Origin of the sequence: Aquincola agrisoli (assembly GCF_036621135.1) — a bacterium.
In the GTDB taxonomy this organism is placed as follows: Bacteria; Pseudomonadota; Gammaproteobacteria; order Burkholderiales; family Burkholderiaceae_C; genus Aquincola; species Aquincola agrisoli.
In genome coordinates this window covers 112,193-166,781 of sequence record NZ_JAZIBG010000031.1, presented here as the reverse complement: position 1 = coordinate 166,781, position 54,589 = coordinate 112,193, and the positions used below count along the sequence as shown (strand labels likewise).

At 72.2% G+C, this 54,589-nt stretch carries 52 protein-coding genes (1 of these 52 only partly in view); 32 read left to right on the top strand and 20 right to left on the bottom strand.

Annotation, left to right across the window (positions count from 1 at the left end):
• Positions 1-207 precede the first annotated feature (207 nt).
• A complete protein-coding gene (gene ptsP / locus V4F39_RS16420; protein ID WP_332290785.1) occupies positions 208-2,013 on the bottom strand; it encodes a phosphoenolpyruvate--protein phosphotransferase in 1,806 nt (601 codons plus the stop codon).
• Between the two features lie 139 nt (positions 2,014-2,152).
• On the opposite strand from ptsP, the gene V4F39_RS16415 reads away from it, so the two are divergent.
• Entirely contained in the window at positions 2,153-2,986 is an 834-nt protein-coding gene (locus V4F39_RS16415) for a GNAT family N-acetyltransferase (protein ID WP_332290784.1), read from the top strand.
• Here V4F39_RS16415 and V4F39_RS16410 read toward each other — a convergent pair.
• The 3 genes from V4F39_RS16410 to V4F39_RS16400 all read right to left on the bottom strand — a co-directional run bounded on the left by V4F39_RS16410 (position 2,958) and on the right by V4F39_RS16400 (position 4,308).
• Positions 2,958-3,227 (bottom strand): HPr family phosphocarrier protein, encoded by a 270-nt coding sequence (locus V4F39_RS16410; RefSeq protein ID WP_332290783.1) that lies wholly within the window; start codon positions 3,225-3,227, stop codon positions 2,958-2,960. The two genes, V4F39_RS16415 and V4F39_RS16410, sit on opposite strands and share 29 nt — an antisense overlap.
• The gene (locus tag V4F39_RS16405) at positions 3,196-3,645 is read right to left on the bottom strand and encodes a PTS sugar transporter subunit IIA (RefSeq protein WP_332290791.1); all 450 of its coding nucleotides are present in this window, start codon (positions 3,643-3,645) and stop codon (positions 3,196-3,198) included. The genes V4F39_RS16410 and V4F39_RS16405 overlap by 32 nt, the downstream gene beginning before the upstream one ends.
• A gap of 126 nt (positions 3,646-3,771) precedes the next feature.
• Positions 3,772-4,308, bottom strand: coding sequence for a hypothetical protein (locus V4F39_RS16400; protein WP_332290782.1), 537 nt, complete (start codon positions 4,306-4,308; stop codon positions 3,772-3,774).
• Between the two features lie 74 nt (positions 4,309-4,382).
• On the opposite strand from V4F39_RS16400, the gene V4F39_RS16395 reads away from it, so the two are divergent.
• The 3 genes from V4F39_RS16395 (at position 4,383) to V4F39_RS16385 (ending at position 7,742) form a co-directional block, all read left to right on the top strand.
• Complete coding sequence (locus V4F39_RS16395; protein ID WP_332290781.1) at positions 4,383-5,663, top strand: CaiB/BaiF CoA transferase family protein; 1,281 nt, start codon at positions 4,383-4,385, stop codon at positions 5,661-5,663.
• Positions 5,663-6,385, top strand: a complete 723-nt coding sequence (locus V4F39_RS16390) for an alpha/beta fold hydrolase (RefSeq protein WP_332290780.1) — start codon at positions 5,663-5,665, stop codon at positions 6,383-6,385. The genes V4F39_RS16395 and V4F39_RS16390 overlap by 1 nt, the downstream gene beginning before the upstream one ends.
• Positions 6,386-6,674: 289 nt before the next feature.
• Positions 6,675-7,742: a hypothetical protein gene (locus V4F39_RS16385; protein ID WP_332290779.1), complete on the top strand. Its 1,068-nt coding sequence runs from the start codon at positions 6,675-6,677 to the stop codon at positions 7,740-7,742.
• 1 nt (position 7,743) lies between these two features.
• On the opposite strand, the gene V4F39_RS16380 is transcribed toward V4F39_RS16385, so the two are convergent.
• Positions 7,744-8,418, bottom strand: coding sequence for a DUF4197 domain-containing protein (locus V4F39_RS16380; protein WP_378235131.1), 675 nt, complete (start codon positions 8,416-8,418; stop codon positions 7,744-7,746).
• A gap of 12 nt (positions 8,419-8,430) precedes the next feature.
• Here V4F39_RS16380 and V4F39_RS16375 point away from each other — a divergent pair, with 12 nt between their 5' ends.
• From V4F39_RS16375 to V4F39_RS16340, 8 genes are all read left to right on the top strand, one after another.
• The gene (locus tag V4F39_RS16375; protein ID WP_332290777.1) at positions 8,431-8,943 is read left to right on the top strand and encodes a TlpA family protein disulfide reductase; all 513 of its coding nucleotides are present in this window, start codon (positions 8,431-8,433) and stop codon (positions 8,941-8,943) included.
• Between the two features lie 119 nt (positions 8,944-9,062).
• Positions 9,063-10,391 carry an MdtA/MuxA family multidrug efflux RND transporter periplasmic adaptor subunit gene (locus V4F39_RS16370; protein WP_332290776.1) on the top strand — a complete coding sequence of 443 codons (1,329 nt, stop codon included), beginning with the start codon at positions 9,063-9,065 and terminating at the stop codon, positions 10,389-10,391.
• 12 nt (positions 10,392-10,403) lie between these two features.
• Complete coding sequence (locus V4F39_RS16365; RefSeq protein ID WP_332290775.1) at positions 10,404-13,766, top strand: efflux RND transporter permease subunit; 3,363 nt, start codon at positions 10,404-10,406, stop codon at positions 13,764-13,766.
• A gap of 628 nt (positions 13,767-14,394) precedes the next feature.
• A complete protein-coding gene (locus V4F39_RS16360) occupies positions 14,395-17,583 on the top strand; it encodes an efflux RND transporter permease subunit (protein ID WP_332290774.1) in 3,189 nt (1,062 codons plus the stop codon).
• Positions 17,580-19,088 (top strand): efflux transporter outer membrane subunit, encoded by a 1,509-nt coding sequence (locus V4F39_RS16355; protein WP_332290773.1) that lies wholly within the window; start codon positions 17,580-17,582, stop codon positions 19,086-19,088. The genes V4F39_RS16360 and V4F39_RS16355 overlap by 4 nt, the downstream gene beginning before the upstream one ends.
• A gap of 37 nt (positions 19,089-19,125) precedes the next feature.
• Positions 19,126-19,971, top strand: coding sequence for an archaetidylserine decarboxylase (gene asd, locus V4F39_RS16350; protein WP_332290772.1), 846 nt, complete (start codon positions 19,126-19,128; stop codon positions 19,969-19,971).
• Entirely contained in the window at positions 19,968-20,732 is a 765-nt protein-coding gene (locus V4F39_RS16345) for a class II aldolase/adducin family protein (protein ID WP_332290771.1), read from the top strand. The genes asd and V4F39_RS16345 overlap by 4 nt, the downstream gene beginning before the upstream one ends.
• A 14-nt stretch (positions 20,733-20,746) precedes the next feature.
• Positions 20,747-20,971, top strand: a complete 225-nt coding sequence (locus V4F39_RS16340) for a 4-oxalocrotonate tautomerase (RefSeq protein WP_332290770.1) — start codon at positions 20,747-20,749, stop codon at positions 20,969-20,971.
• A 25-nt stretch (positions 20,972-20,996) separates the two neighbouring features.
• Here V4F39_RS16340 and lipA read toward each other — a convergent pair whose 3' ends face one another.
• On the bottom strand, positions 20,997-22,010 hold the full coding sequence (gene lipA, locus V4F39_RS16335; RefSeq protein WP_332290769.1) for a lipoyl synthase: 1,014 nt from the start codon (positions 22,008-22,010) through the stop codon (positions 20,997-20,999).
• Positions 22,007-22,675 carry a lipoyl(octanoyl) transferase LipB gene (gene lipB, locus V4F39_RS16330; protein WP_332290768.1) on the bottom strand — a complete coding sequence of 223 codons (669 nt, stop codon included), beginning with the start codon at positions 22,673-22,675 and terminating at the stop codon, positions 22,007-22,009. The genes lipA and lipB overlap by 4 nt, the downstream gene beginning before the upstream one ends.
• A 152-nt stretch (positions 22,676-22,827) precedes the next feature.
• Between lipB and V4F39_RS16325 the strand changes: the two genes are divergently transcribed.
• Complete coding sequence (locus V4F39_RS16325; RefSeq protein ID WP_332290767.1) at positions 22,828-23,532, top strand: tetratricopeptide repeat protein; 705 nt, start codon at positions 22,828-22,830, stop codon at positions 23,530-23,532.
• Here V4F39_RS16325 and V4F39_RS16320 read toward each other — a convergent pair.
• The 5 genes from V4F39_RS16320 to V4F39_RS16300 are packed head-to-tail and all read right to left on the bottom strand — an operon-like array spanning position 23,516 to position 26,897.
• Positions 23,516-23,806, bottom strand: a complete 291-nt coding sequence (locus tag V4F39_RS16320; protein WP_332290766.1) for a YbeD family protein — start codon at positions 23,804-23,806, stop codon at positions 23,516-23,518. The genes V4F39_RS16325 and V4F39_RS16320 overlap by 17 nt on opposite strands.
• A 42-nt stretch (positions 23,807-23,848) precedes the next feature.
• A complete protein-coding gene (locus V4F39_RS16315; RefSeq protein WP_332290765.1) occupies positions 23,849-24,724 on the bottom strand; it encodes an aminotransferase class IV in 876 nt (291 codons plus the stop codon).
• A gap of 30 nt (positions 24,725-24,754) precedes the next feature.
• Positions 24,755-25,903 (bottom strand): D-alanyl-D-alanine carboxypeptidase family protein, encoded by a 1,149-nt coding sequence (locus V4F39_RS16310; protein ID WP_332290764.1) that lies wholly within the window; start codon positions 25,901-25,903, stop codon positions 24,755-24,757.
• A 25-nt stretch (positions 25,904-25,928) separates the two neighbouring features.
• Positions 25,929-26,546, bottom strand: coding sequence for an alpha/beta hydrolase (locus tag V4F39_RS16305; RefSeq protein WP_332290763.1), 618 nt, complete (start codon positions 26,544-26,546; stop codon positions 25,929-25,931).
• A gap of 24 nt (positions 26,547-26,570) precedes the next feature.
• A complete protein-coding gene (locus tag V4F39_RS16300) occupies positions 26,571-26,897 on the bottom strand; it encodes a (2Fe-2S) ferredoxin domain-containing protein (RefSeq protein WP_332290761.1) in 327 nt (108 codons plus the stop codon).
• Positions 26,898-27,000: 103 nt separating this feature from the next.
• Between V4F39_RS16300 and V4F39_RS16295 the strand changes: the two genes are divergently transcribed.
• The 12 genes from V4F39_RS16295 to V4F39_RS16240 all read left to right on the top strand — a co-directional run bounded on the left by V4F39_RS16295 (position 27,001) and on the right by V4F39_RS16240 (position 39,535).
• A complete protein-coding gene (locus tag V4F39_RS16295; RefSeq protein ID WP_378235128.1) occupies positions 27,001-28,161 on the top strand; it encodes an imelysin family protein in 1,161 nt (386 codons plus the stop codon).
• The gene (locus tag V4F39_RS16290) at positions 28,158-29,621 is read left to right on the top strand and encodes a di-heme oxidoreductase family protein (RefSeq protein ID WP_332290760.1); all 1,464 of its coding nucleotides are present in this window, start codon (positions 28,158-28,160) and stop codon (positions 29,619-29,621) included. Before V4F39_RS16295 ends, V4F39_RS16290 begins: the two co-directional genes overlap by 4 nt.
• The gene (locus V4F39_RS16285) at positions 29,621-30,724 is read left to right on the top strand and encodes an imelysin family protein (protein ID WP_332290759.1); all 1,104 of its coding nucleotides are present in this window, start codon (positions 29,621-29,623) and stop codon (positions 30,722-30,724) included. The genes V4F39_RS16290 and V4F39_RS16285 overlap by 1 nt, the downstream gene beginning before the upstream one ends.
• On the top strand, positions 30,714-31,841 hold the full coding sequence (locus V4F39_RS16280) for a DUF1513 domain-containing protein (RefSeq protein WP_332290758.1): 1,128 nt from the start codon (positions 30,714-30,716) through the stop codon (positions 31,839-31,841). Before V4F39_RS16285 ends, V4F39_RS16280 begins: the two co-directional genes overlap by 11 nt.
• Before the next feature lie 95 nt (positions 31,842-31,936).
• Positions 31,937-32,146 (top strand): hemin uptake protein HemP, encoded by a 210-nt coding sequence (gene hemP, locus V4F39_RS16275; protein ID WP_332290756.1) that lies wholly within the window; start codon positions 31,937-31,939, stop codon positions 32,144-32,146.
• 60 nt (positions 32,147-32,206) lie between these two features.
• Positions 32,207-32,467 carry a hypothetical protein gene (locus tag V4F39_RS16270; RefSeq protein WP_332290754.1) on the top strand — a complete coding sequence of 87 codons (261 nt, stop codon included), beginning with the start codon at positions 32,207-32,209 and terminating at the stop codon, positions 32,465-32,467.
• 158 nt (positions 32,468-32,625) lie between these two features.
• Positions 32,626-34,815, top strand: a complete 2,190-nt coding sequence (locus tag V4F39_RS16265; RefSeq protein WP_332290752.1) for a TonB-dependent hemoglobin/transferrin/lactoferrin family receptor — start codon at positions 32,626-32,628, stop codon at positions 34,813-34,815.
• Between the two features lie 26 nt (positions 34,816-34,841).
• The gene (locus tag V4F39_RS16260) at positions 34,842-35,921 is read left to right on the top strand and encodes a hemin-degrading factor (RefSeq protein WP_332290751.1); all 1,080 of its coding nucleotides are present in this window, start codon (positions 34,842-34,844) and stop codon (positions 35,919-35,921) included.
• On the top strand, positions 35,918-36,796 hold the full coding sequence (locus tag V4F39_RS16255) for a heme/hemin ABC transporter substrate-binding protein (RefSeq protein WP_332290750.1): 879 nt from the start codon (positions 35,918-35,920) through the stop codon (positions 36,794-36,796). Before V4F39_RS16260 ends, V4F39_RS16255 begins: the two co-directional genes overlap by 4 nt.
• Positions 36,796-37,881, top strand: a complete 1,086-nt coding sequence (locus V4F39_RS16250) for a FecCD family ABC transporter permease (RefSeq protein ID WP_332290748.1) — start codon at positions 36,796-36,798, stop codon at positions 37,879-37,881. The genes V4F39_RS16255 and V4F39_RS16250 overlap by 1 nt, the downstream gene beginning before the upstream one ends.
• On the top strand, positions 37,878-38,702 hold the full coding sequence (locus tag V4F39_RS16245) for an ATP-binding cassette domain-containing protein (protein ID WP_332290746.1): 825 nt from the start codon (positions 37,878-37,880) through the stop codon (positions 38,700-38,702). The genes V4F39_RS16250 and V4F39_RS16245 overlap by 4 nt, the downstream gene beginning before the upstream one ends.
• Complete coding sequence (locus V4F39_RS16240) at positions 38,699-39,535, top strand: ChaN family lipoprotein (RefSeq protein ID WP_332290744.1); 837 nt, start codon at positions 38,699-38,701, stop codon at positions 39,533-39,535. The genes V4F39_RS16245 and V4F39_RS16240 overlap by 4 nt, the downstream gene beginning before the upstream one ends.
• A gap of 31 nt (positions 39,536-39,566) precedes the next feature.
• On the opposite strand, the gene V4F39_RS16235 is transcribed toward V4F39_RS16240, so the two are convergent.
• The 3 genes from V4F39_RS16235 to V4F39_RS16225 form a co-directional block, all read right to left on the bottom strand.
• On the bottom strand, positions 39,567-42,842 hold the full coding sequence (locus V4F39_RS16235) for a response regulator (protein WP_332290742.1): 3,276 nt from the start codon (positions 42,840-42,842) through the stop codon (positions 39,567-39,569).
• A 78-nt stretch (positions 42,843-42,920) separates the two neighbouring features.
• On the bottom strand, positions 42,921-44,060 hold the full coding sequence (locus V4F39_RS16230) for a VanZ family protein (RefSeq protein WP_332290741.1): 1,140 nt from the start codon (positions 44,058-44,060) through the stop codon (positions 42,921-42,923).
• 7 nt (positions 44,061-44,067) lie between these two features.
• Complete coding sequence (locus V4F39_RS16225) at positions 44,068-44,496, bottom strand: CopD family protein (RefSeq protein WP_332290739.1); 429 nt, start codon at positions 44,494-44,496, stop codon at positions 44,068-44,070.
• A gap of 236 nt (positions 44,497-44,732) precedes the next feature.
• On the opposite strand from V4F39_RS16225, the gene hemB reads away from it, so the two are divergent.
• Positions 44,733-45,752, top strand: a complete 1,020-nt coding sequence (gene hemB / locus V4F39_RS16220; RefSeq protein WP_332290737.1) for a porphobilinogen synthase — start codon at positions 44,733-44,735, stop codon at positions 45,750-45,752.
• Positions 45,753-45,764: 12 nt separating this feature from the next.
• Here hemB and ybeY read toward each other — a convergent pair whose 3' ends face one another.
• Both ybeY and V4F39_RS16210 read right to left on the bottom strand, forming a co-directional pair.
• Positions 45,765-46,202: an rRNA maturation RNase YbeY gene (gene ybeY / locus V4F39_RS16215; protein ID WP_332290735.1), complete on the bottom strand. Its 438-nt coding sequence runs from the start codon at positions 46,200-46,202 to the stop codon at positions 45,765-45,767.
• The gene (locus V4F39_RS16210) at positions 46,199-47,185 is read right to left on the bottom strand and encodes a PhoH family protein (RefSeq protein ID WP_332290734.1); all 987 of its coding nucleotides are present in this window, start codon (positions 47,183-47,185) and stop codon (positions 46,199-46,201) included. Before V4F39_RS16210 ends, ybeY begins: the two co-directional genes overlap by 4 nt.
• A gap of 93 nt (positions 47,186-47,278) precedes the next feature.
• Here V4F39_RS16210 and V4F39_RS16205 point away from each other — a divergent pair, with 93 nt between their 5' ends.
• The 3 genes from V4F39_RS16205 to ruvA are packed head-to-tail and all read left to right on the top strand — an operon-like array spanning position 47,279 to position 50,518.
• Positions 47,279-49,225 carry a sensor histidine kinase gene (locus V4F39_RS16205; protein ID WP_332290733.1) on the top strand — a complete coding sequence of 649 codons (1,947 nt, stop codon included), beginning with the start codon at positions 47,279-47,281 and terminating at the stop codon, positions 49,223-49,225.
• Positions 49,226-49,271: 46 nt separating this feature from the next.
• Positions 49,272-49,922 (top strand): response regulator transcription factor EmbR, encoded by a 651-nt coding sequence (embR, locus tag V4F39_RS16200; RefSeq protein ID WP_332290731.1) that lies wholly within the window; start codon positions 49,272-49,274, stop codon positions 49,920-49,922.
• 26 nt (positions 49,923-49,948) lie between these two features.
• Positions 49,949-50,518, top strand: a complete 570-nt coding sequence (gene ruvA / locus V4F39_RS16195) for a Holliday junction branch migration protein RuvA (RefSeq protein WP_332290729.1) — start codon at positions 49,949-49,951, stop codon at positions 50,516-50,518.
• Here ruvA and V4F39_RS16190 read toward each other — a convergent pair.
• On the bottom strand, positions 50,490-51,401 hold the full coding sequence (locus tag V4F39_RS16190) for a LysR family transcriptional regulator (RefSeq protein ID WP_332290727.1): 912 nt from the start codon (positions 51,399-51,401) through the stop codon (positions 50,490-50,492). The two genes, ruvA and V4F39_RS16190, sit on opposite strands and share 29 nt — an antisense overlap.
• Positions 51,402-51,494: 93 nt before the next feature.
• Between V4F39_RS16190 and V4F39_RS16185 the strand changes: the two genes are divergently transcribed.
• A complete protein-coding gene (locus tag V4F39_RS16185; RefSeq protein WP_332290726.1) occupies positions 51,495-51,929 on the top strand; it encodes a PACE efflux transporter in 435 nt (144 codons plus the stop codon).
• 22 nt (positions 51,930-51,951) lie between these two features.
• Here V4F39_RS16185 and V4F39_RS16180 read toward each other — a convergent pair whose 3' ends face one another.
• Together V4F39_RS16180 and V4F39_RS16175 are read right to left on the bottom strand one after the other, a co-directional pair.
• Complete coding sequence (locus V4F39_RS16180) at positions 51,952-52,437, bottom strand: copper chaperone PCu(A)C (protein WP_332290724.1); 486 nt, start codon at positions 52,435-52,437, stop codon at positions 51,952-51,954.
• Between the two features lie 115 nt (positions 52,438-52,552).
• Positions 52,553-52,921, bottom strand: a complete 369-nt coding sequence (locus V4F39_RS16175; RefSeq protein WP_332290723.1) for a DUF2946 family protein — start codon at positions 52,919-52,921, stop codon at positions 52,553-52,555.
• Between the two features lie 49 nt (positions 52,922-52,970).
• Between V4F39_RS16175 and ruvB the strand changes: the two genes are divergently transcribed.
• Positions 52,971-54,059, top strand: coding sequence for a Holliday junction branch migration DNA helicase RuvB (gene ruvB, locus V4F39_RS16170; RefSeq protein WP_332290722.1), 1,089 nt, complete (start codon positions 52,971-52,973; stop codon positions 54,057-54,059).
• A 268-nt stretch (positions 54,060-54,327) separates the two neighbouring features.
• A protein-coding gene (locus V4F39_RS16165; RefSeq protein ID WP_332290720.1) for a type IV pilin protein crosses the window boundary here: on the top strand, positions 54,328-54,589 show its 5' portion. The gene runs 167 nt beyond the window's last position; 262 of the gene's 429 nt are visible here — the first part of the coding sequence; it begins with the start codon at positions 54,328-54,330; its stop codon lies off the right edge, out of view.

Here is a 54,589-nt window from a genome sequence, read left to right as displayed (position 1 = left end):
TGATTTTTAAATCCCTGTCAAACACTTGGTCTTTGCAGCCGCTGCAGCGATCTATCCACCACCTCAGCCACCAACCACCGCAAACCTCACATCGCCCACCCCTCTCAGGGCAGAACGCTGCGTGATCAGCGAAGCCTTCGACTGTAGCACGGCAACTGCAAGCAATGCAACACCTCCCGCAGAACGCCTTTGCCAGCACGGCTCCAACTACTGGAGCGTCGCCGCACCGAGCGCGGTGCTGGGCGGCGCGCCGTCCGCCCTCCTGAAGGCGGTCTGAGCTGCCGCCATGGGATCGTCGGCATTCAATACGGTCTCCAGGCTCGCGGCCAATCGCCGCGTATCCGCCCGCAACACGCGCTGCTTGACCGAAGCGATCTGCGCGGGGTGCATGGACAGGCTCCGCAGACCCATCGCCAACATCAGTTCGGTGAAAGCCACGTCGCCGGCCATTTCGCCGCACACGCTCACATGCTTGCCCATGGCGTTGGCCTGCGCGACGCTGTCCGCCACCAAGCGGAGCACCGCCGGGTGCCAGGGGTCGTACAGATGGGAGACATGCTCATCCGCACGATCGATCGCCAGCGTGTACTGGATGAGATCGTTGGTGCCGATGGACACGAAGTCGAAGTAGTGAAGGAAGCGCTTCAGCATCAGTGCTGCGGCAGGCACTTCGATCATGGCGCCGACCTCGACGTCGACGAAGGGCTTGCCGGCTTCCGTCAGTTGCTGCTTGGCGCGCGCAATGGATTCGAAGGTCTGTCGGATCTCGGAGAGGTGCGCGACCATCGGGATCAGCATCCTCACCTTGCCATGCGCGCTGGCACGCAGGATCGCCCTCAGTTGCTGCCGGAACATGGCCGGCTCCGCCAGACTCCAGCGAATAGCGCGCAGGCCGAGTGCGGGGTTGAGCACATGTTCGTGGCGCAGTTCGCTCACCGACATGCGCTCGATGGGCTTGTCCGCGCCGATGTCGACCGTGCGGATCGTCACCGGCAGCCCCTTCATGCCAAGCACGGCCTCCCGGTAAGCCTCGTACTGCTCATCCTCGCCAGGGAGGTCGCCGGGTGCGCGGTTCATGAACAGGAACTCCGTGCGGAACAGCCCCACCCCGACCGCCCCGGCGTCCACGGCTGCCGCGGCGTCGCTCGGCAACTCGATGTTCGCCAGCATGTCGACGGCCTCGCCGTCCAGGGTGACTGCCGGGGTGTGCCGCAGGCGATCCAGCCGAGCGCGCTCGAGTTCGCTTTGGCGCTGACGGAAGCGGTACTCCTCGAGCACGATGGGCGACGGGTCCACGATCACCACGCCACTGTCGCCATCGATCACGACCCAATCGTCCTGGCGGATGAGGCGGCTGGCCTCCCGCGCGCCGACCACGGCCGGGATGTCCATGCTGCGGGCGACGATCGCCGTGTGCGACGTCTTGCCGCCCACGTCGGTCACGAACCCGGTGAACACGCTGCGCCGGAACTGCAGCATGTCAGCCGGCGCGATGTCGCTTGCGACGAGCACCAGGGGATCCTCGCCGCCGAAATCGCGTGGCGCTGCGGGATGGGACACGCTGCCGCCGTCTCCGCGCGCCAGGGCGCGCAGCAGCCGCTCGGTCACCTGCTCCATGTCCGCTTTGCGCTCACGCAGGTAGTCGTCCTCCATCTCGTCGAACTGGCGTGCCAGCACTTCGAGCTGCGCGGACACTGCCCATTCGGCGTTGTAGTGACGCTCCCTCACCCAGTGTTTGGTGGCGTTGGCCAGCACCTCGTCGTGCAGCAGCATCAGGTGCACATCGAGCAACGCCGACAGCTCCGCCGGCGCATCGGACGGCAAGTCCCGTTGCAGCAGCGACAACTCCGCAGCCACCTCGTCGCGGGCCATGCGCAAACGCTCGATCTCGGCGTCCACCCGGGCAGCGTCGATGAAATAGTGCGCCACGTCGATACGGCTGGACGCCACCAGCACCGCACGACCGATCGCCACGCCCCGCGACACCGGCAAGCCGAACACCTGAATGCTCATGCGACCCACTTTAGCAGCGAGTGTTCGGCGATCCGTTCGGGGCATTGCCGGGGTGGACAGGCCGTCACCGCATGGTCATGCCGGCGTCACCCGGCGGTCATCGGCGCTGGCGAGCATGCGCGCCAAAGGAGCCCCGCCGATGATCGATCTGAACCTGTCGCCCTCCTCCGCCCCCCCGGCGATCCAGCCGCGCGCCTCGGAACGGCCGGACTTCGAGGTCGTATGGGCGCGGCACGAGGAGGACGTCCGCGCCGCGCAGCGGCTGCGCTACGACGTCTTCGTGTCAGAACTCGGCGCCCGCATCCGTCCGCAGCCCGGCGTGCCGCCTGGCCACGATGTCGACATCTTCGACAACTTCTGCGAGCACTTGCTCGTACGCACACTGCCGAGCGACGATCGGCCGGCCGAGGTCATCGGCACCTACCGTGTGCTCACGCCGGCGGCCGCTCGACGGGCAGGTGGGTACTACAGCGAGACGGAGTTCGATCTGACGCGCCTGCGCAGCCTGCGCGAACACATGGTGGAACTGGGCCGCTCCTGCGTGCACCGCGACTGGCGCAGTGGGGGAACGATCCTGGCCCTGTGGAGCGCGCTCGGGGATGCGATGAGGCGCAACCAGTGGCATACGGTGATCGGCTGCGCCAGCGTCGGCATGCACGACGGCGGCCATGCCGCCGCAAGCCTGTGGAACCGCCTGAGCGCAGCCCACATGGCATCGATCGAATGGCAAGTGCGGGCGCGCCTGCCGCTGCCCGTCGACGACCTCCGGCAAGATCTGCGCGTCGAGCCGCCCGCGCTCATCAAGGGTTATCTGCGTTGCGGCGCCAAGCTGATCGGCCCACCGGCGTGGGACCCTGACTTCAACACGGCCGACCTGCCCCTGCTGTTGCGCACCGCGGACTTGCCTGCACGCTACCTGCGCACGGGCGCCACCTTCGCTGCCGCTACTGACCCTCGCCGAACTTGTCGTTGACCAGCGCGACCAGCGCGTCGTGTGCCGCCTGCTCGTCGGCGCCCTCCACCTCCAGCACGACCTCCGCGCCCAGGCCCGCCGCCAGCATCATGACTCCCATGATGCTCTTGGCATTCACTCGGCGATCGTTGCGCGACAGGTGGATCTCGCTGGAGAAGCCACCGGCCAGCTTGGTGAGCTTGGCGGAGGCGCGGGCATGCAGGCCCAGCTTATTGCTGATGGTGAGCGTGGTCTTGAGCATCTGAGTGGGGTTGATAGGCCTGGTTCTGCGGACGGGTGACACCCACCGGCATGACGCCCTGCGTGGCCCCGGCCAACGCCCGGGTCACCAGGTTGTCGAGGGTTTCGTCGCCGTAACAGAGGGCGCGCCACAACATCGGCACGTTGACACCGGTCACGACACGCACCTGCGCGCCGTCGGCCAGGCGCTGCGCCACGTTGCAGGGCGTCGCGCCGAACACGTCGGTGAAGATCAGCGCCTGGGGGTTGCGCGCACGCGCCAATGCGGCCCGCGCCAGCGTTTCCACCGTTTCGGGCGACATGTCGGGCGCCACGTCAACCGCCTCGATCCGTGCCGCGCACTCCGGGAAGGTGTGCTGCGCCACTTCACGCAGGGCCGACGCCAGCGGCGCATGGGCGAGGATGACGAGACCGGGAATCATGGGGGATGGAGCGTACTCGGGATTGCCCGTAGGCCCTACCCGGTTGTTACAAACCCGTTGGTTCGAGGGGGAGCGGACCGCGTCCGGGCGGCTGACGGCCACACCCTGGCCCCAGGGCGCGCCTCAGCCACCCGCCCGAAGCCCTCCCTGGAACGTATCCACCGCCTCCTGCACGGGCCACGGCCCCAGCACCGTCGCCTGGTACACGCGGGTGCCCCGGGTGAACAGCGCCACATGCGCCTCGATCCGGCCGCCGTCCGGCCGCCGCCCTTCGATGCGCAGCCGACGGGCGCCCGCGTGCGGCGTGGCGCCCGGCACCTGCAGCGGCTGCGCCTGCGGCGCGGTCGACGCCCGGAGGTTGGCCGCGGCGGCCGCGACCAACGCGTCGAGCGCCACGCCGACTTGCGCGGGGTCATGCACGTCCGCGATCGTCAGCGCGAAGGTCATGTCGCTGGCGTCGCACGCCAGCACCGTCATGTCGACGCTCGCGGCGCCGAGCGGCACGCGTCGGGTCGGGCCGCTGGGCTTGCAGGGGAACAGGGCCTGCACCTCGGCCCCTTCCGGCCGGACCTCACGCCAGTTCAGCGTCGGCGAGCAGGCGGCCAGCATCGCGCCGCCGGCCGCCAGCGCCGCCAGCCAGCGCCGGCCGGGAAACAACATGGGGAATCCTGTCGAAGCCACGAAACATTATCCCGGGCGCCGCACCCCCGCCCCCGGGCCGTACGATCCGGCGCATGACCCTCCCCGCCGATCCCCAGCCCCCCGCTCACGCCGCCGAGACACCCGGTGCCCTGGCCGGCGTGCGTGTACTCGATCTCTCCCGCGTCCTGGCAGGCCCCTGGTGTACCCAGACCCTCGCCGACCTGGGCGCCGACGTGATCAAGATCGAGCGTCCGCCCGGGCAACGGCACCCGGGCGGCGACGACACGCGAGGCTGGGGCCCGCCGTTCCTGAAGGACCGGGACGGCCACGACACCGCGGAAGCCGCCTACTACCTCGGGGCGAACCGTAACAAGCGGTCGGTGACCGTCGACATCGCCACCCCGGCGGGCCAGGCGCTGATCCGTCGCCTGGCCGCGCAATGCGACGTCTTCGTCGAGAACTACAAGGTCGGCGACATGGCCCGCTACGGCCTGGACGCGACGACGCTGCTGCAGTTGAACCCACGGCTCGTGTACTGCTCGGTGACAGGCTTCGGCCAGACCGGCCCGTACCGTGAGCGGGCCGGCTACGACTACGCGATCCAGGGCCTCGGCGGCCTGATGAGCATCACCGGCGAACGCGACGACCTGCCTGGCGGCGGCCCGCAGAAGGTGGGCGTGGCGGTAGCGGACCTGTTCACCGGCATGTACGCCACCGTCGCGATCCTGGCGGCGCTGCGCCACCGCGACGCCACCGGCCAGGGCCAGGCCATCGACATGGCGCTGCTGGACACGCAGGTGGCGATGCTCGCCAACATGGGCGCCAATTACCTGGCCAGCGAGGTCACGCCCCGGCGCGCCGGCAATGCACACCAGAACATCGTGCCCTACCAGGTGTTCGAGGCCGCCGACGGCCACCTGATCCTCGCGGTCGGCAACGACAGCCAGTTCGCCAAGTTCTGCGACGTGGCCGGCCTCCCCCATCTGGCAGCCGACCCGCGCTTCGCGAAGAACGCCGACCGCGTGCGCCACCGTGACACGCTCGTACCGCTGCTGGCCGGCACGATGCGCGGCCGCTCCAAGCACGACTGGCTCTCCGCGCTGGAGGCGGCGAAGGTGCCCTGCGGCGCGATCAACGACCTGGCCGAGGTGTTCTCCGACCCGCACGTGCTGGCGCGCGGCATGGTCAGCCAGGTGCCTCATCCGCACACCGACGCGCTGCGGCTGGTCGCGAGCCCCATGAAGCTCTCGGCCACCCCGCCCACCGTGCGGCGGCCGCCGCCGCTGCTCGGCCAGCACACCGACGAGGTGCTGGCGGAATTCGGCCTCGACGCCGCCGCATGCCAGGCCCTGCGCGACGAAGGAGCGATCTGATGGACTTCGTGCTGGTGCATGGCGCCTGGCACGGCGCGTGGTGCTGGCGGCGTGTGCTGCCCGGCCTGTGGGCTGCCGGGCACCGCGCCTTCGCCGTGTCGCTCAGCGGGGTGGGCGAGCGGGCGCACCAGCGCCACGACGGCATCCGCCTGGCCACCCACGCCGACGACGTCGCCGCCGTCATCGAGGCGGAAGAACTGCAGGCCGCCGTGCTCGTCGGCCACAGCTATGGCGGCATGGTGATCACGGCCGTGGCGGACCGCCTCGCGCCGCGCCTGTCGCACCTGGTCTATGTCGACGCCGTCGTGCCGCTGCCCGGGGAGAGCTGGTCCAGCGGCCACAGCCCCGACACCCAGACCGCGCGCCGCGCCGGCATCGCCTCCACCGGCGCCATCGCACCGGCCGACCCGGCGGCCTTCGGGCTGAGCGGCGACGATGCGGCGTGGGTCGCACGGCGTCAGACGCCCCAGCCCGGCGGGGTCTACGACGACCCCCTGTCCTTCGATGCCACCCGCATCGAGGCCCTGCCTCGCACCTTCATCGACTGCACGTCGCCGGCCCTGCCGACCATCGCGCCGATGCGGCAACGGGTGCGCGCCATGCCCGGCTGGCGGGTGATCGAGATCGCCACGGGCCACGATCCGATGATCAGCGCACCCGAGGCCCTGCTGCAGGCCCTGCTGGGCGTGGCGGCCGCGGCGACCGCTCGAAACACTTCTTAAGCAGTTCGAGCCGGCAGGCGGCGCGATAGCCGGCATTAATTCACAAACTTCAAGCCCGCTCCGCGCGCCAGCCCCGGCCCGCGGGGAGCACGATCCCGCCTCCAGCGGCGAGCATGCCGCCCTCACCCCGATGCAATTTGTTGCATTTATGTTGGGGTGTTGCCACACCCGGCCGATGGGCCGGGAGGCAGTAGTGGCTTGAAGGACCCCCATGCATTTGTCGGATGCTCCGCCCCTGCCGTCGCCCGCCGCGACGACGGGACTCTCAGACTCCACCGCCTGGCCGCGCGTGCTGACCGAAGCCGGCGCGGAAATCGCCGGCCCGCTCTCGCGCGCCGCCGACCGCCTCGAGGCCCTCGTCCAGTCGGGCCGGCTCGAACCGCATGAGGCCGCCGCACTGCGCGAGGCCGTCGAAGATGCCCGCGCCGCCGCCATGGCGACCCAGCAGCTCGCACGCCTGACCGCCGGCCGGCTGCGCCAGAGCCATGAGCGCATCGACCTCTGCACGCTGCTCGGCGAGGTGCTGCAGCAGCAGGCCCCCGTGTTGCGGCAGCGCGGCCTGGCCGCGCGCGCCAGCCTGAAGCCGGCGGAGGTGCTGGTCGACCCCTCGCTGCTGTTCGGCCTGCTGCATACCCTGCTCGACTGGGCCGGCCGGCTCGCGCGCGCGCCCATCCAGCTGGCGCTGGGCCACCAGGCCTGGCCACCGCATGCCCAGTTGACGTGCCGCTTCGTGCACTGCCCACCCGACCAGGTCGCCGATCCGGCCGCGGCGCATCCCGCGCCCGCGCTGGACACCCTGCGCTGGCGGCTGCTGCAGCAGACCGCCCGCACCATGGGGCTGCGGCTGGACCGCAGCGACAGCGCCACCCAGACCCTGGTGACGATCGAGTTTCCGCGCACCGTCAACGAGGCCGGCGAAGGCGTCAGCGCGCAGGAGGCCGAACCGCTGCCGGGCCCGGCGGCCGGCACGCCGTCGCGGCCCCTGGCCGGCGCCAGCGTGCTGGTCATCGAACCGCGCCGCGAGCGCCGCACGCAGGTCCGTGAAGCGGTGCAACACCTGGGGCTGATCCTCGACTTCGCGGGCTCGATCGAGGAAGCCCGCGACTTCTGCCACGGCGGCCTGCCGCACACCATCGTCTACGCCGCGCTGGTGCGCGGCCTGCGGCTGGACATCCTGCGCTCGGAAATCCTCGCCAGCGTGGCCGACTTCCCGTTCATCGAGATCGAGGAGCAGGGCTCGGTGCTCGAGATCTCCGACGGCGCCACGCGGCCCATCGCCCGCGTCGGCCGCGAAGCCCTCGGCCGCACGCTGCCCGCCGCACTGGCCTACGAGCTCGGCAAGCGCCTGGGCGGCTGAGCTACCCGCCGAACACCTTCCTGAGGATCGCGCTGCCCGTGCCCACCGGGTCGCGCCGCATCTGGCGCTCCTGCTCGCCGATGACCAGGTAGAGGCCGTCGAGCGTGCGCCCGGTGACGTAGCCGCGCAGGTCGGCGTCGCGCTCCTTCAGCAGGCCGAGCCGGGCGGCGCGGCCGGCCACCGCGTCGTACTTGGCCGCCAGCGACACCTTGTCGGTCGCCCGGCCCACGATGGGCAGGAACTGCTGCGTCAGCGGCTCGCGCGTCTTGCGGGCGAAGAAGTCGGTCACCGACGTGTCGCCGCCCTTCACGATGCGCAGCGCATCCTCGACGGACATGGACTTCGCCGCGTTCACCAGCAGCGTGCGCGCCTGCGGCACCGCCGCCTCGGCCGCGCGGTTCATCGCGGTGACCAGCGCGTCGAGTTGGCGGCCGTAGCCCGCAGCCTTCAGCAGCCCGGAGGCCTGCGCCAGCGGCCCCGGCAGGTCGATGCGGACTTTCGGATTGCCGAGGAAACCATCGGTGCGGCCGAGCAGTCCAACCGCCGCGATCGCACCGCGTTCGATAGCGGCGCGCACGCCGACGGCCGCGTCGCTTTCGCTCAGCGACCACGCCGGGCCGGCAAACCCGACCACGCCGAGGGATGCCGCCATCGCCATAAACTCGCGCCGCTTCATTTGGAATCTCCCATGACATCCGCCAGACACACCGCCGCCGCCGTCGCCATCGCCCTGCTGGTGGGCGCGGGAGGCTACCTGGGTTGGCAGAGCTTCGGCGCGCGCGAGACGGCGCCGCCAGTGTCGTACACGCTGCTCGACGGCAGCAAGGGCAGCATCGACGCGTTGCGCGGCAAGGTCGTGCTGGTGAACTTCTGGGCCACGAGCTGCACCACCTGCGTGGCCGAGATGCCGCAGATCGTCTCCACCTACGACAAGTACAAGGCGCAGGGCTACGAGACCATCGCGGTGGCGATGAGCTACGACCCGCCGGCCTATGTGTCGCGCTTCGCCGAGACCCGCAAGCTGCCCTTCGGCGTGGCGATCGACAACACCGGCGAGATCGCCAAGCGCTTCGGCGACGTGCAGCTCACGCCCACCACCTACCTGATCAACAAGCGCGGCGAGATCGTCAAGCGCTACGTCGGCGCGCCGGACTTCGCCGCCCTGCACAAGCTGGTCGAGCAGTTGCTGGCCGAGGCCTGAGCGGCGCGCCAGCAACACGCGGGCAAAGCGCCGCTGTTCTGATCCGCTGCCGGCACGCACCGGGCCCCGGAAGGCATCATCGTCCCTGGCTCCGCCCGTGCGGACCTCGAGGACACTGCATGCAAGAAGAAAACCAGGCCGGCGCCGCGCCGGCCACCGCTGCCGCACGGCAGCCCAGCCGGCGTGCGCGCTGGCTCGGCCGCGCCGTCGCGGTGCTCGCGCTGCTGGCGCTGGCCGGCCTCGCCTGGTACCTGACCCACCGCGCCAGTGCGCCGGCGGCACCGGGCACCGCCGCCCGCGGCCCGGGCGGCCCCGGCGGGCCGCCGTTCGGCGGCGGCGGCCCCACCACCACGGTGGGCGTGGCGCGTGCAGAGCAGGCGGACATCCCCGTCATCCTGGAGGCGCTCGGCACCGTCACGCCATCGGCCACGGTGACGGTGCGGCCGCAGGTCTCGGGCGTGCTGACCCAGGTGCGCTTCCGCGAGGGCCAGATGGTCAGGGCTGGCGACGTGCTGGCCGTCATCGATCCCCGCCCTTTCGAGCTGGCACTGATGCAGGCCGAGGGCCAGCGCCGCCGCGACGAGGCCCAGCTCGAACTCGCGCGGCTGACGCTGCAGCGCTACCAGACGCTGCTGCAGCAGGACTCCATCGCCCGGCAGGACGTGGACACGCAGGCCGCCGCCGTCAAGCAGCTCGAAGGCACGGTGCTGTCCGACCGCGCGAGCGAAGGCACGGCGCGCCTGAACCTGGGCTACGCCCGCATCACCGCGCCCGTCGCCGGCCGCGTCGGCCTGCGGGTGGTCGATGTGGGCAACGTCGTCTCGGCGGGCGATGCCGCCGGCGTCGCGGTGATCACGCAGCTGGCGCCCATCGACGTCACCTTTTCCGTGCCGCAGGACCGCGTGCCGGAGATCGAGCGCCGCACCGCGCAGGGCGCGACGCTGCCGGTCACCGCGCTCGACCGCACACGTGCGGCGGTCCTGGACACCGGCCTCTTCTCGACGCTGAACAACGAGATCGACACCGCGACCGGCACGGTGCGCGCGAAGGCGCGCTTCTCAAACGCCGGCCGTGCGCTGTTCCCGAACCAGTTCGTCAACGTCCGGGTGGAGCTGGACACGCTGCGGGGCGTCGTCGTGGTCCCGGTCGCGGCCCTGCGCCACGGCAACAACGGCGACTACGTCTACGTGCTGAACGAGGACCGCACCGTCTCGCAGCGCCCGGTGATGCGCGGACAGGCGACGACCGACCGCGTGCAGATCGTGCGCGGGCTGTCCGCCGGCGAGTCGGTGGTCACCGAAGGCGCCGACCGGCTGAAGGACGGGGCGCGCGTGCAGGTCGCCGGCCAGCGCCCGGCCAGCAGTGCGAGCGTGCCGGGCCGGGGCGCCTCCCGCCCCGCCGGCGCGGCAAGCCGCCCGCAACGGCGGGCCAGCGCCGCGGCCTCGTAGGCCTTTGCCGCCATGAACCCCTCGCGTCCCTTCATCCAGCGGCCGGTCGCCACCTCGCTGCTGATGCTGGCCATCCTGCTGGCCGGCCTGGTGGGTTTCCGCTTCCTGCCGCTGTCGGCGCTGCCGCAGGTCGACTACCCGACCATCCAGGTGCAGACGCTCTACCCGGGCGCCAGCCCCGAAGTGATGAGCCAGACCGTCACCGCGCCGCTCGAACGCCAGCTCGGCCAGATGTCGGGCCTGGAGCGCATGAGCTCCACCAGCGCGGCCGGCGTCTCGGTGATCACGCTGCAGTTCGGGCTCGAGCTCGCGCTCGATGCGGCCGAACAGGAAGTGCAGGCCGCCATCAACGCCGGCAGCTCGCTGCTGCCCGCCGACCTGCCTGCGCCGCCGGTCTACGCCAAGGTCAACCCGGCCGACGCACCGGTGCTGACGCTGGCCGTCACCTCCGACAGCCTGCCGCTCACCGAGGTGCAGAACCTCGTCAACACGCGGCTGGCGCAGAAGATCTCGCAGGTGAGCGGCGTGGGCCTGGTCACCCTGTCGGGCGGGCAGCGGCCGGCGGTGCGCATCCAGGCCGACACGCAGTCGCTCGCCGCCTACGGCATCGCGATCGACACGCTGCGCAGCGCCATCGGCGCGGCCAACGCCAACAGCGCCAAGGGCAGCTTCGACGGCGCGACCCGCTCGTACACCATCAACGCCAACGACCAGCTGCTGACGGCCGAGGAATACAAGAACCTCATCGTCGCGTGGCGCAACGGCGCGCCGGTGCGCATGAAGGACGTCGCCCGCGTGGTCGACAGCGCCGAGAACGTGCGCCTGGGCGCCTGGTCCGGCCACGGCGGCGGCGCGCTCAAGCCCGCCATCATCATCGACGTGCAGCGCCAGCCGGGCGCCAACGTGATCCAGACGGTCGACGCGATCCGCGCCCGGCTGCCCGCGCTCACCGCAGGCATGCCGGCCTCGGTCGAGGTGCAGGTGCTGGCCGACCGCACGCGCGGCATCCGCGCCTCGGTCGAGCACGTGCAGATGGAGCTGGTGCTGGCCGTGGTGCTGGTGGTGCTGGTGATCTTCGCGTTCCTGCACAGCCTGCGCGCCACCGTCATCGCGAGCCTGGCCGTGCCCATCTCGCTGGTGGGCACCTTCGGCGTGATGTACCTGCTGGGCTACAGCCTCAACAACCTGAGCCTGATGGCGCTGACCATCGCCACCGGCTTCGTGGTGGACGACGCCATCGTGATGATCGAGAACATCGCGCGCCACATCGAGGAAGGCGAATCGCCGATGGCCGCCTCGTACAAGGGCGCCTCGGAGATCGGCTTCACGATCATCTCGCTCACGGTGTCGCTGATCGCCGTGCTGATCCCGCTGCTGTTCATGGGCGACGTGGTGGGCCGGCTGTTCCGCGAGTTCGCGATCACGCTGGCCATCACCATCCTGATCTCGGCCGTGGTCTCGCTCACCTTGGTGCCGATGATGTCGGCCCGATGGTTGAAGCCGGCCCCCAAGACGCCTACGGCGTCGTCCCCCCGAGGGGGAGCCGGGCCCGCTGGGGAGCGGCCCGGCGCGGGCCCGGAGCCGGCCCCCAAGACGCCTGCGGCGTCGTCCCCCCGAGGGGGAGCCGGGCCCGCTTGGGAGCGGCCCGGCGCGGGCCCGCAGCCGGCCCCCAAGACGCCTGCGGCGTCGTCCCCCCGAGGGGGAGCCGGGCCCGCTTGGGAGCGGCCCGGCGCGGGCCCGGAGCCGGCCTCCAAGACGCCTGCGGCGTTGCCGGCCGGCAACGCCATCCAGCGCTTCTTCGACCGCGTGATCGGCCGCTACGACCGCGGCCTGCACTGGGTGCTGGCGCACCAGGGCCTCACGCTCGTCGTGGCGGCGGCCACGCTGGCCTTGACGGTGCTGCTGTACCTGCTCATCCCGAAGGGCCTGTTCCCGGTGCAGGACACCGGCCAGCTGCAGGCGCGCATCGAGGCCGCGCCGTCGGTGAGCTACGAGCGCATGGCGGCGCTGCAGCGCCAGGCCGCCGAAGCGATGCTGCAGGATCCGGACGTCGAGAGCCTCACCTCCTTCGTCGGCGTCGACGGCGCCAACAGCACGATGCTGCATGCCGGCCGGCTGTTCATCAACCTGAAGACCGGCCGCAGCAGCTCGCAGGCCGAGACCATGGCACGGCTGCACGAGCGGGTGGGCCGGGTCGCCGGCGTCACGCTGTCGCTGCAGCCGACGCAGGACCTGACGATCGACGCCGAAACCGGCCCGACGCCCTACCGCGTGTCGATCGAAGGCGCCGACACGGCCACCGTCACCGAATGGACGCTGCGCCTGGCCGAACGCCTGCGGCAGTCACCGTCGATCAGCCAGGTGAGCACGGATGCGGGCGCCCAGGGCCGCGCGGTGCAGGTCACCCTCGATCGCGACACCGCATCGCGCCTGGGCATCACGGCCACCGCGCTGGACGAGGCGCTCTACAGCGCCTTCGGCCAGCGCATCGTGTCGACCATCTTCACCGAGACCAACCAGTACCGCGTGATCCTCGAGGCACGGCCCGACCTGCTGACCACGCCCGATGCGCTGCGCCTGCTGCACCTGCCGACCAGCTCCGGCACCGCGACGCCGCTGTCGGCCTTCGCGCGCATCGAGGAGGTGGCGGCGCCGCTGCAGGTGACGCATGTGGCGCAGTACCCGTCCGCGACGCTGGGCTTCGACACCGCGGCCGGCGTCTCGCTGGGCGAGGCGGTGGATGCCATCCGTGCCGCGGCGCAGGAGATCGCGCTGCCGGCCAGCCTGACGCTGCACTTCCTCGGCGCGGCGGGCGCCTACGAAAACTCGCTGTCGAACCAGCTCTGGCTGATCCTGGCCGCCGTGGTGTGCGTGTACATCGTGCTGGGCGTGCTGTACGAAAGCACCGTTCACCCGCTGACGATCCTGTCCACGCTGCCCTCGGCCGGCGTCGGGGCGCTGCTCGCGCTGATGATCGCCGGCCACGACCTCGGGGTGATCGGCATCATCGGGATCATCCTGCTGATCGGCATCGTCAAGAAGAACGCGATCATGATGATCGACTTCGCGATCGACGCGGAGCGCCACGAAGGCAAGTCCCCGCAGGAAGCCATCCACCAGGCGGCGCTGCTGCGCTTCCGGCCGATCCTGATGACGACGATGGCGGCGCTCTTCGCCGCACTGCCGCTGATGTTCAGCTTCGGCGACGGTGCCGAGCTGCGCCGGCCGCTGGGGCTGGCGATCTTCGGCGGGCTGGTGGTGAGCCAGGTGCTCACGCTGTTCACCACGCCGGTGATCTACCTGGCGTTCGACCGGCTGGGGCGGCGGTTGTCGCCGTCGACTGTGTCTTCTGCTAGTTCGGTGCGGTTGCCATGAAAGCAGTTTGTGGGCTGCGTCGTCGTTGGGTGGCTGGTGCGCGGCAGGTGGGGTCCGCGGGGGGCTCATGCTGGGGTGGTCGGCGCGTTGCGCCGACTCCGCTGCGATGCTCGGGCCCAGGTCGTGCCGCCGAACTCACTTCGCTCACTGCGTTCAAACAAGCGTCGGCAAGTCAGTTGTTGATGCGCGCTGCGCGCGCCGACCTCGCCCCTGCGCTTCTCGCCACCCCAGCAATCGCCCCCCGCGGACCCCACCTGCCGCGCAGGCACCGGTGGCTCCCTGCTTGGAAAAAAAGGCCACCCCACGCACGCGCCCAGCCGGCGAACGAGGCGCCAGCGAGTACGCACAAGCCCCCAAGCACCACTCCTTCTGCTGGGGGGTGCGGGGCTGCGCTGTGGCGTGCGTGTGAGGCGCCGAGTAGCGCAGGGCGCCTGGGGTGCGCGCGCAGCGCGCTTCGTCATCTGACCCGCCGCGGCTGTTTGAGTGCAGTGAACGAAGTGAACGTAGCGAGTTCGGCGGCGCACCCCAGGCGATCGAGCAACGCAGGGAAGTCGGCGCTTCGCGCCGACCGCCTCAGCCGCACGCCACAGCGCAGCCCCGCACCCCCCAGCAGAAGCCGCACACCCCCATGAATCTCAGCGAGCCCTTCGTCCGCCGCCCGATCGCGACGATGCTGCTGACACTCGGCATCGCGCTGGCCGGCATCGCCGCGTTCTTCGTGCTGCCCGTGGCCCCCCTGCCGCAGGTCGACTTCCCCGCCATCTCGGTCAGTGCCAGCGTGCCGGGCGCCAGCCCCGAGACCATGGCCACCAGCGTCGCCACGCCGCTGGAGCGCAGGCTCGGCGTGATCCCCGGCGTCAACGAGATGACCTCGCGCAGCGGCAGCGGCTCGACGCGCATCACCCTGCAGTTCGACCTCAACCGCAAGATCGACGCCGCCGCGCGCGAGGTGCAGGCGGCCCTGAACGCGTCGCGCGCCGACCTGCCCGCCACGCTGCGCAGCAACCCGACGTACCGCAAGATGAACCCGTCGGACGCGCCGGTGATCATCCTCGCGCTGACCTCGCCCACGCGCACGCCGCAGCAGATCTACGACGAGGTGTCCAGCCTGGTGCAGCAGAAGGTGGCGCAGGTCAAGGGCGTGGGCGACGTGGAGGTGGGCGGCGGCTCGCTGCCGGCGGTGCGGGTCGCGCTGAACCCGCTGGCGCTGGCGCGCCACGGCATCGCGCTCGACGACGTGCGCGCGGCGATCCAGTCCGCCAGCGCCAACCGCCCCAAGGGCGCGATCGAGGGCGAGGGGCTGCGCATGCAGGTCTACACCTCGCAGATCGGCCGGCTGGCGGAAGACTACCGCCGGCTGGTGATCGCCTGGCGCAACGATGCCGCGGTGCGCCTGTCCGACGTGGCGACGGTGAGCGACGGACCGGAGGACCGCCGCACGCTCGGCCTGGTCAACGGCAGCCCGGCGGTGATCGTCCTGATCACGCGCCAGCCGGGGGCCAACATCATCGAGACGGTCGACGGCGTGCGCGCGCTGGTGCCGCAGCTGCAGGCGCAGCTGCCCGCCGACATGACGCTGCAGGTCGCCTCCGACGCCACCCACTCGATCCGTTCCTCGCTGCGCGAGATCGAGCTGACGCTGCTGGTCTCCATCCTGCTCGTGGTGCTGGTGGTGAGCCTCTTCCTGCGCAGCGTGCGCGCCACCATCGTGCCGGCGGTCGCCACCGTCGTCTCGCTGCTGGGCACCTTCGGGGTGATGTACTTCCTCGGGTTCAGCCTCAACAACCTCAGCCTGATGGCCCTGACGGTGGCCACGGGCTTCGTCGTCGACGACGCGATCGTCGTGCTGGAGAACATCAGCCGGCACATCGAGGCCGGGCGCAACCGCTTCGAGGCCGCGCTGCAGGGCGCACGCGAGGTGGGCTTCACGGTGGTCTCGATCAGCCTGTCGCTGGTGGCGGTGTTCATCCCGCTGCTGTTCATGGACGGGCTGGCGGGCCGGATCTTCCGCGAGTTCGCGGTCACGCTGTCGGTCTCGGTGCTGATCTCGCTGGTGATCTCGCTGACCACCACGCCGATGATGTGCGCCTGGCTGCTCAAGCCGGGCGCCGTGCAGCGTGCGCCGGGCCGGCTGGCGCGCTGGTCGGAGCGCGGCTTCGAGCGGCTGCTGCGCGGCTATGCGCACAGCCTCGACTGGGCCCTGCATTCGCCCGGGCTGGTGATGTTCATCCTGGCCGCGGTGGTCGGCCTCAACGTGTGGCTGTTCGCCGCGGTGCCCAAGGGCTTCTTCCCGCAGCAGGACACCGGGCAGATCAACGGCGGGCTGCGGGCCGACGAGAGCATCTCTTTCCAGGCGCTGCAGGCCAAGCTGAAGCAGCTGGTCGACATCATCCGCGCCGACCCCGCGGTCGACACGGTGGTCGGCTTCACCGGCGGCGCGCGGGCCGGCGGCGGCTTCCTCTTCGTCAACCTGAAGCCGCTGGCCGAGCGCGGGGTGGGCGGACAGGCAGTGATCGCGCGGCTGCGGCCGCAGCTCGCGCAGGTCAGCGGCGTGAGCCTCTTCCTCAACACGGTGCAGGACCTGCGCATGGGCGGGCGCCAGAGCAGCTCCACCTACCAGTACACGCTGAAGAGCGACAACGCCGCCGACCTGCGCGCGTGGGCGCTGAAGCTGGCCGAGTCGATGAAGCAGCAGCCCGCGCTGGTCGACGTCGACACCGACCAGCAGGACAACGGCGTCGAGACCTTCGTGCACATCGACCGCGACAGCGCTTCCCGCCTGGGCGTGAGCTCGCGCGACGTCGACGCCGCGCTCTACAACGCCTTCGGCCAGCGCCAGGTCGCGACCATCTACGGAGAGCTGAACCAGTACAAGGTGGTGATGGAGGTGGCCCCGCGCTACGCCCAGAGCCCGCTGGCGCTGAACGACGTCAACGTCGCGGTGCGGGGCACCGCCGACGCCGCGGCGGCGGCCGCCAACGCCTCGCTGCGCGATGCCTCCACCGGCCAGGCGGTGAGCACGCAGGCCCGCGGCATGGTGCCGCTGCCGGCCATCGCGCGCTTCAGCGAGGAAAGCACGCCCTCGTCCGTCAGCCACCAGGACGGCGAGCTGGCGACCACGCTGTCCTACAACCTGGCGGAGGGCTACACGCTGTCGGACGCGCAGGCGGCGATCCGGCAGGCCGAGGCCGACATCGGCATGCCCATCAACGTGCGCGGCAGCGTGCAGGGCACGGCTGCCACCTTCCAGCAGTCGCAGGGGCAGCAGCCGCTGCTGGTGCTCGCGGCGCTGGTGGTGATCTACATCGTGCTCGGCGTGCTGTACGAGAGCCTGGTGCATCCCATCACGGTGCTGTCGACGCTGCCTTCGGCCGGCGTGGGCGCGGTGCTGGCCCTGCTGATGTTCCGCATGGAGTTCTCGCTGATCGCGCTGATCGGCGTGTTCCTGCTGATCGGCATCGTCAAGAAGAACGCGATCCTGATCATCGACTTCGCGCTCGACGCCGAGCGGGCGCGCGGGCTCAGCGCCTTCGAGGCGGTGCGCGAGGCCTGCCTGCTGCGCTTCCGCCCGATCCTGATGACGACGCTGGCCGCCGCCCTCGGCGCGCTGCCGCTGGCCATCGGCTTCGGCGAAGGCTCCGAACTGCGCCGCCCGCTGGGCATCGCGATCATCGGCGGGCTCGTCGCGAGCCAGCTGCTGACGCTGCTCACCACGCCGGTGGTCTACCTGCTGCTCGACAAGCTCCGCCGGCGCCAGCCCGGCGAGCAGCACCTGAGCCGCCACGTCGACACGGCCAACCCTTCCCTGCCGCGATGAACCCCTTGCGATCGAATGCATCCCCGCGCCGCGGTGCGCGCCCGAAGGTGCCGGCGCCCGCTTCGGCGCCGCCGGGCCTTCCGCGTGCCGCCATCCGACGGCCGCCGCGCAATGCCGTCACGTGGGCCGCCGCCGGCCTGGCGCTGGCGCTCGCGGGCTGCGCCAGCACGCCGCTGCCCGACGCCTCGCCGCTGTCGCCCCCCGCGCAGTTCAAGGAGGCGCCGCCCGCCGGCTGGCTGCATGCCGCGCCGGCCGACCTGGCCGCCCGCGGGCCGTGGTGGCGCCTCTTCGACGACCCGGTGCTCGACCGCTGGGTGGAAGCGGTGGAGGTGTCGAACCAGAACGTGGCCGCCGCGGCGGCCTCGTATGCCCAGGCCCGCGCGCTGGTGCGCGAGCAGCGCGCGAGCCGCTGGCCTGCGGTGGATCTCTCGGGCGGCGCCACGCGCAGCGGCGGCGAAGCCTCGACGTCCCCCGCCAACCGGCGCTACCAGCTCGGCCTGGGCGCGAGCTGGGAGGCCGACGTGTGGGGCCGCGTGGCCGGCAGCGTGGCGGCGGCCGGCGCCCGGGCCCAGGCCAGCGAGGCCGACCTCGCGGCGGCGACGCTGTCCGCGCAGGCCGAGGTGGCGGCCAACTACTTCTCCCTGCGCGAGACCGACGCGGAGATGGCCCTGCTGGCCGACACGCTGGCAGCCTACGAGCGCGCCGCGCAGATCGCCCGAAACCGCTACGACGCAGGCCTCGCGCTCAGGAGCGACGTGCTGCAGGCCGAGACGCAGCTCGCCAACACCGAGGCCGACCGCGTCGCGCTCGAACGCCAGCGTGCGCAGCTGGAGCACGCCATCGCGGTGCTGGTGGGCCGCGCGCCGGCCGACTTCGACCTGCCGGCCGGCGCGCTCGCCGACACCCTGCGCGCCGACCCGCCCGCGGTGCCGGCGGGCCTGCCGTCCACGCTGCTGCAGCGGCGCCCCGACATCGCCGCCGCGGAGCGCCGCGTGGCCGCCGCCAACGCGGACGTGGGCGTCGCGCAGACGGGCTTCTACCCGAGCTTCACGCTGACGGGTCAGTACGGACTGTCGAGCACCCGCGTGTCGGACCTCTTCAGCGCCTCGGCCGCCGCCTGGTCGCTGGGGTTGTCGCTCGCGCAGGCGGTGTTCGATGCGGGCGCCACGCAGGCCCGCGTCGACCAGTCGCGTGCGTCGTGGGAGCAGGCGGTGGCCGGCTACCGGCAGACGGTGCTCACCGCCTTCCAGGAGGTGGAGGACCAGCTCGCCGCGCTGCGCACGCTGGAGCGCCAGCTGGCGCTGCGGCGCATCGCCTCGGCCGCGGCCGACCAGACCGAGCAGCAGGTGCTCAACCGATACCGGGCCGGGCAGGTCGGCTTCACCGAAGTCGTGACGGCGCAGGTCTCGGCGCTGTCGGCGCGGCGCAGCGTGCTGCAGCTCATCGGCCAGCGGCAGACGGCGACGGTGTCGCTGATCCAGGCGCTGGGGGGCGGCTGGCGGTGACGGCGCACCCACATGAGGGGTTCTCTACAATCTTCGGGTGCCTGAACGCCTCGATGTCCTCCCCCAGTACCTGCTGCCCAAGCAGGCCCTCACACGGTTTGCCGGCTGGGTCGCCTCGGGCCGCTGGGGCGGCACGACGACCGGCATCATCCGCCGCTTCGTGGCGCGCTACGGCGTCGACATGTCCGAGGCCGCCGAGCCCGACATCACCCGCTACGCGAGCTTCAACGACTTCTTCACCCGGGCGCTGAAGCCCGGGGCCCGCCCGCTCGCCGAGGCCGAATGGGTGTGCCCGGTGGATGGGGCGATCAGCCAGTTCGGGCCGATCGAGCACGACCAGATCTTCCAGGCCAAGGGCCACCGCTACAGCACCACCGCGCTGGTGGGCGGCGATGCGGCGCTGGCCGCCACCTTCGAGCACGGCAGCTTCGCCACGCTGTACCTGAGCCCCAAGGACTACCACCGGATCCACATGCCCTGCACCGGCACGCTGCGGCGGATGATCCACGTGCCCGGCGACCTGTTCTCGGTCAACCCCACCACGGCGCGCGGCGTGCCGGGCCTGTTCGCCCGCAACGAGCGCGTGGTGTGCCTGTTCGACTCGGCCCACGGCCCCTTCGTCCTGACGCTGGTGGGCGCCACCATCGTCGGCAGCATGGCCACGGTGTGGCACGGCGTGGTCAACCCGCCGCGCTCGGGCCAGGTGCGCGAATGGACCTACACCGGCGCGCAGGTCGTGCTCGAACGTGGCGCCGAGATGGGCCGCTTCCTGCTCGGCTCCACCGTCGTGATGCTGTTCCCCCGCGGCACCCTGCGGTTCAACCCCGCCTGGGCGCCCGGCGGCGCGGTGCGCATGGGCGAAGCGATGGCCGTGCGCGCATGACGGCACCCGCCGCACTGCAGGGCCGGCCCCCGCGCACCGAGCGCGAGGTGCGCATCGACCTGGCCGCCGCCTTCCGGCTGGCGGCCCTCAACGGCTGGGACGACACCGTCTACACGCACCTGTCGGCCACGGTGCCGGGCGAGCCGGGGGCCTACCTCATCAACGCCTTCGGCCTGATGTTCGACGAGGTCACCGCCTCCAGCCTGGTGAAGGTGGATGCGCGCGGCGAGGTCATCGACGGCTCGGGCCGCCCGGTGAACCCGACGGGCTTCACCATCCACGGCGCCGTGCACGCCGCCCGCCCCGAGGTGGAGTGCGTGATCCACCTGCACACGCCGTGGGGTGTGGCGCTGTCGATGCTGCCCGAAGGGCTGCTGCCGACCTCGCAGTACGCGATGCGGCTGCACGGCCGCCTCGGCCGCCATGCCTACGAAGGGCTGGCGCTCGGCGCCGACGAGCAGCGCAGGCTCGTGGCCAGCCTCGGCGCGCTGGACGGCCTGATCCTCGACAACCACGGCACGCTGGTCGTCGGCCGCACCGTGGCCGAGGCCTGCATGCTGATGCACCTGCTGGAACGCGCGGCCCAGGCGCAGCTGCGGGCCCAGGCGGGCGCACGCGGCGGCATCCAGGTCGTCAGCGACGAACTGGCCGCGCGCACCTACCGCCAATGGGTGGGCGACGGCCGCGAATGGGACGGCGATGTCGAGTGGCCGGCGCTGCGCCGCCGCCTCGACCGGCTGTCCCCCGGTTACCAGGACTGAACCAGGAGCACCCCATGCCGACCATTCGCGTCGAACTCTTCGAAGGCCGCACCGTGGAACAGAAACGGGCACTGGCCCGGGCGCTCACGGAAGCCACCGCACGCACGCTGGGCGGCTCGCCGGACAGCGTCGACGTGCTGTTCTACGACATCGCCCGCCACGACTGGGCCACCGGCGGCACGCTGTGGTCGGACAAGACGGCCGCGCCGCCGCCCGACGCGGCGCCGCTGGCCGACTAGGGTCGATCGGCCGCTGTGCCGGCCGTCACGCCACCGCGTCCGCCACGCCGGCCGCGTGGGCCTGCTGGTCGGCGTGGTAGCTGGAGCGCACCATCGCGCCGACGGCGGCGTGGGTGAAGCCCATCTTGTAGGCCTCGTCCTCGAACATCTTGAAGGTGTCGGGGTGCACGTAGCGGCGCACCGGCAGGTGGTGGCCGCTGGGCGCGAGGTACTGGCCGATGGTCAGCATGTCGATGCCGTGCTCGCGCATGTCGCGCATCACCTGCAGGATCTCCTCGTCGGTTTCGCCCAGGCCGACCATGACGCCGCTCTTGGTCGGCACGCCGGGCGCAAATTCCTTGAAGCGCTTCAGGAGGTTCAGGCTGTACTGGTAGTCGGACCCCGGGCGCGCTTCCTTGTACAGGCGCGGCGCGGTTTCCAGGTTGTGGTTCATCACGTCGGGTGGCGCGGCCTTCAGGATCTCGAGCGCACGGTCCATGCGGCCGCGGAAATCGGGCGTGAGGATCTCGATGCGCGTCTCGGGCGACAGCTCGCGCGTCTGGCGAATGCACTCCACGAAGTGCGCCGCGCCGCCGTCGCGCAGGTCGTCGCGGTCCACGCTGGTGATCACCACGTACTTCAGGCGCAGCGCGGCGATGGTCTTGGCCAGGTTCAGCGGCTCGTCCACGTCGAGCGGGTCGGGCCGGCCGTGGCCGACGTCGCAGAACGGGCAGCGGCGGGTGCACTTGTCGCCCATGATCATGAACGTGGCGGTGCCCTTGCCGAAGCATTCGCCGATGTTCGGGCAGCTGGCTTCCTCGCACACCGTGTGCAGCTTGTGCTCGCGCAGGATCTGCTTGATCTCGTAGAACCGGGTGGTGGGCGAACCGGCCTTGACGCGGATCCAGTCGGGCTTTTTCAGCGTTTCGGCCGGCACGATCTTGATCGGGATGCGCGCCGTCTTCGCCTGCGCCTTCTGCTTGGCGGTGGCGTCGTAGGGCACGGCCACGGCCGGGGCGGCAGCGGGAACGGCGGGGGTGGCGGGCGGAAGCTGGTTCATGGGGTCAACTGGGCCGCCAGGCGCTGTCCGAAGCGCGCGGCGGCCTCGCTCCAATCGGTCGAGACGCCGAGTCTAGCGAGATCGACCGTTTGCAGCCCGGCATAGCCGCAAGGGTCGATGCCCAGGAAGGGCTGCAGATCCATCGCCACGTTCAGCGCCACGCCGTGGTAGGTGCGGTGCTGGCTCACCTTGATGCCGAGCGCGGCGATCTTGCCGAGGCCGCGGAACGGGTCGTCCGCCGGCACGGGGCCGGTGAGCGCGGCGTGCGAGAACGGGTCGTCGAGCCGCACGTAGATGCCCGGCGCGCCCGCCACCCGGTGGCCGGTGACGCCGTAGCCTTCCAGCGTCTTCAGCACGGCGCTTTCGATGCGGTAGACGTATTCCTTGACGTAGATGCCCAGGCGCCGCAGGTCGACCAGCGGGTAGGCCACCACCTGGCCGGGCCCGTGGTAGGTGACCTGGCCGCCGCGGTGGGTCTGCACCACCGGGATGCCGTGGGCATGGCGCACGTGCTCGGGCCGGCCCGCCACACCCTGCGTGTAGACCGGATCGTGCTCGCAGAGCCAGAGCTCGTCGGGCGTGTCGGCGGTGCGCGTCTCGGTGAATGCGCGCATCGCGGCTTCGGTGGCGGCGTAGTCGACGCGGCCGAGGGTCTTGACGATCATGGTGCGGCAGCGCCCCGTGGCAGCCAGGGGCCAAAGAAGGGCGAGCCGCGCAGGCCGCGCGCCGCTCGCGTAAGGTATGGAAGCCGCCGGGCGACGGACCGCCCAAGGGGCCCATGCCGGCCACCGGCTTCGCGACCGCCCAGGAGAACCCGATGAGCACGCCGCTGCGCCTTCTGATGACCGCCCTCGCCGCGTCGCTGCTGACCGCCGCCGCAGCGGCAGAACCGACGCCGGCCCAGCGCCAGGCCCTGCAGGCCCGCCTGGAAGCCGCCGTGCTGGACCACGAACAGGGCCGGCTGGCGCAGGCGCGCGAGGCGTTCGAAGGGCTCGCACGCGCCGGCGTGCCGGCCGCCGACTACAACCTGGCGGTGATGCACCTGCAGGGCGAGGTGCCCGGCGCCAGCCGCGCCGAGGCGCTGCGGCTGATGACGCGGGCGGCCGAGCACGGCTTCGTCACCGCCGCGTATGGGGTGGCGCAGCTCTACGAGACGGGCGACGCGGGGCGACGCGACCTGCCGCAGGCCAACCGCTGGTACCTGCGGGCGGCGGAAGGCGGCAGCGTCGACGGCCAGCTGGCGATCGCGACCGCCTATTACCTGGGCCGCGGCGCCGCCAAGGACCTGCCGGCCGCCGCGCACTGGTACCGCGAGGCGGCCAAGGGCGGCGACGTCGGGGCGCAGTACATCCTCGCGTCGATGTACGAGGCGGGCGACGGCGTGGCGCACGACCTGCGGCTCGCGCGCTACTGGTACGACATCGCCGCGCGCAACGGCGACGAGGCCGCGCCCGGCAAGCGCGCGGAAATGGATGCGAAGCTGGCCGCCGGCGCGGCCCCGGCCGTCACAGGACGACCTTGACCATCGGGTGCGTGGTCAGCGTGCGGTAGAGCTCGTCGAGCTGCTCGCGGCTGGTGGCGGTGACGGTGATCGTCACGCCCAGGTACTTGCCGCCCTTGCTGGGGCGCAGTTCCACGGTGGCGGCGTCGAACGTCGGGTCGAAGCGCTCGGCCACCTGCGTGACCGCATGGACAAAGCCGTCGACGTTCTCGCCCATCACCTTGATGGGGAAGGCGCTGGGGTACTCGATCAGCGATTCTTCGGGCGGGATGGGGCGCATGGTGGCGGTGTTCATGGGGTCGATATGCGGCCGGCGGCGCGGATTCCAACCGGCCCGTCAGATCGACTGGGCCGCCTTGGCACGCTGGTAGGCCTCGTAGAGCCGCGCGTAGACCGGACCCGGCTTGCCGCGCAGGGCGCCGTGGCCGACCTCCTCGCCGTCGATGCGCGTGACCGGCAGCACCTCCTTGGTCGCCGCGCTCAGCAGCACCTCGTCGGCGGCGCGCACGTCGGCCTCGGCGATCGGGCGCAGGTTGTAGGCGATGCCCACCTCCTCGCACAGCTCGCGCAGCAGGTCGTAGCGGATGCCTTCGAGCACGTGCTCGCTCTTCGGTACGCCGAGCAGCGCACCTTCCTGCACGATCCACACGTTGCTGTGCGAGGCCTCGGTCAGCCAGCCGTCGCGGAACAGGATGGTCTCGACCGCACCCTGCTCGGCCGACATCATCCGGGCCAGCACCGCGCCGAGCAGCGAGGTGGCCTTGATGTCGCCGCGCTCCCAGCGGAAGTCGCGCGCGGTCGTGCAGGCCACGCCCTGGTGGCGCTGCTCGGCCGGCACCGGCTTGAACGTGTTGGTCATCGCAAACACCGTGGGCACCATGCCCGGCGGCGGCACGTGGTCGCGCGGCGCGACGCCGCGGGTCACCTGCAGGTACAGCACCTGGTCGTCGGCCGGGTGCGCAGCGACCAGCTCGCGCAGCACCGCGAGCCACTGCACGTCGGTCAGCGGATGCGGGATGCGCAGCTTGTCCAGGCTGCGGCCCAGGCGCGCGATGTGCTCGTCGAAGCGGAAGAGGCGCCGGCCGTAGACCGGGATCGCCTCGTAGGCGCCGTCGCCGAAGATGAAGCCGCGGTCGAGCACCGAGACCTTCGCGTCGCACAGGCGCGTCATTTCCCCGTTCAGGTAACAGAGGGACTCGGGCAACGCAGTCATGCGGACCTCCACGGCGTCAACAGGCACACCTTACTTGATCCAGAGCCTCAGCGCGTCCCAGGCGCGGCCGAAGATGCCCGCCTGCTCGACCGGCTCCAGCACCACGAGCGGCACCTCGGCCAGCGGCGCACCGCTGGCGCTGCTGACCTTCAGCGTACCGACGCGCTGGCCCTTGGTGAGGGGAGCGACCAGCGGATCGGTGCGCTCCACCTTGGTCTGCAGCTTGTCGCCCTCTCCCTTGGGCAGGGTGACGTAGACGGCGCCGACCGCGCCCAGCTTGGCTTCGCGCTGGGTGCCCTTCCAGACTTCGGGCGTGGCGATGGGCTTGCCGTCCTCGAACAGGCGCACGGCGTCCCAGGCCTGGTAGCCCCAGTTCAGCAGCTTCTGGCTCTCGCTCGCGCGGGCCTCGCGCGACGAGGTGCCCATCACCACGCTGAGCAGGCGGCGCTTGCCGTTGGGCATGTCGCGCTGCGCGCTGGCCACCAGGCAGTAGCCGGCGGCATCGGTGTAGCCGGTCTTCATGCCGTCCACGGTGCCGTCGCGGCCGAGCAGCAGGTTGCGGTTGTCCTGCTTGATCTTGTTGTAGGTGTAGCTGCGCACCGAGTAGTACGGGTAGTACTCGGGGAAGTCGCGGATGACGTGCGCGGCGACGACGGCGATGTCGCGCGCGCTGGTGCGGTGGCCCGGCTCGGTCATGCCGGTCACGTTCTTGAAGCTGGTGTTCTTCAGGCCCCAGGCCTGGGCCTGGCGGTTCATGCGGTCGACGAAGGTCTCGACGGAGCCCGAGACCCCCTCGGCCAGCGCCACCGAGGCGTCGTTGCCCGATTGGATGATCATGCCGCGCAGCAGTTCGTCGACCTTGGGCGTCATCGTGGTGTCGATGAACATCAGCGACGGGTCGCCCTTGCGCTCGTCCCATGCGCGCTTGCTGACGGGCAGCGTCTGCTCCAGCGTCAGCTTCTTCTCGCGCAGCGCGGTGAACACCACGTAGGCGGTCATCAGCTTGGTCAGCGAGGCGGGGTCGGTCGCGACGTCGGCCTCGCGCTCGGCCAGCACCTGGTTGCTGGTCAGGTCCATCAGGATGTAGTTGCGCGCCGCGAGTTCGGGCGCCTGCGGGGCCTGGGCCCAGGCGGACACGGTACCGGCAAATGCCAGCACGAAGGAGAACAGTTTTTTCATTCGGACAAGGACAAGGAGAGAAAGGTCAGCGGCCACCGAGGTGCCGCACGACCAGCGACTTGAGCACGGGCAGCTGCCCGTGGAAGAAATGGCCCACGCCGGGCACGACGACCACCGGCAGCGACTGCGGGCGGGCCCAGTCGAGCGTGGCCTGCAGCGGCACGACGTCGTCGGCCTCGCCGTGGATGACCAGCGTGTCGTCTGGCACCTGCGCGACCGGGAAGTTCCGTGTGGCGGGCCCGACGAGCACCAGGCCGGCGGCGCGTTCGGCCTGCGGCAGCCGCGCCGCCGCCTGCGACGCCACGTAGCCGCCGAACGAGAAGCCGGCGATCCACAGCGGCAGCGCCGGGTCGCGGAAGGCGGCCACGACGGCCATCGCGTCGTCGACCTCGCCGCGCCCCTCGTCCCACGTGCCGGCCGATTCGCCGATGCCGCGGAAGTTGAAGCGCACCGTGCGCAGGCCGCACTGCAGGCCGGCGCGCGCCACGGTCTGCACGACCTTGTTGTCCATCGTGCCGCCGTGCAGCGGATGCGGATGGCACACCACCATCACGCCGCGCACCGCATCGGCCGGCGCGTCGAGCGCACATTGCAGGGCGCCGGCGGGGCCGGCGATCGAGGTTCGCTGGGTCTGGGAATTCACGGCGGCGCAGACGGCAAGGGCGGCTCAGCGGCCGACGTTGGGCGGCAGCAGCAGGCGCTCGACGACTTCGCCGCGCTTCAGGTGCGATTCGACGATCTCGTCGATGTCCTGCTCGTCGACGAAGGTGTACCAGGTCTCGTCGGGGTAGACGACGGCCACCGGCCCGCCCGCGCAGCGGTCGAGGCAGCCCGCCTTGTTGACACGCACACCGCCGGGGCCTGCCAGGCGCTCGGCCTTGATGCGGGACTTGCAGCGGTCGAAGCCGGCCTGCGCCGCGTGCTGCGCACAACTGTCTTCGCCTTTGTCGCGCTGGTTCAGGCAGAAGAAGATGTGGTGCTTGTAATAGCTCATGCGTGAGATTGTAGGCAGCCACCCGTTCCCGGCCGGCCTGCGGCACCGGCGCTTTACTCGGTCATCACGATGCAAATGCGAAGCGTTCGCATAACATTCGTGCATGAACAAGCGCCTTTTTCTCCAGCTGATGGCCGCGGGCGCGGCCGCCGCGTCCGTGCCGCTGCATGCCCAGACGGTCGACTTCAACGCCGTCGCGCGGCACTACGCCGTGCTCGTCAGCGCCTCGTACGAAGACACGCTGGCCGCCGCGCTGGACCTGCAGGCCGCGCTGAAGGCCTTCACCGCGCAGCCCTCGGCAGAGACGCTGGCCGCCGCCCGCAAGCGCTGGCTGGAAGCGCGCGAGTGGTACGGCCAGACCGAGGCCTTCCGCTTCTACGGCGGCCCGATCGACGACGACAACGGCCCCGAGGGCCGCATCAACGCCTGGCCGATGGACGAATCCTTCGTCGACGGCACCCGCGACAAGCCGAACGGCGGCCTGATCAACAACCCGAAGTTCGTCATCAGCAAGGCGAACCTGTCGCGCCAGAACGAACGCGGCGGCGAGGAGAACATCGCCACCGGCTGGCACGCGATCGAGTTCCTGCTGTGGGGCCAGGACTTCAACGACAACGGCCCCGGCGACCGCAGCTTCGAGGATTTCGTCGACGGCAAGAAGCCGAACGCCGACCGCCGCCGCCGCTACCTCGCCGTGGTCACCGAGCTGCTGGTCGACGACCTGCGCACGCTGGTGAACGCGTGGAAGCCGGCCACCAAGGGCAACTACCGCGCGCGCTTCGAGGCGGGCGGCCGGGAGTCGGTGCGCAAGATGATCGTCGGGCTCGGCTCGCTGTCGCGCGGCGAACTGGCCGGCGAGCGGCTGGAAGTCGCGCTGAACACGCAGGACCAGGAAGACGAGCATTCGTGCTTCTCCGACAACACCCACCGCGACGCGGTCAACAACGCGCTGGGCATCGAGAACGTCTGGCTGGGCTACTACGGCCGGCGCGACCGCAGCAAGGTCGAAGGCCCCTCGCTGCGCGACCTGGTGCAGGCCAAGGACCCGGCGCTGGCCGAGCGCACCTCGCGGCAGATCGCGCAGTCGGTCGCCGCCGCGCGCGAGATCCGCGCGCCGTTCGACCGGGAGATCCTGGGCGACGACAACGCCCCGGGCCGCCGCCGCATCCAGGTCGTCATCGACAGCCTCGTGCAGCAATCGAAGGACCTCGTCGCCGCCGCCTCGGCCATCGGCATCACGCAGCTGACGCTGGTCAATCCGTGATCCCTGCCAGACGCACCGCCCGGGCCGCCGCCGCAGCCGCCCTGCTGCTGGCGGCGCCCCTGCTGACCGCCGCGACCGGGAATGGCGCGGCCCCCGCTGGCCCGGACGCCCGGGCGGCGACCGCCGGCGCCGCCACCGTCTACGCCACCGGCCGCAACGCCTTCAGCTTTCCCGCGGCCAACCTGAGCGACGCTGAGCGCACGCGCTTCGTGATCGGCAACTCGTTCTTCCGCCGCAACTGGGTCGAGGCGCCGTCGTCGACCCAGGCGCGCGACGGGCTCGGCCCGCACTTCATCGCGCGTTCCTGCGGCGGCTGCCACATCCAGGACGGGCGCGGTGCGCCGCCGGACTTCCGCAACGGGCTGAACACCGAGCCGCCCGTCGCGCTGCTGATGCGCCTGTCGGTGCCCGGCACCGATCCCCATGGCGGGCCGAAGCCCGATCCCGTCTACGGCGACCAGCTCAACAATGCCGCGATCACCGGGGTGAAGCCCGAGGGGCAGGTGCGCATCCGCACGACGGTACAGCGCGGCCGCTTCGCCGACGGCACGCCGTACGAACTGCTCAAGCCCGCGTACAGCCTCACCGACCTCGCCTACGGCCCGCTGCAGCCTGGCGCGATGCTGAGCCCGCGCATCGCCCCCCAGGTGATCGGCATGGGGCTGCTGGAGGCGATCCCGGAGGCCGAGATCCTCGCCAACGCCGAACGCCAGGCGCGCACGCCCGGCCCGATCAAGGGCCAGGCCAACCACGTGTGGGATGCGTGGGCGCAGCGCAAGATGGTCGGCCGCTTCGGCTGGAAAGCCAACGTCGCGACCGTTGCGCACCAGACGGCCGGCGCCTTCATCGGCGACATGGGCATCACCTCGAGCATCTTCCCGAGCGAGGCCTGCTCGACCACCCAGGCCGACTGCAGCGCCGCGCCCCACGGCGGCGGGGGCGGCGACGGCCCGGAGATCGACGACGACACGCTGGCGCAAGTGGTCTTCTACACCGCCACCCTCGCGCCCCCGGCGCGCCGCCAGCCCGGCGACGCGCAGGTGCTGCGCGGCGAGAAGCTCTTCGCGCAGTTGCAGTGCGCGGTGTGCCACCGGCCCAGCTACGTCACCGGCGATGCCGCGCTGGCGGAGCGCTTCCCGCGCCTGTCGAGCCCGGCGCTGAAGGGGCTGGAGATCACGCCGTACACCGACCTGCTGCTGCACGACATGGGCCCCGGCCTCGCCGACGGCCGGCCGGATTTCGATGCCGGCGGCCGGCAGTGGCGCACGCCGCCGCTGTGGGGCATCGGGCTGATCCGCGACGTCAACGGCCACACCCGCCTGCTGCACGACGGCCGCGCGCGCGGCGTGCTGGAAGCCGTGCTCTGGCATGGCGGCGAGGCGCAGGCCAGCCGCGACGGCGTGCTGAAGCTCAACCGCCAGGAGCGCGAGGCGCTCGTCAAGTTCGTGGAGTCCCTGTGATGCGAACGTCCGCAAGACCCGCGGCCCGCTGGCTGGCCGCCTGCACGCTGGCGGTGGCGGCTGCGGCGCCCGGCCCGGCCGCGGCCCAGCCCGCCGCCGCCCCGGCGGCCACGCCCGCGCCCCGCGCCGACGTGGCCGTCCCGTTCTACACGCCGGTGCACGCACTGCAGGCGCTGTACAGCCTGCACTACCTGCCGCGCGCGCGGGCCTTCGCCGACACTTCCGCCGCGCTGGCGACCGCGCTGGCCGCCGGCTGCGACGCGCCGGCCCCTCGCGGCCTGGACACCGCGCGCGCCGGCTGGCGCAACACGATGGTGGCCTGGGAATCGCTGAGCGCGGTGCAGTTCGGGCCGCTGGTCGAGCGCCGCTCGAGCCGGCGCATCGACTTCCAGCCGCCACGCCCCGAGCTGATCGCCCGCGCCATCCAGGCGGCCCCCGCCGGCGAAGCTGGCATGGCCCGGGTCGGCGCACCGGCCAAGGGGCTGCCCGCCCTCGAATGGCTGCTCTGGACCCGGCCGGTCGCCCCCCGCACCGCGGAATGCCGGTTCGCGCTGGCCGTGGCCCGGGACCTGCAGCGCGAGGCCGCGCTGCTCGCGCAGGACTTCCAGGCCCTCGCCGAGCGCGACTGGGGCGAGGAGGCCGAGGCGGCCTCCACCGCCTTCGGCGAGTTCATCAACCAGTGGCTGGGCGGCATCGAGCGCCTGCGCTGGGCCGACATCGAAAAACCCGTGCGTTCCGCGGAGGGCCGGCCCGTCGCCTGGCCGCGCCATGCCTCGGGCCACACCGCGCTGGCCTGGCAGGCCCGCTGGCAGGCGCTGCAGGCGCTGAGCGCCGGTCCGGCGCTGCCGATCGGCGAGGGCGGCGTGCCGATCGAGGCCTATTTGCGCGGCCGCGGCCTCAATCCGCTGGCCGATGCGCTCGGCACGCAGGTGGCTGCGTCCGGCAAGGCGGTGGCGTCGCTCGGCGACGGCGCCGCGCCCCAGGCCACCGCGGCGCCGCTGGCCGCCGCGCGCGAGCTGGGTGCCCTCAAGTCGCTGATCGAGAAGCGCGTCGCGCCGGCGCTGGAAGTGGCCATCGGCTTCTCGGACGCCGATGGCGACTGACCCCGCGGCGGCCTGCTCCCGCCGCGGCTGGCTGCGCGGCGCGCTGGGCTGCGCCATCGCCGGCACGCCGCTGCTGGCCGCCGCCGCCGCGCCCGGCGGCGCGCCGCGCCTGTTCGCCGCCTGGGACCTGGAGGACGGCCGCCACCAGATCGGCTGCCTCACGCTGCGCCCGGACGGCGCCGTGCCGCAGCCGCTGGCGGCAGACGCCGTGCTGGACGTGCCCACCCGCGCCCACGGCCTGGTGCCGCTGCGCGACGGCAGTGTGCTGGTGGCCGCGCGCCGGCCCGGCGAATGGCTGCTGCGCTGGCACCCGGCGAAGCCGCAGGCCACGCAATGGCACTGGATGGCGGAGGACCGTGCGTTCAGCGGCCATGTGCAGCCGCTCGGCCGCCACCTCTACACCACCGAGAGCGACCTGGAGAGCGGCGCCGGCCTGCTGGTCCGGCGCGATGCCGCCACGCTGGAGCGGCTGGCCGAATGGCCGACCGGCGGCGTCGACAACCATGCCCTGCTGCCCGACGGCGAGGGCGGCCTCTTCGTCGCCAATGGCGGCGTGGCGACCCGCCCGGAGACCGGCCGCACGAAGATCGATCTGGCGGGCATGGATTCGTCGCTGGTGCGCCTGGACGCCGCCACCGGCCGCATCACCGGCCAGTGGCGGGCGGCCGACCGGCGGCTGAGCCTGCGCCACCTCGCCTGGCAGGGCCGGCACCTGGGCATCGCGCTGCAGGCCCAGCACGAGGACGCCGGCGAGCGCCGCGCCGCGCCGGTGCTGGCGGTGCTCTCGGATGCCCGCGGCGGCGCGGCAGCCCGGCCGACGCTGCGGGTGATCCCCGCGCCCGAGCCGCTGGGCGGCTACGGCGGCGACATCTGCGCCGCCGACGGCGGCTTCGCCGTCAGCTGCCCGCGCGTCAATGCAGCGGCGCGCTGGTCGGTCGACGGCCGCTGGCAGGGCCTGGTGGCCCACCAGGAGGCCTACGCGCTGGTGTCCCTCGGCGAGCGGGCCTGGGTGGCCGGCCCGCGGGGTCTCCAGCCGCTGGCCCCCGGGCGCCACGCCACCCCTTGGCGCCAGGCCCTGCTGCCGGACAACCACGCCGCGCTCGCATCCGGCGCCTGATGGCCGCGCCCCGGCGGCGGCCCGGTCGCGGCCTGGTAACCAAGCCAGCATCAAGGTCTTTATGAATGCGAACGATTCGCGTTTATAGTGGACTCATGCAACACACCCTGACCCCGGTCCTTACGCCCTTCCGTGCCGACACCGGGTCGGCCGCCCACCGCAACGCACCTGCCGCCCCGCGGCCCCTGCGCACGCTGACGAGCCGCACGCTGCTCGACGGCGCCAACGAGGTGCAGATCGAGCACTACGGCTCGGTCTACCGCCTGCGCCTGACCGCGCTCGGCAAGCTGATCCTCACCAAGTAGGACGCCCACCCCTTTCCATTCCCACGGGCTGGCCGCCGCGCGCCCCAACCAAGCCGCACCATGCCAGCCCATTCCCCGCACGCCGACGACGCGCTCACCACCCTGGCGTCGTCGCCCCTCGGCAGCGTCACCACCTGCGCCGGGTGTGGCGTCGTCCACCTGCACCTGCCGGTGATGACGCTGCGCTTCGAGCCCGCAGCCTTCCACGAACTGGCCCGCCTGCTGGCCCAGGCCTGCCAGGGCATCGGCCCTGACGGCGCCGCCGAGGCCGAAGCCCCCGCGCTGCCCCGGCCGCCCGCCGTGCCCCCGCGCTGGCACTGACCCACGCCGCGCGTCGTCCGGCCCCTCGCCGGCACCGCACCCGCGCCGTCCTCGTCCATCCCCCCTTGACCGATCGCGCCCGCCGTGCCGGCATCGCCGGCCGTGCCGGATCGCTTGTGCTCGCCTCCATGCCCGTTCACTGCCGTTCCCGCCCCGCCTTGCTCGCCGCCCCCGCCCTGACCGGGCTCGCCGCGGCCGCGGCCACCGCCTGCTGCCTGTCCGCACGGGCGCAGACCCCGCCCATCACCGCGGCCGTTCCCGCCGCGGCGGTGCAGACCATCGTCGTCACCGCCGCCTCGCGCGGCGAGCGCGCCGCGCTCGACGAGCCAGTGCGCATCGACAGCCTCGACGCCGAGGCGCTCGAAGCGGGCCAGGTCACCGACCTGCGCGACCTCGCACGGGCCCTGCCCAACGTCAGCGTGCCGCGCCAGCCCGCCCGCTTCGGCCTGGCGCAGGGCACGGCCGGGCGCGAGGGCAACGCCGGCCTGACGGTGCGCGGGCTCGGGGCCAACCGTGTCGCGATGGTCATCGACGGCCTGCGCCTGCCGCGCAGCTACGGCATCGGCGCCAACGCCTTCGGCCGCGACCACGTGGACTTCGGCGTGATCGACCGCATCGAGCTCGTGCGCGGCCCCGCCTCGGCCCTCTACGGCTCCGACTCGCTCGCCGGCGTGCTCGCGTTCACGACGCGCAGCCCGTCGTCGTTCCTGAAGAACGGCCGCCCGGTCGGTGGCCAGGTCGGCCTGTCGTACAGCGGCGACGACGACAGCCTGCGCCTGGGGGCGACCGTCGCGGTGCGCGCGAGCGAACGCTTCGAATGGCTGGTCTCGGCCAGCGCGCTGCGCGGCCACGCGCTGGACAACCAGGGCAGCGTCGGCGGCACCGGCGCCACCCGCACCGAACCCAATCCGCAGGACGACCGCGGCGGGGCTGCCCTGTTCAAGGGCGCGTGGAAAGCGGCCGCCGGGCATGCCAGCACCTTCACGCTCGAGGCCAACACGCACCGCAGCGAGTACGAGATCCTCTCCGGCCGCAGCGCCACGGTGCTCGACCTCGACGGCAGCGAGCGCCGCGAGCGCCAGCGCGCCAGCGTCGAGCACCACTGGCAGGCCGGCCTGCCGATCGCCGACGAGCTCCGCTTCAGCCTGGGCGTGCAGCGCAGCGAATCACGCCAGTTCGCGGCCGAGGACCGCGCCACCGCGGCCGACCGCCAGCGCGATGCGCGCTACCGCGAACGCAGCGTGCAGGCTTCGGTGCTGGCCGACAAGTCGCTCCCGCAGGGCCGCCTGCCGCAGCGCATCACCTACGGCATGGACGTGTCGCGCACGAAGCTCACGCAGTACACCACCGGCGTGACGCCGCCCGCCGGGGAGACCTTCCCGCTCAAGCGCTTCCCGGACACGACCGAGCAGAGCTTCGCCCTCTTCGCGCAGGACGAGATCACCCACGGCCGCGTCACCGTCACCCCCGGCCTGCGCTGGGACCATTACCGGCTGAGCCCGCGCCGCGGCGACCCGCTGTCGCTGCCCGACCCCGCCTCGCTGTCGGATTCGGCGCTCAGCCCGAAGCTCGCCGCGCTGTGGCGCATCGACCCGGTGTGGCGCATCTACGGCCAGTTCGCGACCGGCTTCCGCGCACCCAGCCCGTACCAGCTCAACGAGTACTTCGAGAACCCGGCCCAGTTCTACCGCAGCATCCCCAACCCCGACCTGAAGCCCGAGAAGAGCCGCGGGTTCGAGCTGGGGGTGAAGGCGGGCGGGGCCGCGGCCTCGTTCGAGGCCGCGGTGTTCCACCACCGCTACCGCGACTTCATCGACGACCGGGTGCGGGTCGGCGGCACGGGCACCGCCGCCGACCCGATGGTCTTCCAGTCGGTCAACCGCGCCCGCGCACGCATCCGCGGCTTCGAGCTGAAGGGCGACATCACCCTCGCCGGCGCCTGGCAGCTGCGGGCCGCCTACGGCTACACCCGCGGCCGCGACGACGACACCGGCCAGCCGCTCAACAGCGTCGACCCCGCGCGCCTGACGCTGGGGGCCGCCTACGACACCGACGCGTGGCGCGTGGGCATGGACCTGACGCACCGTGCCGCCAAGCACCGCAAGGACATCGACAGCACGGGCCAGGCCGGCCCGCTGCTGGCCACCGGCCGCTCGACCGTGGTCGACCTCACCGCCCGGTGGACGCTGCGCCCCGGCCTGCGGCTGTCCGGCGGCCTCTACAACCTCACCGACCGCAAGGTCCTCGACTGGGCCAACGTGGCCGGCGTGCCAGCCACCACCACGGTCGCCGACGCCTACACCTCGCCGGGCCGCCATGCCGGCGTCACGCTGGTCTGGGACCTGTGATCCACCCCTTCGAAACCATGCCGACGATGGCCACCGAACCCTCCCGCGCCGCACTGCGCGTCCGCTTCGCCGAGGCCCGCGCCGGCGGGCTGCGCCCCAAGGATGCCGCCGAATCCCTGGGCCTGTCCGAAGGCGCGGCGATCGCCGCGCACGTGCCCGGAGCCGGCGAAGACCTCCCCGCGGCCGGCCTGCGCGCCGTGCGCCTGCGCGGCCCGTGGATCGACCTGCTGCGCAGCCTCGAGGACTGCGGCCCGCTGATGGCGCTGACGCGCAACGCCAGCGTGGTGCACGAGAAGACCGGCGTCTACCAGGGCCTCTCGGCGCAGGGGCCGGTGGGCCTGGCGGTGGGCGAGGACATCGACCTGCGCATCTTCTTCCACCACTGGGCCTGCGGCTTCGCGGTCCACGAGCCCGCGCGCGAAGGCCCCGCCGGGCCGCAGCCCAGCCTGCAGTTCTTCGACGCCAACGGGACCGCGGTGCACAAGATCTATCCGCGCGGGCAGACCGATGCGGCGCGCTGGCAGCAGGTGGCGGCGGACTTCGCCGACACCACCAGCCCGCCGCCGCGCTTCGTGCCCGCCGAGGCGCCGGTGCCCCCGCGGCCGGACGACACGATCGACGTCGAGGCCTTCGGCCAGGCCTGGGCCGGCATGCACGACACGCACGAGTTCTTCGGCCTGCTCAGGCAGCACGGCGTCGAGCGCCAGCAGGGCCTCGAGCTGATGGAAGGCCGCTTCACGCAGCGCGTGCCGGCCGCCTCGGTGCGCACGCTGCTGCAGGCCGCGGCCACCGGCGGCACCCCGGTCATGGTGTTCGTCGGCAACCCCGGCTGCATCCAGATCCACACCGGGCCGGTCAGGCGCATCGAGCCGATGGGGCCATGGCTCAACGTGCTCGACCCCGGCTTCAACCTGCACCTGCGCGAGGACCACATCGCCGGCGCCTGGGTGGTCGAGAAACCCACCGACGCCGGCACCGTCACCTCGCTCGAGGTGTTCGACAGTGCGCGCCGGCTGATCGTGCAGTTCTTCGGCGCCCGCCAGCCCGGCCAGGCGGAACAGCCTGCCTGGCGCGCCCTGGTGGCACCGCTGCGTCAACCGGCATGAAGCGCCGCGCGCTGCTGGCCGCCCTGCCCTGCGCCGCTGCCGTGCTGCCGGCGGTGGGCCCCGCGCCGGCCTTCGCGCAGCCGGCCCCGCGGGTGGTGACCGTGGGCGGCGCACTGACCGAGATCGTCTACCTGCTGGGCGCCCAGGCCCAGCTGGCGGGCACCGACACCACCAGCGTCCACCCCGAGGCCGCGCTGCACACGCCCAAGGTCGGCTACCAGCGCCAGCTGTCGGCCGAGGGGCTGCTGTCGCTGCGGCCCGACGTGGTGGTGAGCACCGACGAGGCCGGCCCGCCGGTGGCGCTGGCGCAGTTGCGCAGCGCCGGCGTGAGGCTGGCGCTGCTGCACAGCAGCCACGACATCGACGACCTGCGCCGCAAGATCCTGGCCGTGGGCCGCGCGACCGGGCGCCTCGCGCAGGCCGAGGCGCTGCAGCGCCAGGTCGACGCGCAATGGCAGTCAGCGCAGGCGGCGGTGCGTGCGGCCCTGCAGCAGCGGGGCGGCAGCCGCCCGAAGGTGTTGTTCGTGCTGGCCCATGGCGGCTCGCCGCAGGTGTCGGGCCACGGCACGGCGGCCCACGCGATGATCGAACTGGCCGGCGGCGCCAATGCGCTGCAGGGCTTCCAGGGCTACCGGCCGATGACGGCCGAGGCGGTGGTCGCGGCGGCGCCCGAGCTGGTGCTCACGACGCGCCAGGCGATCGAGGCGGCGGGCGGCGCCGACAGGTTCTGGGAGCAGCCCGGGTTGCCGCTGACACCTGCCGGTCGCCGGCGTGCGCTGTACGCGCCCGACGCCCTGGCCCTGCTCGGCTTCGGACCCCGGCTGCCCGCCGCCGTGGCCGACCTGGCCGCCGTGCTGGCGGGGCTGCGCGGCTGATGGTGGCGGCCACCTTGCCCGGCAGCGCACGGCAGGCGGGCGCGCGGCGCCTGTCCCGCAGCGGCCTGCTGGGGCTGCTCGCCCTGCTGGCCGTGCTCGCGCTGGTGCTGGCCGCCGGCAGCGGCGCCTACGCGATCGCGCCGCTGCGGCTCGCCGAGGTGCTCGCCGACCTGGCGCGTGATCCGGCCGGCGCGGCGCAGCGGTCGGCGGACCACCTGGTCTTCCTGCAGATCCGGGCGCCGCGGCTGCTGCTGGCGGTCGCGGCCGGCGCCGCGCTGGCCGTGGCCGGCGCGCTGCTGCAAGGCATCTTCCGCAACCCGCTGGCCGATCCGGGCCTGGTGGGCGTCTCCAGCGGCGCGGCGCTGGCCACGGCCGCCGCCATCGTCGCAGGCCAGGCCTGGTTCCCGGCGCTGCCGCGCCTGCTGGGCAGCTGGGCGCTGGTGGCGAGCGCCTTCGGCGGCGCGCTGGCCACGACCGCGCTGGTCTACGCGGTGGCGCAGGTGCAGGGGGCGACCCGGCTGACGGTGATGCTGCTGGCCGGCATCGCGATCAACGCGCTCGCGGCCGCGATGCTGGGCTGGCTGAGCCAGGTGGCGACCGACGCCCAGCTGCGCGCGCTGCAGTTCTGGCTGCTGGGCAGCCTCGGCGGGGCGCGCTGGTCGTCCGCGCTGCTGGTCGGCGCCGCCGTCGCGGCGAGCGTGCTGGCGGCGCTGCGCCTGTCGTCCGCGCTCAATGCCCTGGCGCTCGGGGAGGCGCAGGCGCACGCGCTGGGCGTGCCGGTGGAGCGGGTCAAGCGGCTGGCCGTGCTGACGGTGGCGCTGGCGGTCGGCGCGGTGACGGCCGTGACCGGCATCGTCGGCTTCGTCGGCCTGGTGGCGCCGCACCTGGTGCGCCTCGCCGCCGGCCCCGACCACCGCAGCGTGCTGCCCGGCTCCGCGCTGCTGGGCGCGGCCCTGGTGTTGTGCGCCGACACGTTCGCACGCACCGCCGCCGCGCCGGCCGAACTGCCGCTGGGCGTGCTGACCGCGCTGATCGGCGCGCCGTTCTTCCTGGCGCTGCTGCTGCGGCGAAGGACGAGCGCATGAGCATCGCCGGGCCGGCCGCAGGGTCGCAAGTTCATCGGATCGCCACGCACGGCCTGCAGCTGTGCGCCGGCGGGCGCACGCTGCTCGGCCCGCTGGACGCCGCCTTCGAGGCCGGCCGCGTGACGGCCGTGCTCGGCCCGAACGGCGCGGGCAAGTCCACGCTGCTCGGCGCGCTGTCGCAATGGCGCCGGCCCGATGCCGGCCGCATCGACTGGCAGGGCACCGACCTGCAGGCGCTGCCGGCCGCCGGGCTGGCGCGGCAGCGCGCGCTGGTCGCGCAGGACACGGCCAGCGCGTTCGACTTCCGCGTGCACGAGCTGGTGGAGCTCGGCAGCCTGCCGCACCCCCGCCGCGCCGGCGAGGCGCTGCGCGTCGAACGGGCGCTCGAGGCCTGCGGCCTGCGGACGCTGCGCGACCGGGGCGTGGCCAGCCTGTCGGGCGGGGAGCGGGCGCGGGTGCACCTGGCGCGCGCCCTGGTGCAGGTGGGGGCGCTGGACACACCGCCGCCCGGCGCACCGCCGTGCTGGCTGCTGCTGGACGAGCCCACCGCGGCGCTGGACCTGCAGCACCAGCATGCGATGCTTGCGCTGGTGCGCCGCTGCGCGAAGGAGTCCGGCATGGGAGTGATCACCGTCCTGCACGACTTGAACCTGGCCTTGCGCTACGCCGACGATGCGCTGGTGCTGGCCGAGGGCCGCGCCTGCGCCCAGGGGCCCGCCCGCGCGGTGATCGAGCCCGGGCTCGTTGCCCGCGTCTGGCGGGTGCGGTGCCAGGCCGTGGCGGGCGCCGACGCGGTGCCGCAACTGCTGCTGGCGGCATGAAGCGCCGCCTGCTGCTGTGCCTGCCGGCTGCGCTGGCGGCGGGCTGCGCCGCCTGGCAGCGCCCGGCGCCGGCCGATGCGCCCGCGCAGCGCGACCGCGCCCTCGACGCCGCGCTGCGATCCCAGCCGCTGGTGCTGCTCGGCGAAGTGCACGACAACGCGGCCCAGCATGCACTGCGCGCCCAGGCGCTGCGGCGGCTGCTGCGCACCGGCCGGCGCCCGGCGCTGCTGATGGAGCAGTTCGACCGCGAGCACCAGGCCGCCCTCGACCGCGTGCTGGCCACGCCGGGCGCCACCGCCGACGCGCTGATCGCCGCCGGCTGGCCGCAGGGCGGCGCGGGGTGGCAATGGCCGCTGTACCGGCCCTTCATCGAGCTGGCGTTCGAGTTCTCGCTGCCACTGGTGGCGGCCAACGTGTCGCGCGCCGACACCCGGCGCATCATCGCCGGCGGGCTGGCCGCCCACGGCTTCGACGGCGCGGTGCCGGCCGACATCGCCGCGGCGCAGACGCAGGCGATCGTCGACAGCCACTGCGGCCATGTCGACACCGCCCTGGCCGGCCGGCTGATGCAGGCGCAGGTGGCGCGCGACCAGTTCATGGCCCGGCAGCTCGCCGCGCACGCCGGGCGCGGCGCCGTGCTGCTGGCCGGCAACGGCCATGTGCGGCGCGACATCGGCGTGCCGCGCTGGCTGCCGGCCGACCTGCAGGCGCGCTGCGTGTCGATCGGGCTGCTGGAGGATGCCGGGCCGCCGGCGGCCTACGACGTGGCCTTCGACATGCCGGCGCCGTCGCGGCCGGATCCCTGCACGGCACTGCAGCGCAGGCCGGCGTGAGGCGCACCCGCGCGGCCGCCGCCGGCCGGCCTCATGCCGCGACCGAGCCGCGCTCCAGCCGGTCGATCACCGGGCGCAGCGCGGCCAGCACGTCGGCCAGCGGCTGCGCGGCATCGCCGCCCTGCTCGACCGCCTGCTCGAGCACGCCCGCCGCCCGCGAGACGACGGGCAGGCCCAGGGTGCCGGCCACGCCGCGCAGGTCGTGCGCCAGGCGGCGCGCGCGGGGCCGGTCGTCGGCCAGCGCCTGCTCGAACTGGGCTTCGAAATCCCGGTGCGCGTCCCTGAAGCGCAGCAGCAGCCTGTGGTACAGCGCGCCGTTGCCGGCGGTGGCCGCCTCGCCGGCCGCCAGGTCCACCCCGGGCAACCCCGCCAGCGGATGCGCCGCACCGGCGCCGGGCGCCGCCGCGGCCTGCCGCAGCCAGCGCGCCAGCACGTCGAACATCGTGCCGACCTCGATCGGCTTGGCGATGTAGTCGTTCATGCCGGCGGCATAGGCGCGCTCGCGGTCGCTCGCCATCGCGTTGGCGGTCATCGCGATGACGGGCAGCGCCTGCCACTGCGGCTGCGCCCGGATGGCACGCGTGGCCTCGTAGCCGTCCATCACCGGCATCTGGCAGTCCATCAGCACGGCATCGAACGGTTCGCGCGCCAGGCGGTCCAGCGCCTCCTGGCCGTTCTCGGCCACCGCGACGACGAGGCCGGCCGCGCGCAGCAGCTCGAGCGCCAGCTCCTGGTTGATGGGGTTGTCCTCGACGAGCAGCACCCGCCGGCCGGCCAGCCACCGGGCGTGCGCGGCGGCGCCATGGTCGTCGGGCGGCGCATCGGCCGGACCGCCCGGCGCGAGCCCCAGCGCGGCCAGGAAGGCCCGCCGCATGGCCGCCGGCGTGGCGGGCTTGACCAGCACCTCGCGCCGCAGCCCGGCGGCCGGCGCCAGGCGCTCCAGCAGGTCGTCGCGGTTCAGCCCCGTCGCCAGCAACACCACCGGCACCGCGGCGCCGAGCTGGCGCGCGCATTCCAGGCCGTCCATGCCGGGCATCTTCCAGTCCAGCAGCGCCAGGTCGAATGGGCTGCCCGCCTGCGCGGCCAGCGTGACCCGGCGCAGCACGTCCCAGCCGTCGCGGGCGGTCTCCACCACGAACCCCAGGCCGGCCGCCATCTCGGCCAGCACCTGCTGGACGCCCGGGTGGTCGTCGAGCACCAGCAGCCGCCGGCCCTGCAGCTCGGGCACCCCCGCCGCCGCGCCGGCCGCGCCCTGGACGCCGAAGCGGGCGCTGAAGGTGAAGACGCTGCCGGCGTCCGGCGCGGTGTCGACGGTGATCGTGCCGCCCATCTGCTTGACGAGGTGGCTGCAGATCGCCAGGCCCAGGCCCGTGCCGCCGTGGCGCCGCGAGGTGGAGCTGTCGACCTGCTCGAACGGCCTGAACAGGCGCTCGCGCTGCGAGGGCAGCATGCCCGCGCCGGTGTCGCGCACGGCGAAGCGCAGCACCACGTCGTCGCCGCGCTCCAGCACGTCGACGCTGACCTCGACCTCGCCGCGCTCGGTGAACTTGACCGCGTTGTTGCCCAGGTTGACCAGCACCTGCCCCAGTCGCAGCGGGTCGCCCACCAGCGCGGTCGGCACGTCAGGCGGGAGCCGGAACATCAGCTCCAGGCCCTTCTCCTCGGCCTGCAGGCCGACGACGTTGGCCAGGCTCTCCATCACGTCGTCGAGGTCGAACGGCACGCGCTCCATGTCGAGCTTGCCGGCTTCGATCTTCGAGAAGTCGAGGATGTCGTTGATGATGCCCAGCAGCGAGCGCGCGGCGCGCTCGACCTTCTGCACGTAGTTGCGCTGCCGCTCGTCGAGGCCGCTGGCCAGCGCCAGCCGCGACATGCCGAGGATGGCGTTCATCGGCGTGCGGATCTCGTGGCTCATGTTGGCGAGGAAGGCGCTCTTGGCCATCGCCGCCGCCTCGGCGACCTGCTGCGCCTCCTTCAGCTCGGTCACGTCGCGCCAGGCGCCGTTGAACACGCGGGAGCCGTCCGGGTACCGCGCGGTGGTGGTCGACGACTCGATCCAGCGCACGCGCCCGTCCAGGCGCACCCGGAACTCCACGCTGCCGTTGCGGCCGACGCTGTGCAGCTGCGCCGCCTGCGCGCGCAGCCACCCGAGGTCGTCCTCGTGGACGTGGCGCCAGCACCGCTGCGGATCCTGCAGCAGCTCCTCCGCGCTGCAGCCGAAGATCTCCTGCACGCCGCGGCCGACAAAGGTGTAGCGGTCGCTGCCAGGCGTCATCACGCGCTGGAACACCACGACCGGCAGCGAGTTGGCCATGTCGTCGAGTTGCTGCCGGGCCTCCTGCGCGGCACGCTCGGCCTGCCGGCGCTGCAGCACCTGGCGCTGCAGCCGCCGGTTCCACACGAACAGCAGCAGGCCAGCCGCCGCCAGGCTGAGCAGGTACGGCCAGCTCACCACCAGCGACTGCAGCATCGGCGCCTCGACCTGCGAGGCCACCCAGCGCATGCGGATCGCCTGGTGCTCGTCCGGGCTGATCGAGGCCAGCGCGCGGTTGACGAGCGGCAGCAGCTCGGGCCGCACGGGGGAGACGCCGAAGGTCGCGATCTCCGGCGGCAGGTTCATCTCGCCGCGGATCTCCAGGTGCGATACATCCAGGGTCGCCAGCAGGTAGCGGATGACCAGGCCGCTGCCGACATAGCCGTCGGCGGCGCCCGAGAACACCGCGCGCACGCCCTGCTCGGGGCTGTCGACCGGCAGGAACCGGACGCCGGGAACGGCCTCGGACACCAGCCCGTGGCGGGCGTAGCCAGTCTCGGAGGCCAGCACACGGCCTTCGAGGTCACGCGGCGAGCGCAGCGTCGGATCGTCGGCACGCACCAGCAGGTAGTGCCGGCTGCGCAGGTAGCCGTCCGACAGCAGCATCGTGCGCTGCCGGTGCTCGGTCGCCACGACGGTGGGGGCGAGGTCGATCTCGCCGCGCTGCAGCGCCTGCAGCACCGCATCCCAGGCCGGGTAGCGGACCAGCTCGACACGCACGCCGAGCCGCTCGGCCACGGTGCGCAGGTAGTCGGCGCTGATGCCGCGGTAGCCCGACGCGCCCTCGAACTGCTCGACCGGCGGGTACTCGACAAAGTCGGAGCCCACACGCAGCACGCCCGTGCGCTGCAGCGCTCCGCGCTCCGCGTCGGTCATTGCCAAGGGCGCCGCCCACGCCCCGAAGGCCGCGCACAGCCACAGCACGGCCAGCGCACCGGCCGCGGCCATCCGCCATCGCGGCCCGCCCGCGCGCCAAGCTCCCGACAACAGCATGCGGCTCTCTCGTTCCACGCAGAAGAGGGTGACTTTCGATTGTGCACAAGGCGGTGCCCGCCGGGCCCCGCCTGCGGGTCACCCCGAGGGATCGTCGTGGCGCGCGGTCAGGCGCGACAGCAGCCACAGCATCGCCAGGTAGGGCCACAACCACCCCAGCCAGCGCGCCAGGCCGTGGAAGCGGATGAAGCGGCCCTGCTCCCAGGCCTGGAGGCTGGCGGCGAAGTAGGGGTCGGACGGCGCCTGCGCGACGAGCGCCACCATCGCGCTCAGGGCCATCAGCCCCAGCGCGGCCGCCAGCCGCCGGCCCGCCAGCGAGCACAGCATCGCCAGGCCCAGGCCCCACGCGAGCGCCGGCAGGCTCACCGGCGTGAGCCAGCTCAGCGCATGGTCGGGCCCGAAGTTGAGCGCGGTGGACAGCGTGGTGGCGCCGAAGGCCAGCCCCGCCGCCCCCGCCGCGAGCACCACGCGCCGCCAGCCCCGCGCGGTGACCGCGAAGGCCACCAGGCAGGGGCCGAGCAGGCCGAGCGCGATCGAGGCGCCTTCGTGCAAGGGCGACAGCGGCGTGTCCGCCGCGCCGGTGGGTGGCATGAACCAGGCCGGCACGGCGTCCTGCCAGGGCGTGTCGGCGAGTGCGGCCAGCACGACCTGCCGCAGCTCGTCGCCCACCTGGCCCACGCCCAGCGGAACCGGCTGCGGGAACAGCAGGCCCACCGGCCAGAGCAGCAGCAGCGCGATGGCGCCGGCGCTCTGGCGGACGAACCAGCGCTGGCGCATCGCCTGCCAGCGCTCGACCCAGCCCAGGCGGTGCGCCGCGGCGGCCACCAGCATGCCGGCGGCGGCGCCAGCCGCGTTGAGCACCCAGTCGCGCAGCGAGGGCACGCGCGACGCGAGGAAGGTCTGCGTGACCTCCATCGAATACGACAGCCCCGCCGGCAGCAGCACGGCCAGCAGCGCAGCCGCCCACGCCCGGCCGCCGCTGCGCACGACCGCGCCGTACAGCAGCGCACCCAGCGGCAGGTAGCCCAGCAGGTTGGCGACCTCGTCGAAGCGGTCTCGCCAGCGCGGCCAGGGCAGCCGCATCAGGTCGAGGAACTCGTGCCCGGCGGGCCATCGCCACGAACTGAACGGGTACAGGCTGGCGTAGACGATGAGCAGCGCATACACCAGCGCCAGCGGTGTCGCCGAACTGCCCTGGCGGACCGATGCACTGCCCACCACGCTGTCAGAAGGGCTTGACGACGACCAGCACCACGATCGCGATGAACAGCAGCACCGCGCTTTCGTTGAAGACGCGGAACCAGCGCTCGCTGCGGCGGTTGGAGAAGGACTCGAACTTGCGCAGCAGCAGGCCGCAGGCGTGGTGGTAGCCCAGCACGAGCACGACGAACAGCAGCTTGGCATGCAGCCAGCCGCCCTGGACGCCGTAGCCCAGCCACAGCACCAGGCCGAGCAGCAATGCGGGGATGGCCAGCAGCGTCGTGAAACGCAGCAGCCGCCTCGCCATCACCAGCAGGCGCTCCCGTTCGGCGTGGCTGTCGGGCGGCACCTGCGCCAGGTTGACGAAGATGCGCGGCAGATAGAAGAGGCCTGCAAACCAGCTCGCGACGAAGACGAGGTGAAAGGCCTTGACCCACAGGTACGAGGAACTCATCGGGCCATTATGGACAGCGCAAAAAGAAGCGCCCCGGCCAGGCCGGGGCTGCAAAACCTTTTCGCCTATAGCGCCAAGGCACCTGCTCAGGGAGGAAAAGCAGGGAATGGACACCTTGCGGATACCATTCATGTGTGATTTTAGCGGCTTGAACGGCGTTTGTTACAGCGTAGAAACGAGGACAAACCAGCAGGCTGCCGAATCCGCTGCTTGACTTCGCCGCAGAAAGCCGCCCCGTGAGCTCATTCCACCTCCCTCCCCTGCCCCCCTACCCGGCCAGCCGGCCGCGCCGCCTGCGCCGCGACGCGTTCACCCGTGCGCTGGTGCGCGAGCACACGCTGCAGGCGTCCGACCTGATCCTGCCGGTGTTCGTGCTCGACGGGCAGAACCAGGTGCAGGACGTCGCCAGCATGCCGGGCGTGCAGCGGCTGTCGCTCGACCGCCTCTATCCGGTGGCGGAGGAGTGCGTGAAGCTCGGCGTGCCGGTGATGGCGCTGTTCCCCGTGATCGACACCGCGCTGAAGACACCCGACGGCCGCGAGGCCGGCAACCCCGACGGCCTGGTGCCGCGGGCGGTGCGCGCGCTGAAAGACCGCTTCCCCGGCCTCGGCCTGCTGACCGACGTGGCGTTGGACCCCTTCACCACGCACGGCCAGGACGGCCTGATCGACGACACCGGCTACATCCTGAACGACGAGACGCTGCAGGTGCTGACGCAGCAGGCGCTGGTGCAGGCGGAGGCGGGCGTCGACATCGTCGCGCCGAGCGACATGATGGACGGGCGGATCGGCGCCATCCGCGCCGTGCTCGAGGAGCGCCGGCTGGTCCACACCCGCATCATGGCCTACAGCGCCAAGTACGCGAGCGCCTTCTACGGCCCCTTCCGCGACGCGGTCGGCAGCAAGGGCAACCTGGGCAAGGGCAACAAGCAGGCCTACCAGATGGACCCCGGCAACAGCGACGAGGCGCTGCGCGAGGTGGCGCTCGACATCGCCGAAGGCGCCGACATGGTGATGGTCAAGCCCGGCATGCCGTACCTCGACATCGTGCGCCGCGTGAAGGACCAGTTCCGCGTGCCGACCTTCGCCTACCAGGTCAGCGGCGAGTACGCGATGCTGAAGGCCGCCGCGCAGAACGGCTGGCTGGACGGCGAGGCGTCGATGATGGAGGCGCTGCTCGCCTTCAAGCGCGCCGGTGCCGACGGGGTGCTGACGTATTTCGCGCTCGAAGCGGCGCGCCGCCTGCGCCAGGCCTGACCGGGCCGCCGGTCAGTCGACGATAGGGTAGGGGTCGTGCAGCCCCAGCCCGCGCAGTATCTCGCGCTCCCGGGCCTCCATCGCCTCGGCCTCGGCATCGTCCTCGTGGTCGTGCCCCTGCGCATGCAGCGCGCCGTGCACCAGGAGGTGCGCATAGTGGTCGGCGACCGGCAGGCCCATCTCCCGCGCCTCGCGCTCGACGACCGGCGCGCACAGCACCAGGTCCGCGACCACCACCGGCGCGTGCTGGTAGTCAAAGGTCAGCACGTTGGTGGCGTAGTCGCGGCTGCGGAATTCGCGGTTGAGCGCCTGGCCTTCCTCGGCATCGACGATGCGCACGGTGATTTCCGCTGGCCCTCCGAGCGCGGCGCGCAGCCAGCGCATCACCCGGTGCCGCGGCAGCAGCGGCCGGTGGCGCCCGTCGGGTTGCTGCAGCGACAGCGTGATCACGGGCCGTCCCCGCCGTCCGCCGCCTCGTAGGCCTCGACGATGCGGGCGACCAGCGGATGCCGCACCACGTCGGCCGCGGTGAAGCGTGTCATCGCGATGCCGCGCACCCGGCGCAGCACGCGCTCGGCCTCGATGAGGCCGCTGAGGGTGCCCTTGGGCAGGTCGATCTGGCTGACGTCGCCCGTCACCACGGCCTTGGCACCGAAGCCGATGCGGGTGAGGAACATCTTCATCTGCTCGCCGGTGGTGTTCTGCGCCTCGTCGAGGATCACGAAGGCGTGGTTCAGGGTGCGGCCGCGCATGAAGGCCAGCGGCGCGATCTCGATCGTGCCCTTCTCGAACGCCTTGGTGACGCGGTCGAAGCCCATCAGGTCGTACAGCGCGTCGTACAGCGGGCGCAGGTAGGGGTCGACCTTCTGGGTCAGGTCGCCCGGCAGGAAGCCCAGGCGCTCGCCGGCCTCGACCGCCGGGCGCGTCAGCACGATGCGCTGCACCTGGTTGCGCTCCAGCGCATCGACCGCGCAGGCCACCGCGAGAAAGGTCTTGCCGGTGCCCGCCGGGCCGATGCCGAAGGTGATGTCGTGGTCGAGGATGTTGCGCAGGTAGAGCTGCTGGTTCGGCGTGCGGCCCTGCAGGTCGGCGCGGCGGGTCTGCAGCACCACCTCGCCGTCGTCGGGGCCGCCCTGCGCGTCGCCATCGGCGGCCTCCCGCCGCCGGCCTGCGGCGCCCTGCGAGGCTTGCGCGAGGGCGAGCTGGAAGCTCTCCGGCGGGATGGGCCGGCGCGCGCGGTCGTACAGCGACTGCAGCAGCATCACCGCCCGCTCGGCAGGCTGCTTGGGCCCCTCGACACGGAACGACTCGTTGCGGCGGGCGACACGCACGCCGAAGGCGGCCTCGATCGCCCGCAGGTGTTCGTCGAGCGTGCCGCACAGGTTGGCCAGGCGTTGGTTGTCGGGCGGGATGAAGGCGTGTCGGAGGATCAAGGCGTCGGGCTCGGCTTTCGAGAATCTGTTCACATTGTCGCGCCGACGGCCGATCCTCCCTGGACCACGACCGTCCTGCACAATCGTCCATCCATGCCTGCAGTCCGCCTTCGCCCGTCGTATGTCCGCAAGGAGGGGGCCCGGCCCGGCGCCGCCCGGCGCATCGCCGCCGGCCTGCCGCACCTGGCCAGGCCATGGATCGCGCTGTGGCTGGCCTGCCTCCTGGGCCTGGCCTTGGCCCTGCCGGCGGCCGCGGCGCAGTCGCTCACGCTCACCGAGGCGCTCAGCGCCGAATCCGACTCGCTGCTGTTCCCCGTGGCCACCCCGACCTGGCCGGTGAAGCTGCCGGATGACTGGTCCGAAACACGGCCGCGGCACGTCGGGCCCGTGTGGTACCGCGCGGCGTTCAACGCGCCCGGCGTGCGGGAGAGCGGCGCGCTGCTGGGCCTGTTCATCGAGCGCGTGTGCTCCAACGCCGAGGTCTATCTGAACGGACAGCTGCTGCACGTGGGCGGCCGGATGACGGAGCCGCTGACGCACAACTGCCAGCACCCCCAGCTCGTCGCGCTGCCGGCCGTGCTGCTGCGCGCGCAGGGCAACCTGCTGGACATCAAGGTGGCCGGCCATCCGCTGGAACGTGTCGCGTCGTGGCAGCGCGCAGGGGGCCTGTCCGCGCTGCAGGTGGGCCCCTACGAGGAGATGGCCCGCCTGCATGCCACCGAGCATGCGATCGACGTCTCCCTGCCGCAGGCCGCCAGCGCGACGCTGGCGCTGCTGGGCGGCATGCTGCTGGTGCTCGGCCTGGTCAACGTGCGGGAGCGGCACCTGGCGTACTTCGGGGCGCTGTCGCTCGGCTGGGCGGCGGTGACGGCCCGGCTCTGGTGGCGCGACGTGCCGCTGCCGAGCTACGACGCCGAGCTGCTGGTCGTCGCCTGCATGCCGGTGGTGACGCTGGCGGCGGTCCAGTTCGTGCTGCGCTACGGCGGGGTGCACTCGCGGCCGGTCACGGCGGCGCTCTACGCGCAGTGCGTCGTCGTGCCGGCCACGCTGCTGCTGGGCGGGGCCAACCGGCTGCACATGCTGGCCACCTCCTGGTATGCGGTGCTGCTGGTCGAGGTGGCGGCCGCGGTCGGCTGGCTGCTGTGGTCCACCTGGCAGACCCGCCGCCAGCGCATGCTCGCCGCCGCGGTCACGCTGGGGGCGGCCGCGGTGATGGCGGCCCTCGAGATCGCGCAGCAGCGCGGCCCGCTGGCCACCGGCTGGCAGCTGCTGTCGCACATGGCCATCCCGGTGCTCTTCGTGTTCACCGGGTTGCGCCTCACGTCGCAGCACGGCCGGGCGCTGCAGGCGGCCGAAGCGGGCCGCGAGACGCTCGAGCAGCGTGTCAAGGAGGCCACCGCCGAGATCGAGCGCACCTTCGCCGAAATGGCGGAGTTGCGTGTCGAGCAGGTGACGGAGCGCGAGCGCAAGCGCATCGCGGCCGACCTCCACGACGACCTCGGTGCCAAGCTGCTGACCATCGTGCACACCAGCGACAACGAGCGCATCTCGACCCTCGCCCGCGAGGCGCTGGAAGAGATGCGGCTATCGGTGCGCGGCCTCACGGGGCGCGCGGTGCGGCTGATCGACGCGCTGGGCGACTGGCGCGCCGAGGTCGTCTCCCGCCTCGGCCAGGCCGGCATGGAGGGGGAATGGAGTTCACCGACCGACGACGTGCCGCAAGTGCTGTCCGCCCGCGCCTACGTGCAGACCACGCGCATCCTGCGCGAGGCGGTGAGCAACATCATCAAGCACAGCGGGGCGTCGCAGTGCAAGGTGCGCTGCACGATCGCGGAGGGCGACTTCCAGTTCGTCATCCAGGACAACGGCAAGGGCATTCCGCTCGAGCTGGACGGCCGGCTCGACCGCGGCCACGGCATGTCGAGCATGAAACACCGCGCCAAACAGTTACAGGGGCAATGCCTCGTCGAATCTGGACCCGGCTACGGAACCGTGATACGACTCACACTCCCGCTCGAGCCCCATGCCTCAAGTTCGTGAGCGTTCGCCACGATAAGCAGTTCTCCCCCGCCCGCAAGGCCATGCCATGAAAACCATCCTGCTGCTCGAAGATCTGCCCGAGATCCGCGCCTGGCTCAAAGCCCTGGTCATGCAGGTGTTCCCCAACGCCCAGATCTCCGAAAGCGCGCGCGTGCACGACGCGATCTCGCTCGTCCAGGCGGTGCAGTTCGATCTCGCGCTGATCGACCTGGGCCTGCCCGACGGTTCCGGCCGCGACGTCGTCGAGAAGCTGCGCGAGCTGCAGCCCGACGCGCAGTCGGTGGTGGTGACGATCCACGACGACGACGAGCACCTCTTCCCGGCACTGCAGGCCGGCGCCTACGGCTACATCCTGAAGGAGCAGCCGCGCGAGCTGATCACCGAGCAGCTGCAGCGCATCAGCCAGGGCGAGCCGCCGCTGTCGCCGTCGATCGCGCGCCGCGTGATCTCGCACTTCGCGCAGCAGGCCAAGCCGCAGGCCGACCTGATGCCGCACGTGTCGCTGACCGAGCGCGAAAGCGAAGTGCTGCTGCGCGTGGCCAAGGGCTTCACGCTGCCGGAGATCGGCGTGCAGCTGAATCTCTCGCGCCACACCATCGCCGACTACGTCAAGCAGATCTACCGCAAGCTCAACGTGAGTTCGCGTGCCGAGGCGGCGCTCGAAGCGCAGCGCCTGGGCCTGTTCCGCCGCCAGTGACCATGAGGCCGGGATAATCCCGGCCCATGATCGGACGACTCACTGGCGTCATCGCCGAAAAGACCCCGCCGCAGATCCTGATCGACGTGCACGGCGTCGGCTACGAAGTCGATGTGCCGATGAGCACGTTCTTCAACCTGCCCGGCCTGGGCGAAAAGGTCTCGCTGCTCACGCACTTCGTGGTGCGCGAGGACGCGCAGGTGCTGTTCGGCTTCCTCACCTCGGAAGAGCGCGCCACCTTCCGCCAGCTCGTGAAGATCAGCGGGGTCGGCCCGCGCACCGCGCTGTCGATCCTGTCGGGCCTGTCGGTCGGCGATCTGGCGCAGGCAGTGAGCCAGCAGCAGGCCGGCCGGCTGGTCAAGGTGCCGGGCATCGGCAAGAAGACGGCCGAGCGGCTGCTGCTCGAACTCAAGGGCAAGCTGGGGCCGGATCTTTCGATCCCGTCCGCCCCGGTCGACGACACCCAGGCCGACATCGCCCAGGCGCTGGTCGCCCTCGGCTACAACGAGCGCGAGGCCGCGGCCTCGCTGAAGAAGCTGCCCGCTGGCGTCGGCGTCAGCGAGGGCATCAAGCTGGCGCTGAAGGCGCTTTCCTGAGCGCACGCATCCGCGCGACGAAGCTGCGCGCGGCCGGGCCCAGCGGCCGCTCCTTCGACCAGACCACGTCCACCCACAGCGTGATGCCGTTCGACAGGTTCTCGAAGGGCATTTCCACCAGCCGCCCGGCGGCGACGTGCGGCTGCACGAGGCTGCGCGGCAGCCAGCCCCAGCCGACGCCGGCGATCACCAGGTTCAGCGCCGCCAGCGCGTTGTCGGTGCGCCAGCGCTGCCTCGCGAACTCGAAGCGGGTGTCCGCACGCCCCGGATCGCGGCTGGAAACGACGATCTGGCGCGTCTCCGTCAGGTGATGCTCGCAGAGGCCGCCGCCGGCCGGCAGCCCTTGCAGCACCGGGTGGCCGGGCGCCACCACGAGCACGAGCGTCTCGGCATCGATCTCCTCGAAGCCCTCGCGGCCATCGAGGCTCGGGCGCTCGAACACCAGCGCGAGCTGCGCGCGGCCGCTGTGCAGCATCGCCAGCGCATCCGCCTGGGGCGCGGCGAGCACCTCCACTTCCAGGCCGGGGAATTCCGTCGCCAGCGCCTGCAGCACGTGGTTCCAGGGCGCGGTCAGCAGTTCGGGCGCGATGGCAAGCGTCAGCTTGGTCTCCAGCCCTTGTGAAAGCGACAGCGCGTGCGCCTGCAGCTGCCGCGTCTGGGCGACCAGCGCCCTGGCCTGCGGTGCGAGCGACAGCGCGGCGGCCGTCGGGCGGGGCTCGCGGCCGACGCGGTCGAACAGCACCAGCCCGAGCTCCGCCTCCAGGTTGGCGATCGCCATGCTGACAGCCGATGGCACGCGCCCGAGCGCCCGGGCGGCGGCCGAGAACGAGCCGTGGTCGATGACCGCGAGGAAAACCGGTGCCGTGTCGGCGTCGAAGGCCATGATGTTTCAGCTGGACTGAAAGAAGCTGACTTTTTATATCAACTCAGCAGAACTAGAGTGCCCGCCTCGTCAGCACTTCCAGGATCGACCGCCATGCAAGGCCCGCTGCGCCGCGTTGTCTTCATCACCTTGTACGAGGCCATCGCCATCGCCATCGTCGCCGGGGCGCTCGCCTTCGTGTTCGACCAGGGCCTCGGCCACTCCGGCGCGCTGGCGGTCATGAGCTCGATGATCGCAGTGGCCTGGAACCTGGTGTTCAACCACTTCTTCGAGCGCTGGGAGGCGAAGCAGGCCGTGAAGGGCCGCAGCTTCGCACGGCGCATCGCGCACGCCGTCGGCTTCGAGGGCGGGCTGGTGGCGCTGCTGGTGCCCACCTTCGCCTGGTGGCTCGACATCAGCCTGTGGGAAGCCCTGGTCACCGACATCGGCTTCGTGCTGTTCTTCCTCATCTACACCTTCGTCTTCAACTGGGGGTTCGACAAGGTGTTCGGGCTGCCGGCCTCGGCGGCACCGCAGCCCTGCGGCTGAGGCGCGCCGGCGCACGCGGCGGTCAGTGCTTGTGCGCTGCCGCCGCCGGCCCGTTCTGAACGGCCACCTCCACCGTCACCTCGCCGGCCTTCTCGAACCGCAGCGTCAGCGGAAAGCGATCGCCGGCCTTCAGCGGCGCCCGCAGCTCCATCAGCATCAGGTGCAGGCTGCCGGGCTTCAGCTCCACCGGCTTGTTGGCAGGCACGTCGATCGCGTCGAGCTGGCGCATGCGCATCACGTCGCCCTCCATCGCCATCGTGTGCAGTTCGACCCGGCCGGCCACCGGCGTGCTGCCGCCGACGAGGCGGTCGGCCGCCTTGCTCTCGATGCGCAGGAAGCCGCCGCCGGCCTGCTGGCCCTGCACGGTGGGCCGTGCCCAGGGCGCTTCCACCTTCACCGCAGGCGAGGGCTGGGCCTGGGCAGGCGGCATCCAGGCACCCGAAGCGGCGCAGACCAGCAGAGTGAGCAGGACGCGGCGGCCGCGCAAGGTAGTGAATGAGACGTTCATCGGGACTCTCCGGGAAAGCAGGAAGATCGGCCCAGGGGCTGCGCGTCGGGCACACAACGCCGCCGCGCAAGGGCCGCGGCGCGCCATCGCGGCGGGCAGCACGGTCGGTGCAGGTTCAGGCGAAGGAGGGCGGGCCGCGCGACGACGCATGGCGCCACACCGGCAGCCTGCGCGGCGCCTGCGGGCGCAGCGACGGCTTCGTGTGGGCGCGCCCCTCGGGCATGAAGGCCGCCTGCACCGAAGGCAAGGCCGAGGCGAGCGGCTGCCCTGCACAGAAGGGACAGTGTTCGAGCAGGTGCTGCGAGGCGTCGCGCGGCGCCGCCGGCGCACGCCGGGCGCCATCGGCCGAGCAGACCTCGGACCAGGGCGCTGCGCCGGCGGCCAGCGCATGCGACACCATCGGCGCGAACGCCAGCCACAACATCGCGAGCAGCGCGGCCCAGGCCGAGCGGCGCAGCAGTGTGGAGCGGACGGCGGCGTTCACAAGGCGAGGATCTTACCGGCGCCCCGCAGGCCGCTGGCGATAATGGGCCATGAGCATCCAGACCGACGATTTCGGCGCCTCCGCCGCGGCCCCGCGCCGCATGGTCAGCGCCTCGCCGGCCTCGCCCAACGAGGAAGCGATCGAACGCGCGCTGCGGCCCAAGGGCCTGGCCGAGTACGTAGGCCAAGCCAAGGCGCGCGAGCAGCTGGAGATCTTCATCGGCGCCGCCAGGAAGCGCGCCGAGGCGCTCGACCACGTGCTGCTGTTCGGCCCGCCGGGCCTGGGCAAGACGACGCTCAGCCACATCATCGCCACTGAACTGGGCGTGAACCTGCGCCAGACCTCCGGCCCCGTGCTCGAGAAGCCCAAGGACCTGGCCGCCATCCTCACCAACCTCGAGAAGAACGACGTGCTCTTCATCGACGAGATCCACCGGCTGTCGCCCGTGGTCGAGGAGATCCTCTACCCGGCGCTGGAGGACTACCAGATCGACATCATGATCGGCGAAGGCCCGGCCGCGCGCTCGATCAAGCTCGACCTTCAGCCCTTCACGCTCGTGGGCGCCACCACCCGCGCCGGCATGCTCACCAACCCGCTGCGCGACCGCTTCGGCATCGTCGCGCGGCTGGAGTTCTACACGCCCGAGGAACTGGCGCGCATCGTCCACCGCTCGGCCGGCCTGCTGAACGCGCCGATCGACGCGGCCGGCGCCGCCGAGATCGCCCGCCGCTCGCGCGGCACGCCGCGCATCGCCAACCGGCTGCTGCGCCGCGTGCGCGACTACGCCGACGTGAAGGGCAATGGCCGCATCGACAAGCCGATCGCCGATCTCGCACTGGCAATGCTCGACGTCGACCCGCACGGGCTCGACGTGATGGACCGCAAGCTGCTCGAGGCCGTGGTGCACCGCTTCGACGGCGGCCCCGTCGGCCTCGACAACGTGGCCGCGGCCATCGGCGAGGAAAGCGGCACGATCGAGGACGTGATCGAGCCCTACCTTATCCAGCAGGGCTACCTGCAGCGCACGCCGCGCGGGCGCATAGCCACGCTGGCAGCCTACCGGCACCTCGGCCTGGCGCCGCCCGCCGGTGCCGGCGGGGACGACCTCTTCGGCGGCGGGACCTTGCCGGCGCGCTGAACGCCGCCCGGCCTCCGTCGCGCCGCTTGCCGCTCATCGGCGCGCGCAAACCGCTGATCGCCACCGCCTTGCGCACCGACGCCCGCACGCCACGCCTCCAGGCGTGAACGCCTTCACGCCTGGGCGTCGATCGATCGGCAAAAAGCCCCATTCGATCTGCTAGGCCTGTTTTCGCACGCTTTCTCAAGTTCTGCAGGAGGCCTCCGAAACCTAGGATCGAGCCCGGCGAAAGCCCTTCTTGGGCCGCCCTCATCCAGGAACTCCGAGCATGCCGTCCTCCCGCCAGCGTGGCTTCACCCTCATCGAACTCATGGTCGCCGTCGCGATCGTGGCCATCCTGTCGGCCGTGGCGCTGCCGGCATACAACGCCTACGTGATGCGCTCGCGTGTGCCGCCGGCGCTCGATGCGCTCTCGGCCTTCCGCGTGCGCATGGAGCAGCGGTTCCAGGACACCGGCAGCTACGCCAACGGCAATGCCTGCGCCGTCGCCAACCCCGATTTGTCGGGCAACAACTTCACCGTCAGCTGCG

Coding starts and splice junctions, on each gene's coding strand:
- ptsP (WP_332290785.1), bottom strand. CDS start 2,013: ATGAGCATTCAGGTGTTCGGCTTGCCGGTGTCGCGGGGCGTGGCGATC.
- V4F39_RS16415 (WP_332290784.1), top strand. CDS start 2,153: ATGATCGATCTGAACCTGTCGCCCTCCTCCGCCCCCCCGGCGATCCAG.
- V4F39_RS16410 (WP_332290783.1), bottom strand. CDS start 3,227: ATGCTCAAGACCACGCTCACCATCAGCAATAAGCTGGGCCTGCATGCC.
- V4F39_RS16400 (WP_332290782.1), bottom strand. CDS start 4,308: ATGTTGTTTCCCGGCCGGCGCTGGCTGGCGGCGCTGGCGGCCGGCGGC.
- V4F39_RS16395 (WP_332290781.1), top strand. CDS start 4,383: ATGACCCTCCCCGCCGATCCCCAGCCCCCCGCTCACGCCGCCGAGACA.
- V4F39_RS16390 (WP_332290780.1), top strand. CDS start 5,663: ATGGACTTCGTGCTGGTGCATGGCGCCTGGCACGGCGCGTGGTGCTGG.
- V4F39_RS16380 (WP_378235131.1), bottom strand. CDS start 8,418: ATGAAGCGGCGCGAGTTTATGGCGATGGCGGCATCCCTCGGCGTGGTC.
- V4F39_RS16375 (WP_332290777.1), top strand. CDS start 8,431: ATGACATCCGCCAGACACACCGCCGCCGCCGTCGCCATCGCCCTGCTG.
- V4F39_RS16370 (WP_332290776.1), top strand. CDS start 9,063: ATGCAAGAAGAAAACCAGGCCGGCGCCGCGCCGGCCACCGCTGCCGCA.
- V4F39_RS16365 (WP_332290775.1), top strand. CDS start 10,404: ATGAACCCCTCGCGTCCCTTCATCCAGCGGCCGGTCGCCACCTCGCTG.
- V4F39_RS16360 (WP_332290774.1), top strand. CDS start 14,395: ATGAATCTCAGCGAGCCCTTCGTCCGCCGCCCGATCGCGACGATGCTG.
- V4F39_RS16355 (WP_332290773.1), top strand. CDS start 17,580: ATGAACCCCTTGCGATCGAATGCATCCCCGCGCCGCGGTGCGCGCCCG.
- V4F39_RS16345 (WP_332290771.1), top strand. CDS start 19,968: ATGACGGCACCCGCCGCACTGCAGGGCCGGCCCCCGCGCACCGAGCGC.
- V4F39_RS16340 (WP_332290770.1), top strand. CDS start 20,747: ATGCCGACCATTCGCGTCGAACTCTTCGAAGGCCGCACCGTGGAACAG.
- lipA (WP_332290769.1), bottom strand. CDS start 22,010: ATGAACCAGCTTCCGCCCGCCACCCCCGCCGTTCCCGCTGCCGCCCCG.
- lipB (WP_332290768.1), bottom strand. CDS start 22,675: ATGATCGTCAAGACCCTCGGCCGCGTCGACTACGCCGCCACCGAAGCC.
- V4F39_RS16325 (WP_332290767.1), top strand. CDS start 22,828: ATGAGCACGCCGCTGCGCCTTCTGATGACCGCCCTCGCCGCGTCGCTG.
- V4F39_RS16320 (WP_332290766.1), bottom strand. CDS start 23,806: ATGAACACCGCCACCATGCGCCCCATCCCGCCCGAAGAATCGCTGATC.
- V4F39_RS16315 (WP_332290765.1), bottom strand. CDS start 24,724: ATGACTGCGTTGCCCGAGTCCCTCTGTTACCTGAACGGGGAAATGACG.
- V4F39_RS16310 (WP_332290764.1), bottom strand. CDS start 25,903: ATGAAAAAACTGTTCTCCTTCGTGCTGGCATTTGCCGGTACCGTGTCC.
- V4F39_RS16300 (WP_332290761.1), bottom strand. CDS start 26,897: ATGAGCTATTACAAGCACCACATCTTCTTCTGCCTGAACCAGCGCGAC.
- V4F39_RS16295 (WP_378235128.1), top strand. CDS start 27,001: ATGAACAAGCGCCTTTTTCTCCAGCTGATGGCCGCGGGCGCGGCCGCC.
- V4F39_RS16285 (WP_332290759.1), top strand. CDS start 29,621: ATGCGAACGTCCGCAAGACCCGCGGCCCGCTGGCTGGCCGCCTGCACG.
- V4F39_RS16280 (WP_332290758.1), top strand. CDS start 30,714: ATGGCGACTGACCCCGCGGCGGCCTGCTCCCGCCGCGGCTGGCTGCGC.
- hemP (WP_332290756.1), top strand. CDS start 31,937: ATGCAACACACCCTGACCCCGGTCCTTACGCCCTTCCGTGCCGACACC.
- V4F39_RS16270 (WP_332290754.1), top strand. CDS start 32,207: ATGCCAGCCCATTCCCCGCACGCCGACGACGCGCTCACCACCCTGGCG.
- V4F39_RS16260 (WP_332290751.1), top strand. CDS start 34,842: ATGGCCACCGAACCCTCCCGCGCCGCACTGCGCGTCCGCTTCGCCGAG.
- V4F39_RS16255 (WP_332290750.1), top strand. CDS start 35,918: ATGAAGCGCCGCGCGCTGCTGGCCGCCCTGCCCTGCGCCGCTGCCGTG.
- V4F39_RS16250 (WP_332290748.1), top strand. CDS start 36,796: ATGGTGGCGGCCACCTTGCCCGGCAGCGCACGGCAGGCGGGCGCGCGG.
- V4F39_RS16245 (WP_332290746.1), top strand. CDS start 37,878: ATGAGCATCGCCGGGCCGGCCGCAGGGTCGCAAGTTCATCGGATCGCC.
- V4F39_RS16240 (WP_332290744.1), top strand. CDS start 38,699: ATGAAGCGCCGCCTGCTGCTGTGCCTGCCGGCTGCGCTGGCGGCGGGC.
- V4F39_RS16235 (WP_332290742.1), bottom strand. CDS start 42,842: ATGCTGTTGTCGGGAGCTTGGCGCGCGGGCGGGCCGCGATGGCGGATG.
- V4F39_RS16225 (WP_332290739.1), bottom strand. CDS start 44,496: ATGAGTTCCTCGTACCTGTGGGTCAAGGCCTTTCACCTCGTCTTCGTC.
- V4F39_RS16205 (WP_332290733.1), top strand. CDS start 47,279: ATGCCTGCAGTCCGCCTTCGCCCGTCGTATGTCCGCAAGGAGGGGGCC.
- embR (WP_332290731.1), top strand. CDS start 49,272: ATGAAAACCATCCTGCTGCTCGAAGATCTGCCCGAGATCCGCGCCTGG.
- ruvA (WP_332290729.1), top strand. CDS start 49,949: ATGATCGGACGACTCACTGGCGTCATCGCCGAAAAGACCCCGCCGCAG.
- V4F39_RS16190 (WP_332290727.1), bottom strand. CDS start 51,401: ATGGCCTTCGACGCCGACACGGCACCGGTTTTCCTCGCGGTCATCGAC.
- V4F39_RS16185 (WP_332290726.1), top strand. CDS start 51,495: ATGCAAGGCCCGCTGCGCCGCGTTGTCTTCATCACCTTGTACGAGGCC.
- V4F39_RS16180 (WP_332290724.1), bottom strand. CDS start 52,437: ATGAACGTCTCATTCACTACCTTGCGCGGCCGCCGCGTCCTGCTCACT.
- ruvB (WP_332290722.1), top strand. CDS start 52,971: ATGAGCATCCAGACCGACGATTTCGGCGCCTCCGCCGCGGCCCCGCGC.